Here is a 55,612-nt window from a genome sequence, read left to right as displayed (position 1 = left end):
GCCACCTCGCCAGCGCTTCTGACGTCCGCCGAGCTCCCGCCACCGGAGAGCGGAACGCGATCGAGCGCGTCGCCCTCCGTCGTATCGGGGGCGGGCGCACTCACCGATTGCTCCGTCCGATTCCGCTCCCGTGACGTCTCGCGCGAGGTGTGTCGACGCGCGTACTCGGGCGCTCGTCCCCGATAGAAGTCGTCGAGCGAGCGCTCGACCAGTTCGCTGCCCTCGAGTTCCGAGGTCCGGGGCATGTAGACCAGGCTCATCCGATCCAGCAGGAAGGGAATCGCCTGGATACCGTCCTCGTCGGGCTCGACGTAGGTCGAGCAGTGCCAGTCGGGCAGTCGCTGCTCGATGGCGCCGTAGGGCACGTCGAGATACGCCGCGAGACGTTCGGCCGGCGAGGCCGCGTACAGCGCCCCGGCGTCGACGCCGAGGGCGTCGAGGAGGCTCGCCTCTGCGAGCTCCGTGCCGTATGGGCCGGCGTTGCGAACGAGACAGTCGAGGAAGAACACCTTGCGCAGGAGCCGAGTGGCCTCGCGCTCCAGGTCGGGCATCGCCGGTAGCTCGAGTGCGACGTCCGTATCGGGAGCACGAACCATCGGCGACGCGACGTTGCCTACCTCGACGTCTGCTCCGAGATAGTACGCGAGCGGTGCGAGGACGAGGAGCGGTTCGAGCGCGTTCGGTGCGAGGAGCTCGATCCCTGTGTCCGAATGGGCTGCCCGAATCTTCTCGGGCACGACGGCCTCGTCGATGGACTCGTCGATTTCGAGCAGCGGCGGGTGGCCGCGAAGCGTCGGATAGGACCGATCCGCACCCGTGGTCTTGTGCGCCACCGAGGCGTGGGTCACCGCCGTCGCGACGCCCTCCGGCGTCGGCGGGATCGTCATTGCGGTCGTCGGTTTGCGGGCGCGACCACGGAAACCGAGGGTCAGCCGGCGCCGCCCTGGCAGTGACAGCACGACGCCGTCGTAGTCCGCGGTTCGACAGAGCGTGAACGGTCCGTTCAGGCGAATGTACGTCTTGACCTCCGCGTCGACGTCGATCAGGTACTCGCCTTCTGGCATCGCCATCGGCTCGGTGTCGGCACCGAGTTCCTCGGTCTCCCCGGAGGACAGCGAGATGGCGTAGACGACCGCGCCCGGCAACGTGAGCTCGGCGGTCAGACAGTCGAGGGTGATATCCACTGGCCGCGGCAGATCGCGGTCCGCGTCGGTGAACTCGAGGTCGGAGCCGCTGACCGAGCACTCCGCGCCCGCGGAATCGTGAACGCGAAAGCCGGTCTCGGTTCCCTCCCACTCGAGCATCCGTGGAGCAGCGTATCGTTCGGCCGCCCTCATAGAGCTTTCCGTGTGGTTGCCAGTGGCAGGGGCCGACGGCAGGCAAAACGAGAGTCGGGACCCCGCGCCCAGCAGCGACGCCTGCGGTGGCGAGAGCCGGCACGTTCCGATGGATATAGGGCGCCACCGGCGAAGTGAGTCGTATGCGCCACGACAGCGTTCGCGAGGCCGATCCGGCCGTCGCCGACGCACTCGAGGGCGAGATCGAGCGACAGCGATCCACCCTCCAGCTCATCGCCGCGGAGAACCACGTCAGCGAAGCGGTGCTCGATGCCCAGAGCAGCGTCCTGACGAACAAGTACGCCGAGGGCTACCCCGGCGCACGCTACTACGGCGGCTGCGAGTTCGCCGACGACGTCGAACAGCTCGCGATCGACCGCGCGAAGGAGCTCTACGGCGCCGACCACGTCAACGTCCAGCCCCACTCCGGCACGCAGGCCAACCAGGCCGTCTACTACGCCATGCTCGAGCCCGGCGACAAGATCCTCTCGCTGGACCTCGAACACGGCGGCCACCTCTCCCACGGTCACCCGGCGAACTTCGCCGGACAGCTCTACGACGTCGAGCAGTACGAGGTCGATCCCGAGACGGGCTACCTCGACTACGAGGGCCTCCGCGAGCACGCCGAGGCGTACGAGCCCGACGTGATCGTCGCCGGCTACTCCGCCTACCCCCGCGAGGTCGAGTGGGAGCGGATCCGGGCGGCCGCCGACGCGGCCGACGCGTTGATGGTCGCCGACATGGCCCACATCACCGGGCTCGTTGCCGGGGGCGTCCACCCCTCGCCGGTCGGCATCGCCGACTTCGTCACCGGCTCGACGCACAAGACGATTCGCTCCGGTCGCGGCGGGATGGTCATGTGCAAGGAAGAGTACGCCGACGACCTCGACACGGCCGTCTTCCCTGGCGGGCAGGGCGGCCCGCTGATGCACAACATCGCTGGCAAGGCCGTCGGCTTCGGTGAGGCCCTCGAGCCCGAGTTCGAGGAGTACGCCGAGCAGACCGTCGCGAACGCGAAGGCGATGGGGGAGCACCTCCAGGAGCACGGTTTCGAGCTCGTCTCCGGCGGTACCGACAACCACCTCGTGCTCGTCGACCTCCGGCCGTCCCACCCCGACACCTCCGGTGGCGACGCCGAGGAGGCGCTCGAAGACGCCGGGCTCGTGCTCAACGGGAACACGGTTCCCGGCGAGACGCGCTCGCCGTTCGACCCCAGCGGGATCCGCGTCGGCACGCCCGCGATCACGACCCGTGGCTTCGAAGAGGCCGAGGCCGAGACCGTCGCTCACCTCATCGCCCGCGTCGTCGACGCCGTCGCTGCAGGCGCCGAGGACGAAGTCGTCCCAGACGTCCGCGAGACCGTCGAGGACCTCTGTGCGGAGCACCCGATCTACGAGTAGCGCTGGCGCTACTGCTCGTGGTTCGCACCTCGGGATCTGAGCCAGACTGCAACGATCGGCCGAGAGAAACACCGTGGTTTTTCCTGGCCGGATAGTTCGTCATGACGTGGCGATTGGACTGGAAGGAATCGGCGCAGTACTCTCCGTCGGCGTTGCGATGACCGTCGCCGGTGCCTGGCCACTGTACAAGGGCTGGCGGCGTCGGGACCGATACAGACTCGTTCGAGACGCGCCCACCGAAACACCAGCGACGACCACGATCAATGAGACGGTCCTTCTGACGGGAACTGCGACCAAGCGGGACGGCACCGTCACGGCGCCGCTCTCGGGGGACGACGCGCTGCTCGCGACGTGGTCGATCCTCGAGTGGCAAGACGAGACCAAGATGAAGTACTGGAGTGACGAGGCCAGAGGACTCCGACGCGCGCCGATTCAGATCGAAGCCGAGGGCGAGGCCGTCGCCCTCCCCGAGCGATCGAACGAAGCGCCGACCGACGCCTTGACCAGCATCGTCGGTTTCGACGCCATCACCGGCTTCGAGATCGGCGGCGCACTCGTCGAGCTCGAGAACTTCGATATCAGCGAGGACGTGCCCCAGGCAGACGATCCGCCCGAGAGGTTTCGGAAGCTCGAGCGCCAGATCGGACTCGATGCGCCCGACCCCGGCGTGACGCTCGTCGACCTCGGACGGACGCACGGAACGCGACGGTACCGCGAAGCCGCCCTCAACGACGGCGATGCGATCACGATCCGGGGAACCTTGCGAACGGCCGAGGAACCCGGTGCAGCCCCGGTGCTCTCGGCACCGGATGACGGCCCACTACTCGTCTCCGATCTCGACGCCGACGCTCTGGAGCGACGCTATCGACGATCCTACCGGATCTTGTTCTACGGTACCATTGCCGTGATTCTCACGATGATGCTGTTCGCAGCACTCGTCGTGACGGCCTGAATCTTCTCGCGTCTACTCGGCATAAAAGGTCGGGGGTGTCGGACGCCGCAGTTCCGTCGATTCTCAGTCGTCGAGTTTCTGGAGCTTCTCGCGACCCGGCGCGATGAGCTCGTCGAGCGCGCTCGCCAGAGCGGACTTCGCGTCCGCGGGATGCAGTGCACCAGAATCGAGCGCCTCCGCGAGTGCGTCGTAGCTGTCGTAGCTGACGTTGCCGCCGTACTCGTCGGGACGCTCGACGGTGACCGACTCGAAGCGCGGGAACACGTGGTACTGGAACAGCTGGAGGACGGGGTGCTCCCGGTCCTGGCCGTCGTCGGTCGGTTCGGGATCGCGCGTCGGCGGGCAGTACGACGCGTTGATCTTGTCTTCGAGGTCCGCGGTGGAATCCTCCATCGTGATGTCGACGCCCTCGCTGGCGGACATCTTGCCGACGCCGGTCTCGAGGTCGGCGATGATCGGGGTGTGGAGCGCGGGACGAACCTCGTAGCCCAGTTCCTCCATCCCCTCGCGGTGGAGCATGTGGACCTTGCGCTGGTCGATGCCGCCGACGGCGAGATCCAGATCGAGGTACTCGATGTCCAGCGCCTGCATGATGGGGTAGACGACGTGGGCGACGCTGGCAGTCTGGCCGGACTGAATCTCTGCCATCGCGCGCTGGGCGCGGTTGAGCGAGGTGTTCACGGACAGCTCGTGAACGTCGAGGACGTAGTCGTCCTCGAGCTGGAACTCCGAGCCGTAGACGAACTCGGTCTGCTCGGGGTCGAGTCCATACGCGAGGAACTGGGCCTGCATCGCCTCGGCGGTTGCTTCGAGCTCTTCGAACGTTCCCTTGCCGTTGAGGTAGGCGTGAACGTCCGCGAGGAGCACGACGACCTCCATGCCGAGCTCCTGGAGATCGATCAGCTTGTTCGCGGTGAGCAGGTGGCCGAGGTGGAGCGCTCCGGAGGGCTCGTAGCCGACGTAGGCCCGCTTTCCATCGGGATCGGCAGCGAGTTCGCGGGCCTCCTCGTCGGTCACGACCTCCACGGCGTTCCGGGAGAGCAGCTCGTAGGCCTCCATGTTCCGGGGGAGGAGAGGGGTGTTCAAAGGCGTTGTGTCATCGGGGCTGGTGAGGCCTGGAAGAGTCACCGCTACCGGCGAACGACGGCGAAAAATGACAGCCAGCGACGGATCGTGTGTCTACAGGCTCAGCGAGTCGGGTGCAAACTCCTGCGTGACGACGACGGCGATGATGGAGCCGACGGCAGCAGCGATGCCGGCACCGAGGCTGCTGACGAGCGTGTTCACGAGGTTGATGCTGACGGCACCAACAGTGACGACGCCGAGGAACCCACCCACGACGCCGAGCACGACCATACTGACGATCGAGACGACCGCTGCGACCTTGACCGGCGTCTCCTCCTCGTGGCCAACCTTGAAGGCCAGGAAGGCGCCGAGCAGCGGAATTACGAACAGGCCGAACTGGATCAGGGTCATCGGATTCACAGCCGTGTTCTTCGACTCGTAGAACGGCCCAAGGAAGATGAGGTCGTGAGCCCACTGGTTCTGGATCACGACGTTCAGCCCGAAAGCGACGCTGATCGCACCGGCTAGCGCCGCCAGGTAGATCACCCAGTCCTGAAGCGTCTCCTGCTCGGCATCGTTCAGGCTGAGATAGGAGCCGATTTCGACGCCACCGCTCGAACCGCCTGCGTCGGTTGCCGGTGTCTCTGTGGCACCTGCAGAGTTAGCCTCGGACGGTTCCTCCGTTTCGACCTCCTTCGCATCTGTGTCTGGCATACAGAGAGTTGGTTATCAGATTATCCCTTAACTATTTCCCTTAGTGAATAAAAAGAGTAGGACGTATTTACTCAGCAACAAGCGCGTTCCGTCGCCGATTTTTTGCACAAACAGGTCCCTCCCCCGACTATCAACGAGCCGCCAGTAACGACTTGCTACAGCAGGTTGGTCTCCGTGTCCGCCGATCTACGCAGGAACGCTCAAGAGGCCCCACCGTACAGATCCCTACGTGACCGATACGCGACACGGAATTCTGGAGGCACTTGCCGAGGGACCTCGCTCGGGAGAGGCCCTCGCCGATATGCTGGAAGTCTCCCGCGCGGCCGTCTGGAAACACGTCGAGGCGCTCCGCGAACAGGGGTTCGAGATCGAGAGCGGTCCCGACGGCTACGCGCTCGGCGACGTGCCGGAGTTCGGCGGCGACGCGATCCAGTTCGGGCTCGACGCGCCGTTCGACGTCGAGTTTCAGGAACAGGTCGGGAGCACGAACGACGTCGCTCGGGATCTCGCTGCCGACGGCGCGGCGGACGTGGTCGTCGTCACCGAGGAGCAGACCGGTGGCCGTGGCCGGCTGGATCGCGAGTGGGCGTCGCCGCCGGGCGGCATCTGGCAGAGTATCCTGCTGCGACCCGACCGCCCGGCGGCGACGATCCCGCAGTTCACCCTCGCCGCTGCAGTGGCGGTCACGACCGCGGCGCGGGAGGCCGGCGTCGACGCCGGCATCAAGTGGCCCAACGACGTGTTGGTGGGAGACGGGCGGAGCGGACGCGAAGCCAAGCTCGCTGGCGTGTTGACCGAGATGGAGGGCGAGGCCGACCGGGTCGAGTGGCTGATCGTCGGGATGGGAATCAACGCGAACCTCGACGCCGAGGCGCTTCCAGACGAAGCGACGAGCCTCCGGGCAGAACTCGGCGAGGACGTGAACCGTCGGCTGTTCGTCCAGCGCGTGCTGGAGACCTTCGACGACCTCCGCGCCGATCCCGACGCGATCCTGGACGCCTGGCGAGCGGACGCGCTCACCCTCGGGCGGGAGGTCCGGGTCGAAACGGCGAGCGGCGAGACCGTCGTCGGCACCGCGACGGACGTTGAGCGGCCCGGAACGCTGCTCGTCGAGACGGACGACGGCGTCGAGCGGATCCACGCCGGCGACTGCGAACACCTTCGACCGACGTGAGCGGTCGCTGTGCGGCGGTGATCGTCAGTCGTTGATCCGACACCCTCAGGAAGCGTCCTCCGCGGATTCCGGCGGCTCCTGCGCCGTCGTCCCAGCGTCGCTCGCCGTGCGCTCCTCGGCGTCCGGCGGCTCGCCCACACGAACGGTCAGCACCGGGATCTCGGAACTGCGGACGACCCGCTCGGCGACGCTTCCGAGCAGGAGGCGGTCGAGGCCCCCGCGCCCGTGCGTGCCCATGACGATGAGATCGCAGTCGACCTGTTCGGCGTACTCCACGATCTGTCGGCTCGGCGATCCGTCGACGACCGCGGTCTCGACCTCGACACCCGCCGCGGCAGCCAGCTCCGTGACCCGGTCGAGTGCGGCCTCGCCTTCCTCGGAGAGGACGTCGCGTATCCCGTCCCAGGACGTCTCCATCGGGATACCGCCGTAGCTCGCCGTGTTGACCACGTAGACCGCGTGAATCGTGGCGCCGTGGGCTGCTGCGAGGTCGATCGCGTGGTCGACTGCGCGCTCGACGCCAGCCGAACCGTCCGTCGGGACGAGGATCCGCTCGTACATGCTCCCTGGTACCGGATGGCGCGGAAGCGGCAAAACTGTTCGGGAGATCTGGCGGAGAACGTTGTGGCTACTTCGACAACGAGAGAAACCAGAATCGTGAGACAACCGTTTCATTGGGAAAGTGGCGTCCGAAAGCCCCAGGGGCTCGATATCCCGGGACTCGCTGCGCGCTTCGCTCGGTCGTTCTTCCCTCGCTGCAGTGCTTGCATCGCCCGGGGACAGCCGAGAGCCCTGCCCCTTTCGATGTCCCACCCACCGCACATCAGACCTCCCCAGCCTTCTGCGCTGCTCGCTCCGCTGCGCTGCCTGAGGCGAAGCCTCAGACTTGCTGGATCTCCGATCCAGCATCGCTCGGCCCTCGCGCGCTGGCTGTCGACGGTCGCTCGCCCGCTCCGGGGCTCGCGACCCCGCCAGCGCGCGCCGACGCGGTCCACCGGGGTTTCGCGATCGGTGGAAAATCGATCCGGGCGGGGCTCCGGAAGGGGCCGACCGGTCGTCGGTTTAGGCGACGCAAGCACTGCACTGAGCGAACGGAGTGAGCGAGGGAAGCGCGCAGCGAGCGTAAACCGACGAGCGGGAGGGGGCTGTCGCGGCGAAAGCCGCGACGTCGGGAGATCTGTGATCTCCCGGTATCCGTGGCGGTTCGCTGTCACAGCTCACTCTGCGGCTCGCAACTGCAAGACTCAGTAGTCGAGTAGTGCAGTTTGAAGGACAGTCCGCTCCGTTCGAATTACCACAGGATCCACTTCGACGGCATCGACACGTTCTTTCTCGGCGACGGGCAAGTCACCTCCAACATGCGGGTACGGGACTGGGACGATCTCGTGGCGGACGTGGTCGAGAGCGACGTGGATCCCCAGGGCTGGCGGGCGGTCGGGGGCGATCGGTCCTCGGGGGTCGGCGAGGATCTGTACCTCGGACACCCGAGCGCGGGCGTCTACCAGCTCAAGACGTTCGCGAAGAACCCCTTCGAGGTACGTGGGGTCGGTGCCCACGTCGCCCGGCGAATCGACGAGGATCTCGATCCGCTGTTCCCGGGCAAGGGTGGCGACCAGAGTGGCCTCTTCGCGGTCAACGACGGCCCGGAAGACGAGGACGAGGCCGAGACGATGGCCAGTCGCGTCGAGGAAGTCGTTCGCACGCACGCGGACGCGCCGACGACGCCCGACGCACTCTTCGAGGACGTGATGGACGCGATGGAGTCACCGGCGTACGGCCCGATGGAGTACGACCAGTACGGGCGCCCAGAGGCTCTCGACGACCTCTCAGCAACCTTCGAGGAGGCCGAGGACGTCCTCGAGGCCGAGTTCGAGGACGTCGTCGACACGAGCGACGTCGGCAGGGGGTTCGAGTGATCGACACGCTCGCGGACGTCGCGTTGCGACCGAACCGCTTCCAGTTCGCGATCGTACTGACCGTCGCCGCGAGCGGCGGGCTCGTCTCCCTGTCCTTCGGCGCGTCGCTCGCTGCAGTGCTCGTGGCGACGCTCGCCGGAGCCCTCGTGGGGATCGTGCTGACGGCCTATCTCACGCACATCGCACCGGACTCGGGCGCGTCGAACCGGCCGGGAAGAGGACGCGGACCGCGCTAGGGCGGCCAGATCACTCCCATCGATTCCCGGGCACGGCTCGTACGGCGCATTCAGGGGTCGATGCGCTGGAGCCACAGGGCCGGCTCCTCGAGTTCGTCCGCTGTCGGAAGGTGCTCGGGCGACTCCCAGACCGCACCGGCAGCAGCGAGTCCGCGAGCCTCGGCGACCTCGTCGAAGAACGCCTTGCCGCGCTCGTACTGCTCGCGCTTGAGGCCGATGCCGAGCGCGCGCCGGAGCAGCTTGCCGAGCGGGCCGGCTTCCTGCCGTCGAGCGTCGAGCTTCTCCCGGAGGTCGTCGGATTCGTCGTCGAAGGCCTCGTCCATGAGGAGCTCCGCGTAGCCCTCGACGGCCGTCATCGCCGTCTGGAGTTCGGTGAAGCTCTCCCGATCCAGGGTGCCGTCTGCGACGCCGTCGATTCCCTGCTCCATGCGCTCGGCGAGGTGGTCGGTGAGCCACGGTGCCGCACCGAACTCCGCCGCGTGGGTCACCTCGTGGAAGGCGATCCAGCGCCGGAAACGGGGGAACTCCACGTCGAGCGTGTCTGCCACGGCGACGATGTTCGGGTGGACGAAGTAGAGCCCGTGGTCGTCCTGTGGCGCGTCGGCGAGCAGGAGCGGATCGTACTGCCCGAGGACGTTCCGGGCGAGGTAGCCGAGCATGACCGACATCGTTCCTGTGTTCGTCTTGCGCGCGAGTCCGGGCACCATCGAGTCGTCGGCCAGCCCTTCGAGAGGCTCCATCACGCGGCGGAAGGTGTCGACGTTCGCGTGGACCCAGTGGTGGCGGTGCTGGATCTCCAGCGTCTCCGGCACGACGAACTCGTGGGCGGTGACCTCGCGAACGCGCTCCCTGGCGTCGCGAACGTCCGCGGCATACCCCTCGCGCTCCACAGAACCGAGATCCAGTGCCCCGGGCTCGGTCGAGGCGCAGGCCGCCTCCGCGACCGCGTCCCAGTCCACGAGTCCGTCGCCGGACGCGCCCGCGACCGCCCGAACGCTGTGGTAGATCGTCATGAACTTCGTTGCGACTGCGGGGTCAAAACCCTTCTCCCGCCGCAGTCCTGCGGATGGTAGCCGGCTACGTACAGTTGACTGCCAGCAGCGTCGAAAAACGTGGGACTGGGTGCGGAGATCGGTCGGGTCCAGCAGCGCCCGAACCGACCACGCGGCGTGCGCCGACGGGTTCCATCGACCAGCAGAGGGGATCGACCTACCAGCGGAGGAGATCCGCCGGGTGCGGTGGAACCAGCCGATACGGGGGGTCAGCCGATACGGGGAGTCAGCCGATCACGGAGCCCACCGATCGCCGAGCACGTCCGCCGCTCAGAGCTCGTCGGACTCCGCGAGGTCGACGGAGTCGTCGTCACCGGTGAGCTTCTTCGCGACGACCGCGATACCGGCCAGGACGACGAGTGCGATCAGAAGCGCCCCGAGTCCACCGCCGCCGGACGACTCCTCCTCGGTTACCTCGACGGCCGTCTCCTCGTCCGCGTCGTCGGCTTCCGCCTCGACGCCGGGAATGGAGGAGGGCCCGAACTGCGTCTCGCCGTGCGTGTGAAATGCAAAGAGGGTGAGATTTTTGTCTCCCATAGCAAGTATCGCTACGTCGGCAAGTGCCTTAGACGTTGGGCGCTCGGACCGGCAGTAGCGCCCGGCTCCGCCCCCAAGGGACGAACCGGGGAACGCCGAAGCCGGATCGCTCGCCCGCCACCCGAGGATTCAACTCGGGGCCGCGACGAGCATTTCCATGGACGATCCACAACGCGAGTTCCTCGACGACCTGCTCACGACGCCGACCCCCTCGGGCTACGAAGTGGCGGGCCAGCGACGCTGGATCGAGTACGTCGAACCGCACGCCGACGAGATCCGGACAGACGACTACGGGAACGCGATCGCCGTCCTCGAGGGCGACGACGACGCGCCGTCGATCGCCGTCGCCGGCCACGGCGACGAGATCGGCTACATCGTCCGGAAGATCGACGACGAGGGGTTCGTCCACCTCGGTCGAATCGGCGGCTCGGATCGCACCGTCTCGAAAGGCCAGCACGTCCGGATTCACGGCGATGACGGCCCGGTCAACGGCGTGATCGGTCAGAACGCCATTCACCTCCGCGACGCCGGCGAGGAGACCTACGACGACATCGCCGAGCAGCGCGTCGACGTCGGCGCCGAGGACGGCGAGGCCGCACGCGAACTCATCGAGGTCGGCGATCCGATCACGGTCGCCTCGACGGTGACGGACCTCCAGGGAAGCACTATCGCTGGCCGCGGGCTCGACAACCGCGTCGGCACCTGGGTCGCTGCGGAGACGCTCCGCCGCGCCGCGGAGGCGGACGTCGACGCCACCGTCTACGCGATCTCGACGGTCCAGGAGGAGGTCGGGCTCAAGGGTGCGCAGATGATCGGCGACGAGCTCGCGCCCGACGCCGCCGTCGCAGTCGACGTCTTCCACGCAACTGACTACCCCGACGTTCCCGCCGACGAGACGAGCGAGGTCGCACTCGGCGACGGCCCGGTCGTCGGTCGCGGGAGCGCAAACCACCCGGTGCTCGCCGACGCGGTGCGCGACGCGGCAGCGGACGCCGACCTCGACGTCCAGATCGCCGCCGACGGCATCCGGACGGGCACCGACGCGGACGCGTTCTTCACCCAGGCCGGTGGGACGCCGTCGCTGAACGTCGGGCTCCCGAATCGGTACATGCACACGCCCGTCGAGGTCGTGGATACCGAGGACCTCGTCGCCGCCGCGGAGCTCCTGGCTGCCACGGTCGAGCGCGCACCCCAGACGGCACCGTTCTCGGTGGATCTCTGAGGCCGTCGTTGCGGAGATCTGCGGGGTTGCTACCCGTCGTGGGCCCGTCGCGGTGGTCCGGACGCCGCGAGGCGATTCCGGGTACTGCGAGGTTATTCCGGGTGCTGAGAGGCGATTCCGGGTACTGCGAGGTTATTCCGGGTGCTGAGAGGCGATTCCGGGTACTGCGGGACGATCGCTCAGCGTGCGAGCACTTGCAACGTCCCCACCGTCACGACGAGGACCACGACCACGATCAGCAGGATCGTCAGGAAGAGATTCCCGGGAGCGATCGTCGTCGCTGCGATACCGCCGACGATCCCGGCGAGCAGTCCGATCGCACCGGCGATCAGGGGCCGACCGGTGCGGTCGGGATCGTCCCCGTTCCCGGCCTCGGCTGCACCGTCCTCGGCACCGCCAGCAGACGAGTCGTCGCGTGACACGACAGTTCGTCCTCGTTCAGCTCCCGAGAGTCCTCCGATCCGCGAACGTCCGATAGGCGACGGCGCCACGAACGTGCAGCAGTCGACGGCGACGCTCGGCACGACCCCACGGCTGGCGCCAGCGTCACGATCGACACGAGTCGCCGAGTCGCAGACGGCTCCCAGCCGGTACGTTTATGCGGGCGTCGGGAGGGTCATTGCACATGAGCGGTCGACCTCTGGACGTGCTGGAAGCGGCAGTCGGCGACGACGTCGAGGTACATCTCAAGAGCGGCGAGATCTATCGTGGAACGCTCGCCGGCTACGACCAGCACATGAATCTCGTGCTGGACGCCGTCGAAACGTCGCCGACCGGCGAGGACGGCGATGCCGAGTCGTCCGGAGGCGAGGACGACGACAGCGACGGGGGCGACGCAGGAGCCGAGTCCGCCGATGCCGACGAGGTTGCCGGAAATGGGCGAGACACAACGATTATACGCGGCGACAACGTCGTTTCGATCACGCCATGACAACGGGAACCTCTGCGGAAGGGAAGAAGAACAAAACGACGCACGTGACGTGTCGTCGGTGCGGTGAAGCCTCCTACCACACGGGGAAGGAACGCTGTTCCTCCTGTGGATTCGGAACGTCCAGCAAGCGCCGAGACTACGAGTGGCAGTCGAAATCCGGCGAATAAGGCCATATGCACGAGAAGTGCGGCGTCGTCGGCGTCTCACTCGCTGACCGTGCCGCCGCCCGTCCGCTCTACTACTCTCTCTACGCTCTCCAGCACCGCGGCCAGGAGTCCGCGGGCATCGTCACCCACGACGGCTTCCAGCAGCACAGCCAGGTCGAGATGGGCCTCGTCGGCGACGTGTTCGACGAGGACGACCTCGCGAACCTGAACGGCGAGAACGGCGTCGGCCACGTCCGCTACCCGACGGCGGGCAGCGTCGACTCCTGCTGTGCCCAGCCGTTCTCGGTCTCGTTCAAGTCCGGCTCGCTCGCGCTCGCCCACAACGGCAACCTCGTGAATGCCGACGAGATCGGCGACGAACTCGCCGACCTCGGCCACGCGTTCACGAGCGACGGCGACACGGAAGTCATCGCCCACGACCTCGCGCGGAACCTCCTGGAGGAGGACCTCGTCCGCGCTGTCAAGCGGACGATGAACCGCATCCACGGCTCGTACTCGCTGACGATCATGCACGACGAGACCGTGATGGGCGTGCGCGATCCCGAAGGCAATCGGCCGCTCGTGATCGGCGAACTCGACGACGGCTACGTGATCGCTTCCGAATCCGCCGCGATCGACACGCTCGACGGCGAACTCGTCCGCGACGTGCGCCCCGGCGAGCTCGTCGTCCTCGACGACGACGGGAGCGGCTACGAGTCCTACCAGCTAACGGACCGCGATCGCACCGCCCACTGCTTCTTCGAGCACGTCTACTTCGCCCGGCCGGACTCCGTCATCGACGACGAACTCGTCTACGAGGTCCGGCGAAATCTCGGGCGGAAGCTCTGGGAGGAGGAGGGCGTCGAGACTGACGTCGTCATGCCCGTCCCCGACTCCGGCCGCGCGTTCGCCTCCGGCTACGCCGAGGCGGCACAGGAGGACGGCGCCGAGGTCGAGTTCGCGGAGGGGCTGATGAAGAACCGGTACGTCGGTCGAACCTTCATCATGCCCACGCAGGACGAGCGCGAACGCGCCGTCCGGCTGAAGCTCAACCCGATCAAGAGCACCATCGAGGGCAAGACCGTCACGATCATCGACGACTCGATCGTGCGCGGGACGACCTCGACACAGCTCGTGGATCTCATTCGCGACGCCGGCGCGGAGGGCGTCCACGTCCGGATCGGCGCGCCGGCGATCGTCGCGCCCTGCTACATGGGTATCGACATGGCCACGCGCGAGGAGCTCATTGCCAGCGACAAGTCCACCACCGAGATCCGCGACGAGATCGGCGCGGACTCACTCTCCTACATCTCGATCGACGCCGTCGCCGAGGCGATCGGCCGATCGCGAGCGGACCTCTGTCTGGGCTGTGTCACGGGCGAGTACCCCTACGACATCGACGGAGAGGCGACCGACCGGGAGGTCACCCGGCCCTCGATCGGCAACGCGCCAGCGGAAGCCGACGACTGAGTGCAGGTCGCGATCCACTTCTACGGGCCGTCGCCGTCGGTGCTACGAAGCGTCATCCTCGGCGTCTGAAGCGCTCTCCGGATCCCCGTTCGAGCCGGGTGGGCGCTCGGCCAGCCGATCGAAACGCTCGCCGAGTTCGTTCCGTCGGCGTTCGGTCTCGGCTGGTTCGAACACGAGATGACGGAGCGCGTCGTGCTCGAACGCGGCAGTCATGACCGCTCCTTCCTCGACGCCGGCGGGAAGCGCGTCGGCGTCGACGTGGCGTTCGTCGATCAGTTCGTCGCCGCGATCGTTCTCGATCAGGAGGACGGCGGTCGATTCCTCGATGCGATCGAGCACCGCGCGATATCGTCCGTCGAGACTCACGGGGCCACACCTCCGGACGCGGGCACCATCGGTGTACCGGTCGTTCCAGGAACGACGACCGCGGCCGACGCAGCGACGACGTCGTACGTGCCCCTGATCGCGACCTCGGCCGTCGCCGGAGCGTCGGCGGGTGGCGACTCGCGGAGCGCAGTGGGATCGGTCGTCGCGTTCGCGACGGTCCGGATCGTCACCGCGTCGCCGTCGGTGCCGGCGACGATGGTGCCGTGGGTGCCGGTCCAGTAGGTCGTGATCCCGCGGTCGGCGAACCGCTGGAGCGGCTCCTCGTGGGGATGTCCGTACTGAGAGTCGTAGGCCGAGGAGACGATCGCGAGCTGTGGATCCACGGCGTCGAGGAATTCGGCCGAGGAACTCGTGGAACTGCCGTGATGGCCCGCCTGGTAGACGGTCGACTGGAGGCCCTCGCCCCAGCGTTCGACGAGTTCGGGCTCGGTCTCGGTCGTCATGTCGCCGGTGAAGAGGAAGCCGGCGTCGCCGTAGCCGATCCGGACCGCGATCGTGTTCGCGTCGAGGTCGTCGGTTCCGTGGTTCGCCGGCGGATTGAGGACGGTCGTGGTGGTGCCGTTGAGCGGGATCTCGTCGCCGGCCCGCGTCTCGTAGAGGGTGACGTTGTGTTCCTCGATGGCGTCGAGGTACTCCTCGTAGGTGTTCGAGGTCGTCGAGACGCCGGAATCCCAGACGCTACCGATCCCCTCTCCTTCGGTCTCGAAGTGGCGAATCACCGCCGCGGAGCCGCCGATGTGGTCGGCGTGGGCGTGCGTGGAGACGAGGTAGTCGATCCGATCGACGCCGCGTGCTTCGAGGTACTCGATGACGGTTTCGCCGTCGTCCTGCCAGTGGCCGGTGTCGATCAGCATCGTCTCGTTGTCGGGGCCACGGACGAACGTGGCGTCGGCCTGCCCGACGTCGATGTAGTGGACGGCGAGCTCGGCGTCGACGGGATCGAGATCGGGATCCGGACCGAGATCGCCGCCGTCGGAGTCCGAACCGAGCTCCTCCGACTCGACCTCGAAGTCGAAGGCGCCGAGACAGCCAGCGGAGAGGACGAGGAGCGCCAGCAGACAGGCGATGGCGAGGCGTCGCATGCCGGAGGCTCCGGCTCCGCGATGGGTAAGCCCTCCGGTGATTCGACAGCGTCGACAGCCGTCCGGTCCGAGTACCGAGCTGCTCGAGATCGATCCCCCCGCGAACGTTGGCCGGAGCGTTGATACCTCGGGCCCTCGCCAGGATCGAACGTGTATCGCGTCGTCCTCAAAGACTCCGCGACCGAGAACGAGATCGCCGCCGCACGCGGTGGCCCGGGTGCCCTCCTCGAGTACGAGGACCGCGAGGCGGCCGCGGCTGCCGCAAAGCGGTACTCCGACGACGGCGACGTGCCCGTCCGGCTGCAGGCGCCCGCCCCGCAGGACCCTCGCGACGTCGACGCCTATCTCGTCTCGAACCCCGAGCGTCGCGTCCGCCGGCCGGAAGGAACCCTCGACGACGGCCTCTCATTCGAGACCAGTGCAGCACAGTACGGTGCACTGGGCGAGGCACTGCTGACGAGCCACGCCCAGGATCCGCCCGCGCTCGTTGCGTACGCGCGACGGACGATCGACGCCGACGGCGACGGCGAGCCGGCGGTGCAGCTGGACGCCGATCCCGATCCGATCACCTACCGCTCCCGCGAGACCGAGGAGACCGTCTCGTGGGTGCCCGACTGCGCGGCGACGGTGACCGTCGACGGCGCGGTCGAGCGGCGGCTCCTCTGTGAGGTCAAGACCGGGAACGGATCGACCGAGCGCGACCAGCGCCGGGTAATGGAATGGGCGGCGTCAGAGCGGACGGTGCTGCTCCTCCGGTTCGACGTCGAGGACCTTCCCGACGGCTACACCACACGGATCCAGGAGATCGAGGCCGAGGCGCCCGGTCGGGAGTGGGTCCGGGGCGACGCCGACCGGAAACTCGGCGAGTTCCACTGAGTGGTTGCTGGAGCTGGGACCTGGAGATGGTTGGAGCTGTGACCCAGCGATGGCTGGAGCTGCGAACCCACAGACAGCACGACGTCAGACGCTCGTCCGACAAACGTTCATGTAGCGCGTCTGCTAACCCGGGGTAGATGGAAGACGCCCTGGACGCCGTCAAGGGCCAGGTCGACGGGATGGAGACCCGGCCGGCGGTCTTCGACCGGGAGCTCCGCCAGCGGTTCGACCGGTGGCGGCTCGCCGATCCGGTCCCGGTCGAGGAGATCATCGAGCGGTTCGCCCGACACGGCGGCTTCGACGGCGACGGTGCGACGGTCAGGATTCCCCTGCACGAGGTCGACTCGGCGGAGCTGACCGGCGAGTATCTGCTCTACCATCCAGAGCACGTCGTCGAATGCGTCGGCTTCTACGAGTACGCTCGGGGCGATCTCACCCACATCCGAATCGAGGAGTTCGCCGAGACGTATCCGGCGTGGCGGCTTCGTTTCTGGCATCACAGCTACGCGCCGCCGGCGCAGCCGAGCTATCTCAAGGGATCGACGGACCTCGCCGACGACAGCACGGCACCGGGCAGCACCGTCGCCGGGCTCCAGAGCGTCGACGGCGAGGATCTCTTCGACCAGCTGACGGCGTTCGTCGAGCGGGAAAAGGAGGCCGAACGGGAGGGGACGCGCCGCCACTTCGAGGACCTCTCCGCCGACCAGTTCTGCAGAGAGTTCGGTGGCGTCACCGGCGTCCAGCCGGCGGGCCGCGAGGTCGGCGAGTACGGCGAGCAGATCGTGAAGCTGCGCGTACCCGCCGAGGACGAAGACGGGCAGCGGGCCGAAGACGGACAGCGGAGCGAGGGCGACGCTCCGGGCGCTCCAGAGAGCGGTGCCGACCAGGCGACGGCCGACGCCGCGATGAGTGGCGCACGCTACGACAACTGGGACGAACTCGCCGAAGCGGCGGGGATGGATCCGGACGAAGCCAGACCGGATTCCGACGAGTCCGAATCGGCAGCGGCCGCAGATGACGAATCCGACGGTGAGTCGACGAGCGAGTCGGCGAGCGAGGCCTTCGACTTCCGCGACGCCGGGCTCTACCCCGGGAGCGAGGTGATCGTCGGGCACGAGCGGGGCGGCCGCGGGTTCCCCGTCGAAGCCGAGCTCTACGAGGTCGAGGGGCGGACGATGAAGCTCGGCGTCTACTGGCGCCAGACTGACGACAAGGCCGCTGCCGAGGCCGCGTTCAAGGGCGACAGCGACGCCAGCTTCGTCGTCGGTGAGCTGCTCAACGTCGTCCCCTTCGACCGACAGTGGGACGCCATCGAGACGATCCAGGCCGACGACCGGAAGGCCGACGTGCTGACGGGACGGCGCGACGTCGGCTTCCGCGACGCGACCGAGGTCGACGTGCGGACCGGCGACCTCAACGAGTACCAGGCCCGGGCCTGCACCTCCGCGATGCGCGCCGAGGACGTCTTCTGCATCCACGGCCCGCCCGGGACTGGCAAGACCCGAACGCTGACGAAGCTCATCCGGGAAGCCGCCCGAGACCACCAGCGCGTGCTCGCCGTCGCGCACTCGAACCAGGCAGTGGACAACCTGCTCGTGGGATCGAGCACCGCCGAGCACACCGATCCCCGGTCACTGCACGCGCTGGCCCAGGACGACGAACTGTCGATCGCTCGCGTCGGCTCGAACTGCGACCATCCCGTCGTCGAGGAGGAGTACGTCGGCGAGGACCACTGGCAGGCCGACGTCGTCGGCGCGACGATGAGCGCGGCCCACCAGTTCCCGGACGACCTCTTCGACCTCGTGGTCGTCGACGAGGCGACGCAGGCGACGATCCCGGCGACACTGATCCCGTTCTCGAAGGGCGAACGCGCGGTGCTGGCGGGCGACCACAAGCAGCTCCCGCCGTATCACTCCGGCGAGTACTCGGATCGCGAGGAGATGGAGAAGTCCCTCTTCGAGCACGTCCTCGAGGTCTATGGCGACGACATCAAGACGACGCTGGGCACGCAGTACCGGATGCACGAGTCGATCGCGGCGTTCCCCAACGAGGCGTTCTACGACGGGCTGCTCACGCACGCGAGCCGGAACCGGGACTGGACGATCGGTACGCTGGACCCCCTCGTCGGCGTCGACGTCACCGGCTCGGAGGAGCGAACGCCGCGGGAGTCGCTGTACAACCCCGCGGAAGTCGACGCGGTCGTCGCCGAGATCGACCGGCTCCTGCGCTACGGCGTCGATCCCGCCGACATCGGCGTCATCACGCCCTACACCGGGCAGGTCGCGAAGCTCCGCTCGGCGCTCGCCAGTCACGATCGGTCAGGGCTCCACCACGACGTGACCGTGAACACGATCGACTCCTTCCAGGGCAGCGAGTCGGAGGCGATAATCGTCTCCTTCGTCCGGAGCAACGACGCCGGCCAGATTGGGTTCCTCGACTTCCCGAACGAGGGGCCGCGACGGCTCAACGTCGCACTGACGCGCGCGAAGAAGCGGCTGGTGCTCGTCGGCGACTGGGACTGCCTGACGACGCTTCCCGGGCGGACCGATCCGGCAGAGTCGGCGACGCCGGTGTACCAGAAACTCCACGAGCACCTGCAGAGCGAAGCGTCGATCGAGAGCGTCTCGGCGATCGAAGAAGACGCAGTCGGCCGACCGGAGTGATCGGTGAACTGCGATCCGGTATTCGCGATCCTACAGCGACCCCGTCTGCCCAGCCTGCCCGGTGAACTCCCGCCAGTGCTTGATACCCCAGTAGCCGATGCCAGTACCGAACATCCCGGCCGCGAGGAAGTAGAGTACGAGCCGGTCGACGAACACGTCCTCCGGGTTCGTCCGGGCATAGTTGACGCCCTCGACGGCGAGGACGATCATGATGAAGCCAAGCACCGTCACGACGCCGGTGATCGCGATAATCTCGACGCCGTCGGCACCGTGTTCCTCGAGCAAGAAGATCGTCGAGAGGAAGATCAGCGACGTCGCGACGAGATACCAGGGAATCCGCGAGTCCAGCGTCGAGAACTCGCCCTCCAGCAGCGCGAGGACACCGATGAAACTCGCCGTGATAACGATCGTCGACGCGGCGGCCAGCGCCGCCGTCCGAGCGAAGTAGCGGGTCCGTTCGTCTGCGTCCATCGTGCCCCGATTGCGCGGAATCCGGGATAACCCTTGGGGTCCCGTTCGAAGGTGAGTCGTAGTGAATGGAGGACGGCTTCCGCGACCGCTTTCGGAAGCCCCCTCCCGCTCGCGCCACCTCACTCGTTGCGCTCCTCGGCTCGCTGACGCTCGCCTGCGGTGCTTACGTCGTGACGTGACGCGAGCGGTCGGCCCCTTCCGAAGTCCCACCCGGTGGTATGGTCGGGTTCCTGGGCACGGTGGGGAAATCTGTCGTCGAAGTTGAGCCGGGACCAGTCGGGTGCGGTTGCGTGGAACGGTACACCTTTTGTGCGGCCTCTCGACCCATCGGGCATGAGCAGGCTCGCCCTCGTCGTCGCGCAGTTCAACAGGTCGGTCACCGAGCCGATGGAAGCGGCGGCTCACGACGTGGCCGAAGAGGCGGAAGCAGAAATCGTCGAGATCGTCGAGGTTCCTGGGGTCTACGACGCGCCGCTGGCCGCCGACCGGCTGGCGCGCCGGGGATCGGTCGACGCAGTCGCCGTGATCGGTGCCGTCGTCACCGGCGACACCGACCACGATCAGGTGATCGCGCAGTCGACCGCCGACGCGCTCACCGAGGTCAGTCTCGATCACGATACCCCGGTGACGCTCGGCGTCACTGGGCCGGGGATGAGCGGCGCGGAGGCACGCGAGCGAACGGACGTCGGCGCGCGCGCCGTCGAGAGCGCGCTCTCCTTGCTCGGCGAACTTCCCGAACCGGGCGACGAGAGCTGAACGCCGAAATCGATTGCAGCGATCGGCGTCAGCTCAAATACCAGGCCACGATGACGGCGACGAGCGGGACGCCGACGAACCCCCCAGCGAGCGCGGTCTGGTCGGTCAGGTAGGCCAGGGCAGCGCCCAGCCCGCCGACCGACGCTAGCCCGAGGCCGAGCGCGAGGATCGCGCTCCGCCCGGCGCCGCTCGCGGCGTTTGCCTCCGTCTCCGCGATCCGGTTCTCGACGGCGTCGATCCGGCTCTCGACGCTCGTGATCGCGTTCTGGTGCTGAGTCTCCTCCACGGCGTTCTCCGGCAGGGAGTCGACAGTCGATCGCAGCGCCGCGACGTCGGCCTCGAGATCGTCGACGGCATCGAGGTCCTCCCGGAGATCGTCGAACGCCCCGTCGAGTTCCTCGCGCTCGGCCTTCGCGTCCTCGACGGCGGTTTCGAGCGCCGCGACGTCGCTCTCGAGGCTCGCGAACTCCTCGGCGTCGGCTGCGTCGGATTCGACCGCATCGACGTCGTCTTCGAGCCCCTCGAACCGCTCCTGCAGGCCGGACTCGAGCTCCTCGACGCGGCCGCGGAGTGCCTCGAGATCGACGGACAGCGCGTCGACGAGGTCCGGATCGGGGACCTCGCCCTCGAGGTCGCTCACGCGTCCCTCGACGTTCTCGATCTGGGCCTCGGCGTCCGCGATAGTGGATTCGACGGTGGCAATCTGGGACTCGACGTCGGCGACGGTCTCCGCGAGGTCGTCGAGCGCCGCCGTCGTGGCCGTCGCATCAAACTCCGCCTCCACGTCCTCGACGGTGGTCTCGACGACGTCGATGCGCTCGCGGAGCGCGTCGATCGTCGCCTCGTCCGCGCCGGCTTCCGAGAGCGCTTCGACGTCCGTTTCGAGCGCCTCGACGCCGGATTCGAGATCGGCGATCTCAGATTCGAGCTCGTCGACGTCGGACTCCAGCGCCTCGATCGTCGCGTCGACGTCGTCGAACTCGCCGTCGATATCGCCAACGTCGGCGGCGACGTCGTCGAGGTCGGACTCGAGGTCGCCGAACTCGTCCTCGAGCGATTCGAGGTCGGACTCGATGGTGTCCACGGTCTCTGCCCGCTCGTCGAGCGACGCCGCGACGGCGTCGAGGTCGTCGGGATCGATCTCGTCGACGCGCTCCGCGAGATCGGCCAGATCGGCGACGGGGGGCAACGCTTCGAGTCGGGATTCGATCGCCTCGACCCGATCGTCGAGCGTCGAGGACAGCTCCTCGACCTCCGTCCGAAGCGCGTCCAGGTCCTCGGCCGCAGCAGCGTCGTCGGGGAGCGCCTGGCTCTCGGCGGCCGCAGTGGCGTCCTCGACGGCCGATTCCAGATCAGCCACGTCCTCCCGGAGTGCGACGAGCGTCGCTACCTCCTCGGCGAGGTCAGCGACGTCCTCGTCGAGTGGCTGGTCGTCCTCGACGCCGAGTCGCTCCTCGAGGCGCTGGAGGCGATCGCGAAGCGCGGCGAGATCGTCACCGTTCGGAGCGCCAGCGGCTGCAGCGGTCTCGCCGGACGCTGGCGCACTGGCGGCCGTCGCGCCGGTGGGCGCTGGAGCGTCGGCACCGCCCTCGTCCGTCGCAGGACCGTCGGGGGCTGCCGAGGCGCCACCGGAGCTCGCGGCGAGCGCCGCCGTCGCGGCGTCGAGGTCAGCGAAGCCAGCGGCGAACCCGGACGTCGCTGGATCGGCGTCCTCGGCATCGGAGCGGATCTCGCCGCCCTCGCGCGCGGCGAGGAGCGCACCGCGTGCGGCAGCGGATTCGGCGTCGGCGGCGCGCTCGACCGACCCGAGCTCGAAGGGAAGATCCACGTCCTCGAGTGCGGCTTCGAGGCGGCCGTCGACGCCCTCGGGCGCGGCGGCACCCGCCACGACGACGGGGATCGGCCCCTCGACGGCGGGCGATTCGTCGGCGATCGCGAGCGCGAGGTTCGAGAGGAGCGTGTCGTAGCGCAGCGCGAGCGCGCCGGAGGTCGGATCGTCGAGCGAGGCGTTGGCACGCAGCTCCGCGACGGCCTCGGGATCGTTGCCGGTCGCGCTGGCGAGTTCCTGGTCGATCCAGTCGCCGCCGCGGGAGAGCTCCGAGCGCGAGACCGGCACGCCGTCGACGACGAGCGTCGCGAGCGTCCGGGTTCCGTCGACGACCACGCCCAGTCCGGTCGCGGGCGCGTCGAAGGCGTCGTAGCAGACCGCGACGCCGGGATCGACGGCGGCGGGATCGTAGCCGAGCGCCCTCGCGGCGTCCTCGATCGGGTCGGTGTCGATCCCCGAGGGCGGCACGTAGCGCAGGGGCCCCTCGCCCTCGCCGACGAGCGATCGAAGCAGCGCCTCGACGGCGGCGGGGACGTCGGCCGCGGAGAGCGTCGAGTCCGCGCCCAGCAGCCGCGTCGGTTCGTCGTTCACGATCGTCGCGACCTCGGGCGCTGCGTCGCCGAGTGCGACGATCTCATCCTCGGTCGTAATCGAGGGCGTGTCGGCACCCTCGAGGAAGTCCTCGACGTAGTCGCTGCGCTCGACCGCGAGTGCTGCGTTGCGTGCGCCGTCGGTTCCACCCTCCGTCTCCGCGACGATCCTGGCGGCCCCGACGTCGAGTCCAGCGGGCATGATGCGATCGGTACGGAGCCCACGACTTAATGCGTTCGGAGGATTTCGGCCCCCAGTTCGCGCCAGCGAACGGTCCACGGCCGATTCCGCCCGAAGCGATCCCGCGGGGGAGCGCTCGATTCTATCAATTACCAGATTTCTGTCCGAAATAAACAAGCCCCTGGAGTGCGTGAGCTACTCGCATGAGCGAGAACGAGGAGCGGGCGTGGGGCCAGTACGCGGAGACTGTCCCCGAAGATCGTGCCCTCTCCGTCTTCTCCGGCGTAGAGCCATACACGACGCGGGAGGTCGCCGAGGCGATGAACGTCACCGAGCACACCGCTCGCACCGCCCTCGAGGCCCTCTTCGCCCGCGGCGACGTGGGCAGGAAGGAGGTCCGCGGCGACCCCGCGACGCTGACCGTCTGGTATCGTGCCCGCACCGGAATCGGCGAGGAACCCGCCGACGTGGAGGCCGTCGACGTCGACGCTCGCGTCGACGAACTGCTCGCGGACGTCGACGTGCCTGGAACCAGCGAGATGATGCGGGACTGGCGGATCGACGCCATCCGCGCCGCCTTCGATCACCTCCGCGAGGACGAAGCCGTCACGGTGGACGAGTTCCTCGCGGACGTGTTCCCCGCACACCAGGCTGGGTTCGACGACCCCGACGCCTGGTGGGAGATGGTTCGCCCTCGACTCCGGCGACTCCCCGGCGTCGTCAACCCCGCCTGGGGCGAGGACACCTGGCGCTACGAGGGGCAGTAAGTCAGGAGTCGGGTCGCGACCCGGCGTAACGGCTATCGATCGTCCTCGGCGGTCTCGGCACACGCCGCCGCGAACACCTCGGCGTGGAGCTCCTCGCAGGCCTGCTCCATCAGCGGACGCATGTTGACGGTGTCCTCCTGGTTGTACTCGATCAGCGTCTGCAGTGAGCCGTCCTTCCCGCGTTCGTACTCGTGCCAGAGCCGGACGGCGTCACGTCCGGAGATGTCCGGGCGATCGCGCTCGATGCCGAACGTCTGCTCGACGGCGGTGAGCCCGCCAGAGTAGCCCAGCGTATTGCACATCGACATGAGGTCGGCGTGAGGCACGTCCACCGAGAGGTCGAAGGAGGCCTCCAGGAACGGAACGTCGAACCGACGGCCGTTGAAGGTGACGAGCAGCGAGGACTCGGCCAGTTCCGCGCGGAGGCGTTCTGCGGAGAGGTCCTGGCCGCGAACGAGCGTCCGGGTGTCGCCGTCGCGGTGGATCGAGACGGTCGTCACCCGGTCGGCGTACCGATCGAGCCCCGTCGTCTCGATGTCGAGGAAGGTGGTCTCCTCGCGGACGTTCTCGAAGAGCCGCCAGTGCTCGGCGTCGGGGACCCGATTCGCGAAGAAAGCGGCGTCGCCGCGATCGAGTCGGCGGGTCGCCTCCTCGACGAACGATTCGATGCGGTCGGCACGCGTTGGCCCGACGATCTGGCCGCCGAACTCCGACCACTCCGTGACCCCGGCTCGCCAGAGCTTGCGCTCCGTGACCGGTCCTACCCCTTCCACCGGAACGAAGCTGTTCTCGATCCGCACGGAACTCGGTAGGCCCGGCCCCGGATATAAGCTGTCGGATGCGGGCTGGCTGGAGTCCAGCGACGCCCACTGCGGTCGGAAACCCGGTCACCGCAGCCAGTGGTAATAACGATTCTGGCAGAACCGTTTTGCCCGGCGGATCGGTATGCGTTCAAAGCGCGTGCCCGCGGGCGTGGCGGTGGGGCTTCAGCACGCACCGCAGGGCACCAGATTCACCCATGCGATTCGATCGCCGAGCTACCGTCGCCGGAGTCGTGCTACTCGGCGTCACAGCGGTTCTCCTCCTCGACGTCTTCGGAATTCGGTCGGCAGTCACGGCCTGGCTCCGGGTAACCGAGCCCGCGACTGGAACGCCCGCGGCGATGGCCAGGACGATCGCCAGGCGGGCCGACGCCGTCGAATCGCTGGAAGCAGCCCTCGCCACCGACCCGGTGCTCTCGCTCGCGGTGCTCGCAACCGGGATCGGCGTCGGCCTGGTCGGCGGGAGCGTCGTCGCGTTCGTCCACCAGCGCCGTCGGCTCCGGCGAGGTGAGCGCGATGCGTAGATCTGCTGGGAAGCGAGGTCGGCAGCTCCTGCTCGTCGGCTGCGTCCTGGCCATCGTGCTCGCAAGCGTTCCCGGTGCAGTCGCAGTCGTGACGAGCAATGCGAATCCGGCCAGTACGCCAGCGGTCGCCTCGGACCCGTGTGCGGCCGTGACCGAGGAACCGGCGGTGGTCGTCACTCCGCCTGCCGACGATCCGACCGGTCCAGGAAGCACGGCCGCGGTCTACAACGGCTCCGCGCTCGTCGTCCACCTCTGTCAGCCGGCCGGCGGTAGCCGGACGCTGGACGCCGACGGACTGGAGTGGGCCACGGTGCTCGAGACCGACCAGGACCGGCTGCGGATTCGCGTCGTCGGTCCGACGAACGACTCGCTCGGCTCGCTCGCCGCGCCCGAACCGGTGCCGGGGCCGTCGCTCGCGATCGTCGACCACGCCGTCTCCACGCAGCTGACCGAGAAACCGATCCCGGTCAGTTCGGCCGAACGAGCGACCGAGCTCCGGACTGCCCTCGAGGCGTACCGGACGGCGGAGGCGACGCTCCAGAGCCGACTCGCGGCGCTCGCGAACGCGACGGCGCGCGTCGAGAACGGATCGACGCCCACGTCGACCCCCATCGAGGAGACTGTCGCGGCCCGAGCGCAGTACCGATCGGCGACCGAGCAGCTCCGCACCGAGCTCTACGAGGTCGCGGACTCCGCGGTCGGCGGTCCGCGAAGCGCCGCCGCGATTCGCCAGCTGGAGACCCGATCGGGGACGATGGAAAATCGGACGGCGAGCCGCCTCGAAGCCCACGACGCAGCGCTCCGCGATCGACAGCAATCGCTGACGTGGTCGCTTCGCCTCCGGATCGTCGGGCTCGGGCTGCTCGGCGTCGTCCTCGGCGCGACGATCGGTGCGATACTCCCGACCCGCCGGGGTCGAGCGGCTCGGCGCCGGGTCGCTGCGGGGGAGTGGACGAGCTACTCGCGTCGCGCCGTGCTGGTGCCGGTCGCGGTCGGCCTCGTCCTGCTCTGTCTGGGACTGGGATGGCTCCTGCTCACCGCTGGCGACGCTATCGCCGAGGTGATGCTGCCGTGAACGAGGAGCGCCCGATCGTCGTCGGGCTCGCCGTCCTCGGAATCGTGCTCGCGATGGGCGGTCTCCTGCTCGTCGGAACCGTCCCGGGAGTGGCAGGAGCTGGGGAGGAGATCGGCGGTCCGGCCGCGAGCGACTCGACGATTCACCCGTCTGCGGAGTCGTCGGTCGGCACGTCGACGAGCGCGAGCGCAGTCGCCGAGCAGCAGTTGGCCGCGCAACAGGCCGACGGGCAGGGGACCGTGACGCGCGAGGGCGGCGACGTTCGGCTCGCGATCCCGGCGGATCGGCTCGCCGAGGCCGGCGAGACGGTGAACCTCTCCGTCGCGGTGCCAGACGTCGACGGCTCGGCCACCGTGACTGCGACACGTGAGGGCGATCACTACGTCGCAATCGTTCCGATTCCCGCCGTGGTTCCCGCCAACGCCACGAGCGACCTCGCCGCGGCAACGCTCACCGCGAGCGACGGGGAGAGCGTCGTGCTCGACGGCGTCGTCGATCTCCGCTACGTCGCCCAGACGGGGCCGGCGACGTTCGACGACGCGACGCTCTCGATCCCGGCCGACGTTCGCGGGCTCGGTGGCGCCGCGCCGACGCTCGTCGCGACGGCCAGCGACGATCGCTTCGACGCGACCGTCGAGGGGGCTGGCCCGGACGCGAGCCTCCGCGTCGCACCGGGGCAGTTCGCAGGGATTCCGGCCGACCGAATCGTGAACGCGTCCGTCGAGGTCGGGGCCGCGACGGTGTCGCCGGCTCCGGTCGAGTTCTCGATCGCGGACGCCGCAGGTCGTGCGACGGCCCTTGCCTACGATGGCACCGATCTCGTGGTGCACCAGCCACTCGTACACCCCGACCTCGGCCCGGCGACCGTCGACGTGATCGTGACGACCGAATCGCCGAGTGCCACGTTCAGCGTCCGGGACAGCGGGCCGGAGCCGTACGTCACGATCCCGAGCAGCGTCGTCGGCGCTGGCGAGATCCGGGTTCGCGTCACCGGCGTGGGTGACGGAGTCGGTAGCGGTGGAGCGGGACTCCTCGACGTCTCGGTCGCCGCACCGAGCAGGGCGACTGTCCCGCTCCGGATCGCCAACGGAACGCTCTACGCTCCCGAGCCGTCCGCGCTCGCGGGGTACGACATGCTGCTCCTACGCGATGGGACCATCACCGCCGTCCCGATCGGTCCGGGGCTCCACGAGGGGACGCCAAGACAGCTTCCCGCCGGGATCGCACGGCCGAGCCAGGACGCCACCGCAATTCTGCTCGGAGACGGACGTCGCCCGGCCCGCGTCGGCTTGAGCGTCGCACCGCCTCCGCCAGCACCGGATCCCGACCCAGAGCCCATCGAGGGCGATTCGGAAGGAGACGCGTTCGTCGCGCTCTGGCTCGACGTGGGATCGGTCGTGAGTTTGCTCTTCCTCGCGATGGGCGGTAGCGTGCTGGCGGTGGGAGCAGTCTACGGCGTTCGGCTGCTCTCTCCGGCCCGCTCGGCGGCAGCCGGCCCCCGGGCGATCCTGGCACACTTCGTCTTCGGCGGGATCGGTGGCGTCGCCCTCATTGCACTCGTCCAGTCGCTGTTCTGGGGGCCGGTGCTCGGGAGCGTCGCCGTCGCGAGCTCGGAACTCGGCATGGGCGCCCTCCTCGTCGGGACGTTTCACGGCGGACTGACTGCCACGGGGATTCGCCTCGGACTGGGAACGGTTGACGCGTGGCCCACCCGGCGGGTGATCGACGAGACCGCGGTCCCGGTCCGGATCCGATTCACCGACGACGAAGGCGATGCGATCGACGGCGAGCAGACCGTCGAAATCCGCCGGACGTCCGACGGCTCGCTCGTCGAGACGACCGCACTCGCAGGGACGACCACCGAGGTCGAGCTATCGCCGGGCGAGTACGAGATCCAGGGACAGACCGCCGACCGAGCGACCGACGCCGTCGAGCTGTCCATCGACGAACCGAACACGCCCCGTCCCGAGACGATCCCCCTCCACCTCACCGTAAGCCGGCCAGGACTCCAGGTCGAGGTCACCGACGCCCAGACCGAAGCGGCGATCCCGTCCGGGCAGGTCACCGTCACGACCGATCGCGAGGAGACGAAGTCGGCGACGATCGAGGACGGCTCCGTGACGACGAGTCTCCCGGTCGCGACCGGCGCCGTGACGGCGGTCGTGAGCGCGCCGGGCTACGACGACGCGACCGTCGAGGTGCCGATCGAAACGGAGCTCACGACCGCCGACGTGACGCTCCAGCCGTCCTCCGGGACGCTCGTCGCGTCCGCGATCGTCGCCGGCGATCCGATCGCCGACGCGAAGATCGAGATCGAGCCCGCCGACGAGATGGATGGAGCGCTCGACGGCCAAGTGGGAGGCGCCGACGCAAACGCCCCGGATCCGGCGAACGCCGAAGAGCGGAGCGACGACAACGCCGATCCCGAGGTCGCCGATTCGACGATCGGCGTCCGAACCGCAGACGGGACGACGGACGAGAACGGGACGGTACGCTTCGACCTTCCCACAGGGCGGTATCGGGCCAGCCTCGTGCTCGACGGCCCCAACGCCGACCTGTTCGCCGTGTCGGACGACGTGGTGGCCGTCGACGCCGACGCGGAGGCGACCGTCGAGGTGAACGCCCGGTTCGACTGGGCGCCGGACGAGCGCGTTCGCCAACGCGGCGCGAGCCTCCAGACGACGATCCGCTCCGTCGAGCGAGAGGCCACGGCGGATCCGACGATCCCGCTGTACTTCGCGGGAGTCACGAAAGCGCTCCTCGCCTGCGTCGAGGCGTTGCCGGCCGCCGGCCACCACTTCGCGACGAGCACGCAGGATCCCGACGAGGTCGCGGCCGCGACGGTCGCCGCAGCCGAGGCCGCGCTGGAAGCCGTCGGGCAGGCGATGCAGGCCGAGGGCGTCCGCGAGGTGCTCGCTGCGGGGACGGCCGAGCCGGTCGCCGTGTCTCCGACCCTCGACGCAACGCCGGCCGATCTGCTGGACTACCTCGAACAGGACCTGACGGTCGCCAGCGTCGACGCCCGTGCACACGAGGTCGAGACGCAACTCGACGAGGAAGCCGGGCAGCTGGCGTCCGTCGCACCCGCACGTGCAGTCGTCGAAAAGGCCGTCGGCCTCGTGGACGACGACCAGTCGACGCACGCGGCAGCACGGGAGTTCGCGGCGCTACTGTTGCTGGACGCCGTCGAGCAGAGCCTCACACGATCGGCGATCCGGTCGCGACTTGACGGCTCGGCTGAGTGATCGGGGTCCACTGGCGCCGAGTGACGACCTCGGTCGAGAAGATCCCTGCCGACGAGCCGATCAGTCCTTTCGCTTGACGACGTCGCCGAGCGTGTACTCGCCAGCGTCGCTGCCGCCCTCCCACTCGGCATCTTCGTCCGCGCCCGCACTGCCGGACAGCGAGATGTCGAAGTGTCGCTCGAGCTTCGACTGGACCTCGTCGCTGGGGAGCGTGTCGCCCCGTTCGAGCTTGCGGATGAGGCTCGCCTTCTCGTTGAGCTCGTTGGCGAGGTCGGCCTGGGAGAGCCCCGCGTCCTCCCGTGCGGCCCGAATCCGTTCGTCGTAGTCCGTCACGACCTCGTCCATGTCGTCGAACATGTCCGAGCGGCGGCGCTGGCTCGAACCGCCCGACGAACTGCTCCCGGCGCCCGAACTGCCGCCACCGCCACTGGACCCGCCGCTGCTGCCGCCGGAACTCCCGTCACTGCTCGTGGAGTACTTGGTGGACGTGGAGCTGCTGGCGCTCTGGTCGCGAACTTCGGTGCCGAAGTCCGCGCAGTCCGCGCAGACCTGGAGTTCGGCGCCCTCGACCTTCACCGTCTTCGGCGACGACGTACTATCGCCGCACATCTCACACCGAACCATGTCTCGACCTTGCACAGGGCCGTGCATAAATGATGCGACCGGGGCGATTGTCGGGCACGGCGGCGGGATGGGCTCGTTTGGCCGGTGGTGCTGGCGGCGTGAGCTGTACTGCCAACAGACGGTCAGGCGACGGCGAGGAGCAGCGCCGTATTCGTGATTGCGACGGCCATCCACGGGAGCGCGATGCCAAGCGGAATCGCGACGCGGTACCGAGGGAACGCGACGCGGACGCCGTAGGCGAGAACGAGCGCGCCGGCCTTGATCGTCAGGAATCCGGCGACGCCGAAGCCGTCGATCGCGCTCGCGACGACCGGGTTGCCCTCCGCGAGCCCCGCCTGGAACCCCAGCAGCGTCGTGACGACGTCGGCGAACAACGCGAGCGTCACGCCGAACCAGAGCCAGCGTTCGCGGTGGGCGAGCCAGGTCGCTCCCGAAGCGAGATAGCTCTCCTCGTTCGCGACGAGTGGGGTTCCGGCAGCGTCGGTGACGTCGGTCGGTGCCATGGGAGTGAAACGGCCAGTTGCCTTCGAATATGAACCATGATTGCAAAGACCTTTGGAATTGTACTATGTTCGTGGGCAACGCGATAATAATTATCGGGATTGGGAACGCCGCTGCGCTGTTGCGGGCTGTTGACGGGCACGAAACGGCACTCGACAGCCGCGAATCGGCAGCTGAGGCAGTTACACGCGGTCCTGTCGATCCCGGCGAACGCTGGAGAAGGTGGGTGCCGTTCGAGAGTGACGTTCTCACTCCGAAAAATCAGAGAACGGTGCCGTGTTTCTTCTCCGGGAGCTCCGTCTCGACGTCCTCGTAGAAGGCGAATCGCGCGGCGAGCTCCTCCCGGAGATCGCTGGGCGGGATCACCTCGTCGATCACCACCTCGCTGGCCATCCGCATCGCGTCGATGTCCCGGCGGTACTCCTCGCGGAGTTCGTCGGCCCGCTGCTCGCGCTCGGCCTCGTCCTCGATCGCGTCGAGCTTGCGTGCGTAGACGGCGTTGATCGCCGCTTCTGGCCCCATGATTCCGATCTCGCCGGAGGGGAGCGCCAGCACGCTCTCGGGGTCGTAGGCCGGCCCGCCCATTGCGTAGATGCCGGCGCCGTAGGCCTTGCGCACGACGACGGTCTGCTGGGGGACGGTCGCGGAGGAGGTCGCGTAGATGAACTTCTTGCCCTTCTCGAGGATCCCCTCCGTCTCGACCTGTGAGCCCGCCATGAACCCGGGCGTGTCACACAGCGAGAGGATCGGCACGTCGTAGGCGTCCGCCGTCCAGATGAACTGCGCGGCCTTCTCCGCGGCGTCCGGGAAGATCGCCCCCGCTCGCTTGGCCGGCTGGTTCGCGACGATCGCGACCGGGCGACCGTCGATCCGCGCGAAGCCGGTCAGGATCTCGCCGCCGTACTCCGGTCTGAGCTCGAACCACGAGTCGGCGTCGACGACGCGCTCGATGACGTCGGTCATGTCGTACCCCTTATCGGGATGTTGCGGGATCACGGAGTCGATCCCCTCCGGAGACAGCGAGGGGGCGACGCCGTCGCGTTTCGGTGGCTCGTCCTCCGCGCTGTCGGGGAGGTAGGAGAGCAGCTGCGCCACGAGGTCGCGAGCGTGCTCCTCGTCTCGCGCGATCAGATCTGCGGAGCCCGACTCGCGGGTGTGGACCTCGGGCCCGCCGAGCTCTTCGGCCGTAATCTCCTCGCCGGTGACCATCTCGACCATCCGCGGGGACGCGATCGCCATCGAGGACATTCCCTCGACCATGATCGTGAAATCAGCGAACACGGGCGTGTACGCGGCGCCCGCGAAACAGGGCCCGTAGAGGACGCAGATCTGCGGGACCCGCCCCGAGAGCATCGAGTGGTTGTAGTAGTACTTCCCGATGCCCTCTCTATTTGCGAAGAAGCCGGTCTGCTGGTCGATCCGGCCGCCGGAGGAGTCCATCAGGTAGAGCACCGGCTGGCCGGATTTCAGCGCGCGCTGTTGCATTCGGAGGAACTTCTCCACGCCGCGTTCGGCCATCGAGCCGGCCTTGACGGTGTAGTCGTTCGCCATGAAGTGGACGTCTCGGCCCTCGAACTCGGCCGCGCCCGTGAGCAGACCGTCGGCCGGCAGCCGCGAGTCCGAGTCCGACGGGTCGACTTCTGGGCTGTCCGGGTGCCAGGAATCGAAGTTCGCGAACGTTCCGTCCTCGAAGGCGAGATCGGCGTCGCCATCGCCGTCCTCGCCGAACCACAGTTTGAGTCGGTCGCGAACGAACAGCTTGTCCTGTTCGTCGAGACGCTCGCGGTACTTCGCGGGCCCCCCTTCGTGGACGTCCTCGATGAGCGACCGGAGGTGTAGCTCGCGCTCGGTCGGGCCCAGATCGTCGGCAGCCGATGGCGGGGAATCGGTAGGGCCGGCCCCGCTGGAATCGGCGCCGACTGGACCGTCGGCCGCGCTGTCGGATCGCGCGTCGTCGGGCGGATCCGCACCCGCGATCGGCGCCTCGTCGTCGCCAGCGACGACGTCGACGTGCTCACCCAGGTGTTCCGCGAGCGCTACGGCGATCGCCGAGGCTTCCTCCTCGCTGGCATCGGCCTCGATCCGGAGCTCCATACTGCATCTCGGACCGCCATTTCCCATGAACGTTTGCCCGGATTCGTCGGTGGCGGGGTCCGTCCGTGGCCCGGCAACCGCCTGCAGGAGTCGATCCGAACGGACGTACCAGAGAAAAGCAGGGAGCCGACGCAAAGGCGACCGCGTCCGTACTGACCGGAACAATATGGCAAGATATACACGGGTTCGCTGTGGGGCCCCGAATGATGGCCGCCATAGACATTAAAGCTCTCCAGAAGCGCTACGGGGACGTCGTTGCCGTCGACGATCTCGACCTCACGGTCGAGGACGGCGAAATATACGGCTTCCTCGGCCCCAACGGTGCGGGAAAGTCCACGACGATCGACTGCCTGCTCGGCTACGCGACGCCGACCAGCGGCGAGATCGAGGTGCTCGGCCGGAACGCGATCGACGACTCTGTCGCACTCCGCCAGCAGGTCGGCGTGCTGCCCGAGGACCTCTCGATGTACGACCGGCTGACCGCGAGAAAGCACGTCCAGTTCGCGATCGACGTGAAGGACGTCGACGACGATCCCGAGGCGCTGCTCGAACGCGTCGGGCTCCAGGACGCCATCGACCGGAAGGCCGGTGGCTTCTCGACCGGGATGGCCCAGCGGCTCGCACTGGCGATGGCGCTCGTCGGCAAGCCGGACCTGCTCGTCCTCGACGAACCGACGTCCGGGCTCGACCCGAACGGCGCGCGGGAGCTCCGCGAGATCATCCGGGAGGAGAACGAGCGCGGGGCAACCGTGTTCTTCTCCAGTCACATCATGGAACAGGTCGAGGCCGTCTGTGACCGCGTCGGGATCATGAAAGCCGGCAAGATGGTTGCCGAAGACGACGTCGCTGGCCTTCGCGAGAACGCCGGCGGTGGCTCGACGCTGATCGTCACGCTCGGTGGCTCCGCCGACGGCGTCGCCGCCACGCTCCGCGATCGCGACGACGTCCAATCGGTTCGGGCCGACGGGAACTCCCTGTCGGTCTCGCTGGAGAAAGGCGCCCGCAAGACCGCGATCATCGGCGCGATCGAGGAGGACGGCTACGAGATCGACGACTTCCGCACGGAGGAAGCGAGTCTCGAAGACATCTTCGCCTCGTACACGGAGGGTGCAGCATGAGCGGAACGCCCGGCTGGCTCCACGTCGCGAAGAAGGACCTCCAGGACTCCGGCCGCTCGAAGCTGCTCCTGGGCGTCATCGGCGTGTTGCTCGTCCTCAGCGTCCTGCTGAGCGCCGTCCCGTATCTCGTCGGCGACACCGGAAGCGACGGCGCCGAGTTCGCGGCGGCGCTGTTCCAGACGCCGATCGGCATCTTCCTGCCTGTTCTGGCCGCGATGATCGGCTACATGGCGATCGTCCAGGAGCGAGAATCGGGCAGCATCCGCGTCCTGCTCGGGCTGCCGCTCCGCCGCTCCGACGTCGTGGTCGGTAAAGTGATCGGCAGGTCGATCGTCATCGTCGGTGCGCTGCTCATCACCGGCCTCATCGGAACGGTGCTCATGTTCGCGCTCTATGGGACCGTCGAGTGGCAGCAGATGGCCGCCTTCGGTATTCTGGGGACCGTGCTGTCCGTCGTGTACGTCGCACTCGCGATCGCTGTGTCGGCCTCCGTCAACTCCAGAGGGAAGGCGATGGCGGCGATCGTCGGCATCCTGCTGGTGCTCGTCTACGCCTACCAGTATCTGGTCCTCGGCCTCGTGCGGATCGTCGAACAGAGCTGGATGCTCGACGACGTGCCCGACTACGCACTGCTCCTGCTCAGTCTCGATCCCAACGTCGCGGGGAGCCGCGCGGCCGGGTACATCTTCACTGGTGGAATCGGCGATCCGCTCGAGAGCGTCGCCGGTGAATCCGCCCAACTGCCGTTCTACGCCGAACAGTGGACTGCGTTCCCGGTCATCATCCTGTGGATCGTGGTCCCACTCGCGATCGGCTACTACCGGTTCGGCAACGCCGACCTCTAAAGAAAACGTCACCGCCCCGTATTCTCCTCCTCGCGTTCTCTCACCGCCCAGTGTGACGCGCTCGCTGTGCCGTTCCTCACTCGGCGTCCGCGAACGTCGATTCGACGCGTTCGATCACCGATCGGTTCCCGACGTAGATCGGCGAGCGGTCGTGGAGCCCCTCGGCTGGCCGATCGCGGAGCGGTCCGGTACCGTCGGTCGACGCACCGCCGGCTTCCTCGATCAGCAATGCTACCGGCGCTACCTCGAACTGGTAGCGAAGCTTGCCATCGGGACGGGACAGCAACTGCGGGTACGCGAACACGCCGCCGTTCGTCAAGACCTGTGCGACGTCGGCGACGAGCGCGCCGCTGTAGCGCAACTTCAGATCCTCCCGGAGCGACGAGACGAGGGAAGCGACCACCTCCGGCCAGTCGTCGTCACCGCCGCCGACGCCGTAGATCGTCGGCGCAGCCGGGATCTCGACGGTCGCATTGCTCACTCGCGGTTCAGGGACGGCGCCGGGATCGAGAGCGTCCGCTGTGGCTGCCGGAATCTCGTACTCCGTGACGCCCTCGCCCTCGATCGCGACGTACGCGGTCGTGACCGGGCCGTAGCAGATCAGTATTGCGGCGGCGAACTCCCGACCAGCCGCGGGGAGTGAGGCGTTTGCGACGCCGACGATCGTTCCCGTCGGCGCGTTGGCATCGAGATTGGAGGAGCCGTCGAGTGGATCCATCGCGACGGAGAGGCCCTCGCCGGCGTCGACGACCCCCGATCGCTCCTCGCTGGCGACGGCACCGACGCCATCGATCTCGGTGAGTCGGTCGACGAGGAGTTCGTCCGCGGCGTCGTCGGCAGCGATCACGTCGTCGCCGGTGGGGTTCGATCGGTCGATCGTCGCGCCGCGGTGCTCGGCCTGGAGGCGGCGAAGTTCGGGCGCTGCACCGAGCACGGCGTCGACGATCCGGTCGATCGTCTCGGCTGAGTTCGATCCGGTCATCGGTCGATAACCGACGCGGCTCTGTGAACCCCATCGAGTGATCGGCGATACTGTGACCGATCGAAGCGACGGAATGGATCCGAATACATTCTATTTCGAAATTCAGTAAGCAGCGACAAAACGATTGCTCTCCCGATCGACGAATGAACGTGCCCGGCCGATCCGTGCCGACGCGCTCGATCCCCACCATCGGCATTCTTCACGGTCGCCGCCCACGCACCAGTATGGTCAGAGCACTCGACGACGTGGATCGCGTTGGCGTCGTGGGCGCGGGAACGATGGGCGCCGGGATCGCACAGGTCCTCGCGACCGCGGGCTACGAGGTAGCGCTTCGGGATGTCAGCCGGGACCTCGTCGAGGACGGCTTCGACGCGATCGAATCCAGCCTCGACCGCCTGGCCGACCGGGGGGAGATTCCAGCCGACGACGTTGACAGGATCGTCGGCCGCGTCGACGGCACGACGGAACTCGAAGCCCTCGCACCGTGTGACCTCGTGATCGAAGCGATCGTCGAGGACCTCGAGATCAAGCGGGACGTCTTCGCGGACATCGATCGCGTCACCGACGACGTCGCGCTGGCGACCAACACGAGCACGCTCTCGATCACGTCGATCGCTGCAGCGACGGACCGTCCGGACCACGTCGTCGGGCTCCACTTCATGAACCCCGTCCCGATCATGGATGGCGTGGAGGTCGTGACCGGCGAGCGGACGGCGCCGGAGACAGTCGATCTCGCGCACGCGATCTCCGAGGACCTCGACAAGGAGACCTGGGAATCCGACGACAAGCCCGGGTTCGTGACGAACCGCATTCTCATGCCCTGGATCAACGAAGGGATCCGGGCCTACGACGAGGGCGTCGCGAGCAAGGAGGACATCGACCGCGGAATGACGCTCGGCACGAACGTCCCGATGGGACCGCTCGAGCTCGCCGACCACGTCGGCCTCGACGTCTGTCTCCACGCGACGGAGACGCTCCACGATGAGTTGGGCGATCGCTACACGCCGGCGTACCTGCTGAAGCGGAAGGTCGAGGCGGGCCACCTCGGCAAGAAGACCGGTGAAGGATTCTACGAGTACGACTGACTGCAGAGTGGCAGTTAGCGGATCAGGCGACCAACCGTTCCACGCGATCGGATTAGGCACGCACTTGTAGCGTCGGTCCGAGCGATCGAACAGAATGGTACTGAGCGGTTGGATCCCCGGGATCACGCCCGTCCACCTGCTCGTGATCGCACTCGCGACGATCGCGATCTGGTTCGGGAGCGCGTGGCTGGAGGGCTCCGCGGAGGAGCTGTCTTCGTACTACGGACTTCCCCCGGTCGTGCAGGGATCGGTCGTCGTCGCCGTCGGCTCGAGCTTCCCGGAGTTCGCGAGCGTCGTGATCGCGGCGCGGACCGGTGCGTTCGACATCGGCGTGGGGGCGATCGTCGGCTCCGCGCTGTTCAACGTGCTCGTGATCCCCGCACTCTCGGGGCTCGCCTCGAAAGGCGAGGCGCTCGACGCCAACCGTGCGATCGTCTACAAGGAGGCGCAGTTCTACATGATCGCGGTCTCTGCGCTGATCATCACGTTCGCGCTGGCAGTGATCTACGAACCCGTCGGCACCGCGGAATCGCTGAGCGGCGACATCACGCGACCGCTGGCCGCGATCCCACTCCTGCTCTACGGGCTCTACATCTTCATCCAGTGGCAGGACGTCGGCGACCACGACGCCGGAAACGCCGGCCAGGGCGTCGACGTCCTGCCGGCCTGGGCGACGCTCGCGGCCGGACTCGTCGTCATTCTGATCGCCGTCGAGTTTCTCGTTGGCAGCGTCGAGTATCTCGGTCACGAGCTCGGCATTCCCGGATTCCTCGCCGGCGTAACGATCCTCGCCGCTGCGACGAGTCTGCCCGACACGCTGGTCAGCGTGCGCTCCGCGTCGGACGGGAACGGGACCACGAGTCTCGGGAACGTCCTGGGCTCGAACACGTTCGATCTGCTCGTCGCGATCCCGTTCGGCGTCGTGCTCGTCGGGAGCCTGACGGTGAACTTCGCCGTCGCGCTCCCGCTGTTCGGCGTGTTGACGCTCGCGACGGTGCTGCTCTTTACCCTGCTCCGGACGGACCTCACGCTCGAACGCTGGGAATCCTACGTGCTACTGGTAGCCTACGGCATCTTCGTCGCCTGGATGGTGACGGAGTCGATCGGTGCGACCGACCTGCTGAAAGCGGCCTGAGCTGGCCGCTGGCAGGCATTTCCTCGCAGAATCTGGCCACGAGGATCCCGACGAAGCGAACCACTCATCTCGCGGGGCTGCGGAGCAGCTTCCATGACCGGCGACGCGCCCGACGATGACGACATCGCGTGGGAGATCCTGGATTCCGAGATCGCCTACGAGTGTCCCGGCTTCGAGATCGTCCACGACGACGTCCGACTGCCCGACGGTACGGAGACGGATTTCGACTACCTCACCGAACCGCCGGCGGTGGTAATCTTGCCGCTGGTCGCCGCCGACGCCGAGTCCGAATCGATCGACGAGGACGACCGCGAGGTTGTCCTGATCGAGGAGTGGCGCCAGGCCGTCGGCCGGGTGAACCGCGGGATCCCCGTGGGCAGCGTCGAGCCGTTCGACGACGACCTCGCCGTCGCCGCGCGGCGAGAGCTCCGCGAGGAGACCGGCTACGAGGCCGAGACGATGGAGCACCTGCTCACCACCGAGCCGGTCAACGGGATCGCGAACTCCGTGCTCCACTACTACGTCGCAGAGAACTGTCGTCCCACGGCAGAGCAGGACCTCGACGAGGTCGAGTCTATTCGCGTGGATACCGAGTCGCTGGATTCGCTGGTCTCGGCGGCGCTCGCCGACGACCTCCGTGACGGCCGTGCGGTGACGGCGCTGTCGACCTACGCGCTCCAGACGGCACGGTAGCATCGTCGCTCGAGGAACCAATCCAGAGTACCGCCACGCCCATCACAATCCTTATATCCGGTTCGCGGGTACACTCGGGCACGATGGTAGGTGGCTACTTTACAGGCCGGCTTCCGGCCCCCTAATCTCCCCACCTATCGATTCTGTCGTCGCCACACTTCCCAGCCACAGCCATGTCCCAACAGGAATCAGACGTGATCGCGGTCGTACTGCCCGACGGATCCGAGCTCGAGGTCGAGCGGGGATCCAGCATCGAGGAGATCGCCTACGAGATCGGTCCCGGTCTCGGTGACGCCACCGCCGGCGGCCGGATCGACGGCGAACTCGTCGGCAAGGAGCTCGCGGTGACCACCGACGGCGCTGAGATCGAGATCGTCACCGAAGACAGCGACGAGTACCTGCAGGTGATGCGCCACACGGCCGCCCACACGCTCGCCCAGGCCGTCCAGCGCCACTACGACGACATGGACCTGGCGATTGGCCCGGCGACCGACGACGGATTCTACTACGACTTCGACGGGCTCGATGTCGACGAGGAGGACCTCCCGGCGATTCGCGAGGAGATGGAGGCAATCGTCGAGGAGGACCTCGAGGTGACCTACGAGCGCGTCTCCATCGAGGAGGCCCGCGAGCGCCTCGCCGACCAGCCCTACAAGCTCGAACTCCTCGAAGAGTTCGCCGAGGAGGACGACACCGTCCACTTCTACGGCCAGGGCGAGTGGGAGGACCTCTGCAAGGGGCCCCACGTCGAGTCGACGGGCGAGATCGGCGCCGTCGAACTGCTCGAGATCGCCGGCGCGTACTGGCGTGGCGACGAGGACAACGAGATGCAGACGCGGATCTACGGCACCGCCTTCCGCGACGAGTCCGATCTCGAGGAGTTCTTAGAGCGCCGCCGCGAGGCCGAGGAGCGCGACCATCGCAAGATCGGCAACGAGATGGATCTGTTCTCGATCCAGGACCGCACCGGGCCCGGACTGCCGCTCTACCACCCCAACGGCAAGACCGTCCTGCGCGAGCTCGAGGGGTTCGTCGAGGAGCTGAACCTCGACGCCGACTACGAGTACGTCGAGACGCCACACGTGTTCAAGACGGACCTCTGGAAGGAGAGCGGACACTACGACAACTACGCCGACGACATGTTCCTCTTCGAGGTCGGCGACGACGAGTTCGGACTCAAGCCGATGAACTGCCCGGGCCACGCCGCTATCTTCGACGACTCCGCGTGGTCCTACCGCGACCTGCCGATCCGCTACGCCGAGAACGGCAAAGTGTACAGGAAGGAACAGCGCGGCGAGCTCTCCGGGCTCTCCCGCGTCTGGGCGTTCACGATCGACGACGGTCACCTGTTCGTCGAGCCTGATGGCATCCAGGCCGAGGTCGGCCGGATCATGGACATGATCGAGGAGGTGCTGGACACGTTCGGTCTCGACTACGAGATGGCGCTGGCGACGCGCCCCGAGAAGAGCGTCGGCTCCGACGAGATCTGGGAGACCGCGGAGTCCGCCCTCGAGTCCGTCCTCGAAGCGCGAGAGCTCGACTACGCGATCGAGGAGGGCGACGGCGCCTTCTACGGCCCGAAGATCGACTTCGAGTTCGAGGACGCCATCGGGCGCTCCTGGGACGGGCCGACGGTCCAGCTCGACTTCACGATGCCCGAGCAGTTCGACCTCTCCTACGTCGGCGAGGACAACGAGGAACACCGGCCGGTCATGATCCACCGGGCGCTCTACGGCAGCTACGAGCGCTTCTTCATGATGCTCATCGAGCACTTCGAGGGGAAGTTCCCCCTCTGGCTCGCGCCCGAGCAGGTCCGCGTCCTCCCGATCACGGACGACAACGCGGAGTACGCGGCGTCCGTCGCTGCGGAGCTCGACGACGCGGGCGTCCGCGTCGAGGTCGATCAGTCCGACAACCGCCTCCAGCGGAAAATCCGCGCTGCCCACGACGACCGCGTGCCCTACCAGATCATCGTCGGCGACGACGAGATGGAGGACGGCACGCTCTCGGTGCGCGACCGAAAGGAACGGCAGGAGCACGGCGTCGATCCCGAGGCGTTCTACGAGCACCTCGAGAACGAGCTGGCCGAGAAGCGCACGGAGCCGGACTTCCTCGACTGAGCCCCCGCGGCTCTCTGTATCGGTTGGGGGTCAGTACCGCACGTCCCGGGCCAGTATCTCCTCGAAGTAGTCCCACGTCGGCGCCTTCGTCCCGTCCGGCCGAACGAGGTAGAACCCCCGAACTGCATCGTTCTCCGACACCGTCCCGCCGTCGGCCGGAGGTTCACCTTCGGCGAGTTCGTTGTCGTAGACCTGCCAGTAGTTCGCCCACCGGACGCCCCACTCGAGACTTGGCTCGAGGACGGCGCGCAGCGTTCGCATCCCCCGTTCCTCGCCGGTTTCCTGCAGGGGGACCCCGAACTCGCCCAGCATCACTGGCCGCTGTTTCTCGGAGAGAATCTCCTCGGCGTAGCCAGTGGTCGAGGCGTGCTCGTCGATGTACGCCAGCGTCTCCCGGACGATCCGGTCGGACTCGTCGAACTGCTGCCGATCGTTGTGGCCCGGGAGATACGCGTTCCCGCTGATCTGTGCGCCCAGTTCGTACGCCGAGTAGGAGACCATGTCGAGCTCAACGTCGGGCAGCACCTCGTTGATCACCCGGGACGCACCGAAGCGCTTCGCGTCGAGCACCATCGACACCTCGGCGAGGTGGAGCACCGTCGCGTCACTCTCGACGCCCGAGCGACCTCGCTCGACCCCTGTCTGGCGCGCTGCGTACCACTGCCGCATCGCGTCGACGGTGGAATCGGGAAGCTCGTTGGTCCAGTCGTCCTCGGGAACCGCCCAGAAGTCACTCTCGACGTCCTGGAGGACGAACGTCTTTCCCGTGCCGTCGTACGTCTCGAGGAAGTGACGCGTGATCGCCTCGAACCGTTCGCGCTCCCCTTCGAGCTGCCAGTCGTGAATGCCATCGCGGTAGTAGTTCATCGGCCAAGCGTGGTTGGCCGTCGCCTTCAGGAGATACGTCGAAAACGGCCGCTCGAACAGCGCCCGATAGTCGGGATGCTCGGCGAGTGCCACCATCGAGTCGTACTCCTCCTGCCAGTCGCTGTTGTACTGGTAGTACCAGGCCGGGAAGTCGAGCCAGATCTTGCAGACGTTCGTCCCGAGGTCGGCGATCACGTCGGCGCCCTCGAGCAGGAACGGCTCGTCGGTGAAGTGGTACCGTCCGTCGAGGTGGGCGACGCTCAGGACCTCCTCGGGTGGATGGCCGTCCGGCTGGCTATCGTCGGAGAGCACCCCCAGACACCCGGCGGTGCCGATGGCGGCACTGGCCCCGATCCCAGCGAGCGCCCGCCGGCGATGCATTGGCCTCGCTTACAGGAGGACGGGCATATCGTTTCGGGGGAAGCTCCGCGCCAATCGGCGGCAGTAACTACGATCGATCGGTGGACGGACGTGCTGGCTACGCGAGATCCCAGGGCGCACCGTCGAAGTCCACGACGCGATACTCCTCCTCGATCGAGTCGATCCGCTCCATCGCGTCGTCACTCAGTTCCACGCCGAGCGACTCGTAGTTGTCCAGAACGTGCTCCCGGCTGGTCGCCTTCGGAATCGCCACCGCACCGCGCTGGCGGAGCCACGCGAGACAGACCTGTGCGGGACTCGCGTCGTGCTCCTCGGCCACGTCCTGAATGACAGGGTCGTCGAAGACCTCCGTCTGGGCGAGCGGCGAGTACGCGACGAGATGGTAGTCGTGCTCCTCTGCAAGCGCGAGGTGTTCCTCCTGCTGGCAGTAGGGATGACACTCCACCTGGTGAGCGAAGATCGGGGCGTCGAGGATCTCGCGGGCCTCCGCGAGCTGCTCGGGAGTGAAATTCGAGAGGCCGACGTGGCGAATCGCCCCGCGATCGACCAGCTCGTCGAAGGCCGAGAGCGTGCCATCGGGATCGTAGGTGTCCAGCGGCCAGTGGACGTAGAGCAGGTCGATCGTATCGACGCCGAGCTTCTCCAGGCTCTCTTCGGTCGTCCGGAGCACGTCGTCGTACCCCAGATCGCCGGTGTCGACCTTCGTCGCCAGAAAGACGTCCTCGCGATCGACGTCGGCAGCGGCGATGCCGTCGCCGACGGCGGCTTCGTTGTCGTAGCCCTGCGCGGTGTCGACGTGTCGGTAGCCCGCTTCGACGGCTGTCCGTACGCTCTCGGCACACTGTTCGGGATCCTCGTTCTGCCAGGTACCGAAACCGATCGGCGTCGGAGCGTTCGTCATACCACCGATCCCGGCCTGTGAGGCATAAGTGGCCGACTCTCGGCAAGCGCTTCGGTGCCGTGACGAACCCGGCGGCAGGGCCGATCGGGCTATTCGACGCCCCTGTAGCCTGCCAGAACGTTGCGGCCGCCCCGGAGCAACGCCCAGGACAGCGCGAGCAACCCGGCAACGCCGACGCCGAGGACGGGGCGACTCCCGTTCGCGCTCCCCCACGCGATCGCGTCGAGAAACAGGAACGCAGTTACGATCGAGACTGCGAGCGTCGTCGAAACCACCACGGCTGCGAAGAGGGATGCCCGCACCCGGCTGTTTACGTGGATCCAGTCGTAGCCGAACAGCGAAACGCCGCTCACGACGGTTGCCGCCCCGACGGCGAACACCAGCGGTGCGAGCTCCGAGCCGGGGATCGCAACGTCGGCGGGGAGTTCCGCGAGGACGGTCCCAGCGGCACCAAAGACCACGTACAACGGCGGCGTCGCTAGCAAGATTCCGCTCAGGTATCCACCGGTCCGAACGAGATCGGATTCAGGGAGTCCGTCGGCTCGATACTCCATTAGATTGCAGTTGTCAGCACTCGCTATTAAGGGCAGGGGTCAGCCGTCGCAAAGCTCCGTCCGGTACCGGAACGTCTCGACACCGGTTGCCTCCTTGGTCCACTCCTCAACGATCTCGTAGCCCGTCTCCTCGTAGAGAGCCCGCGCAGCACGGAGTGGCTCGATCGTCTCCAGCTCGGCGACGTCGTACCCCTTCTCGAGCGCACGCGTCTCCAGCTGCTCCAGAATGCAGCGAGCGAACCCCCGTCGCTGGTACTCGGGATGGACGCGCATTCGCTTGATCTCGACGCGATCCTCGTCGATCGGGCGGAATCCGCCGATCGCGACGATCTCGGGATCGGTCAGCTCGTCGGGGTCCCTGGCCATCTCTCCGACGATGAACTCCCCGCCAGCGTCGATGTAGTGGGATTCGATCGCCAGGATATCGTCGTCGACGGCGGCCTCCTCCACGAACGCCAATGGCGACGCTCGCAGTGCGGCTTCGTGGACCTCCCAGACGGCGTCTGCGTCCGCGGGCCGAAATCGGCGCACGTCGAGCGCGGTGGACACAGTTCGTACGACGGTACGATCACGAGTAATAATTTCCTTCCTGGATATAATTGCAGGTACTCAAATCCTCGCCGTGGTAGCCGAGGTTCGAGACGGTGCCATCGGGGTTGATCACAGGGAGACAGCCCTCGAGTATCTCCCCAGGTCGGGAAGCTTCGATCACGGCCAGGAACAGAGAGCGGCCAGTCATCGAAGCCATCAGGGCGGCACGGTCAGTCGAGCTCGTCGACGTCCCCGTCGGAGTCGCTCGATCCCGACTGCCCGCCGTCCGAAGAGTTCGAATCCGATTGCACGCTGCCCGGACGACCGGACTCCGACCCGTCGGGGGCTGCGCCACCGGGCTCTCCGTCAGACGCCGTTCCGGGTCGCTGTTCGGCGAAAGCGTCCTGGATGCGATCGACCTGCGCGACGTTCTTGACGTCGCCCAGCGACAGCTGATCGCCTTTCGCCGCCCCTTTCCCCGTCGCGACGCCGCTGGTGAGGATGCTCTTGACGCCGTCCTCGATCGTCATGTCGACGTCGTGTACTCGATCTGCCGAGACGTAGGTGAGAAAACCACCGGTGACGGGGTTGGGCGCCATCGGGATGAACAGCGTGAGCATCTCCTCGTGGCCGGTCGCGTCCGAGACGGACTCGGGGGCGGCGCTCGTTTCGAACCCGATAACGTACGTGTCGTCGCCGAGACACTCGACGAGTTTGACGTCCTGGAAGTTCTCGTCCTCGGTCGTGAGCATTACGTCGCCCATCCGCCGGAAGCTCTTGTAGACGGTGCCGACCCCTGGGATCGAGGCGACGGCCATGTCGATGACCTCGATCAGGCGCTCACCGTAGCGGTTGTGCCCGACGGAGCCGACGAGGAGGATAATTCCCAGCAGGATCGTGAGCGCGATCAGCTCGGCGAGGAAGTCGACGACGTACTCGTAGACGTTCAGCCGGACGAGAAACTGGATCAGTTCGGTGTTGCGGAACTGTCCGATGAGGCCGAAGTGTTCCAGCAGGCGGATGAACGGCTCGAGGGCCCGGCTGACGTAGGAGAGGGCGATGCTGATGAGAAAGAGGGTGACGATGACGGGGACGATGATCGCGACGCCGCGAAGGAAGACGCTCCAGAAGTGGTTGTAGATCGCGCCGAGCGTTTCGAGCGGGCCGCGTGGAGGGGGATCGGGTTCCGTGGCCTTGCTCATTGTGGTACCACGAAGCCACCACGTCAAAATCGCTTCGACTACCCGTCAATCGGGGCCGGATGCTGCTGGATCAGTCGTCGTCCGCCGCGGGTGCCGGCGCCTCCTCCCGGTCGGCCCGCGGGCCCTCGAGCTCGACGTCGGGAAGGAGATCGCGCAGGTAGCGACCGGTGTGGCTCTCCTCCTCTCTGGCGACCTCCTCGGGCGTCCCAGCAGCGACCACGTCGCCGCCGGCCTCGCCACCCTCTGGACCGAGGTCGATCACGTGGTCGGCGTTCTTGACGAGATCGAGCTCGTGCTCGACGACGATCACCGTGTTCCCACGATCGGCCAGTCGGTGGAGCACCTCGATCAGCTTCCGCTCGTCTTCGGGGTGGAGCCCCGTCGTCGGCTCGTCGAGCAGGTAGCAGGCGTCGCCGGCGTCCTTCTTGCCGAGCTCCTCGGCGAGCTTGATCCGTTGGGCCTCCCCGCCGGAGAGCGTCGTCGAGGGTTGGCCAAGCTTCATGTAGGTGAGCCCGACGTCCTTCAGCAGCTTGAGCCGGCGCTCGATGCGGGAGTCGTGCTCGAAGAAGTCGTAGGCTTCCTCGACGGTCATGTCGAGGACGTCGGCGATGGTCTTGCCCTTGTACTCGACGTCGAGCGTCTCGGCGTTGTACCGTGCGCCGCCACACTCCTCGCAGGGGACGTGGACGTCCGAGAGGAAGTTCATCTCGATACGGACGGTGCCCTGTCCGCCACACTCCTCACAGCGACCGCCCTTGACGTTGAAGGAGAACCGACCGACCTCGTAGCCGCGGCGCTTGGCCAGCTCCGTCTCGGCGAACAGCTCCCGGATGTGATCGAAGACGTTGGTGTAGGTCGCGGGGTTCGATCGGGGCGTGCGGCCGATCGGGCTCTGGTCGATGAGCCGGATCGTCTCGATTTCCTCGTGGCCCTCGATCGCGTCGTGCTCGCCGGGCTCGACCTCCGTGTTGCCGTGCATCTCGCGGGCGAGCGCCTTGTAGAGCACCTCGTGCATGAGCGTCGATTTTCCGGAACCGGAGACGCCGGTGATCGCGACGAGGTTGCCCAGCGGGAACTCCACGTCGAGGTCTCGGAGGTTGTGCTGCCGCGCGCCCTCGACGACCATCTCACCGTCAGGGTCGCGGCGTTCGTCGGGCACCGGAATCTGCCGCCGACCGGAGAGGTAGTCCCCGGTGATCGACTCCTCGCAGGCCTCGACCTCCTCGGTGTCTCCGTGGACGACGACCTCGCCGCCCCGCTTGCCGGGGCCCGGACCGAGGTCGATCACGGTGTCCGCGCGGCGCATCGTCGCGGTGTCGTGCTCGACGACGAGCAGCGTGTTGCCGAGGTCACGGAGCTCCTCGAGCGTGTTCAACAGTCGGTCGTTGTCCCGTTGGTGGAGCCCGATCGAGGGCTCGTCGAGCACGTAGAGCACGCCGACGAGTCCCGAACCGATTTGCGTGGCGAGTCGGATACGCTGACTCTCACCACCCGACAGGGTCGACGCCTCGCGGTCGAGCGTTAGGTAGTCGAGCCCGACCTCGCACATGAACCCCAGCCGCGCACGGATCTCCTTGAGGATCTCCTCGGCGATCGTGCGATCGCGCTCGCTCATCCCGGCTTCCATTCCCTCGAAGTGCTCGAGCGCGTCGCCGATCGACATCCGGTTGACCTCGGTGATCGAGGTGTCGTCGACGAGTACGGCGCGGGAGACCGGCTTCAGGCGAGTCCCCTCACACTCCGGGCACGTCGTGATCGACATGTACTCCTCGATGTGCTCGCGGGTGCCGTCGGAGTCCGTCTCGACGTAGCGCCGTTCGAGATTCGGAATCACGCCCTCGAAGGGCTGTTCCTTGTGCCGGGTGCCGTTGGAGGTCGTCCACTCGAAGACGACGTCCTCGTACGTGCCGTAGAGGAAGGCGTCCTGAACCTCCCCGGGGAGGTCCTCGAAGGGCGTCGTGAGCGGGACGTCGAAATGGTCCGCGACGGACTGGAGCCGCCGCCGGTAGTACGTCCGGTTGAAGCTCCAGGGCTCGAAGACGTGCTTGATCGGCTTGGAGGGGTCCTCGATCACGAGGTCCTCGCTGACCTCCTTCGTCTCGCCGATGCCCTCACACTCCGGACAGGCACCGTGCGGGCTGTTGAAGGAGAACGATCGGGTCTCGATCTCCGGCAGGTCGATGCCACAGTCCGTACAGGCGAGTTTCTCGGAGAGTTCGACGACGAGGCGGTCGTCGGTGTCGATATCGGAGTCGGCCTCCGTATCGGCGTCAGCGTCGTCGTCCGCGCCGGACTCCGCCGCCTCCTCGATCTCGGTGTGATCGTGATCCGCACCGCCGGCGAGGTCGCCGGTCGAGCGCGCTCGCGAGCCGAGCGAGTCCGCCGCGCCCTCGGGAGCGTCCGGGAGGATCACCTTCAGGACGCCGTCGGCCTCCTCGAGAGCGAGTTCGACGGAGTCCGCGATCCGCGAGCGATCCGCGGGATCGAGCTTCACGCGGTCGACGATCACGTCGATCGTGTGGTCGTAGTTCTCGTCGAGATCGGGGTGCTCCGTCGTGAGGTCGTACTCCTCGCCGTCGACCTCGACGCGGCCGTACCCCTCGGCCTGGAGCTCGTCGAAGCGGTCCGCGAAGGCCCCTTTCTGGTCGCGGACGATCGGGGCTGCGATCTTGGCTTTCGTGCCTTCGGGGAGCTCCAGCAGCCGGGTGACCATCGTGCTCGCGGACTGCTCGCCGACGGGCTGGCCACACTCAGGGCAGTGGGGATCGCCCGTTCGCGCGTAGAGCAATCGGAGGTAGTCGTGCAGCTCGGTGACGGTCCCGACGGTCGATCGGGGGTTGTTCGCGGCGTTCTTCTGGTCGATCGAGATCGCCGGGGAGAGCCCCTCCACGCGCTCGACCTGCGGTTTGTCCATCTGGCCGAGGAAGTTCCGTGCGTAGGCCGACAGCGACTCGATGTAGCGGCGTTGCCCTTCCGCGTAGACGGTGTCGAAGGCGAGAGAGGACTTGCCCGACCCGGAGAGGCCGGTGACGACGGTGAACTCCTCGCGGGGGATGTCCACGTCGAGGTCCGCGAGGTTGTTCTCCGCGGCTCCCCGCACCTCGATGTGCTCGGTCATTCGGACAGCGGTATGCGCGGGCGCCACGTGTACCCATCGGTTTCGGAACCGTACCCGTTGGTATCGACGGGTAGCACCGCGCCCGTCTGTACCGACGCTACCACCGAAGCCACCCCGCAGATTCTGGCAGCGTCACAACGCCTAACCGAGCGCGCGGTCCAGTCCAAGCCATGACCGACGCCGAGCAGACGACTCGCGAGCGGATCGCCGAGCGCCTTCGCGAGGGGCCCGCCTCCGCGAGCGACCTCGCCGAGGGCTTCACGATCCCCACCGACGTCGCGATCGACCACGTTCGCCACGTCGCCGCGACGCTCGATGGAACGGACGAGCAGGTCGTCGTCGCGCCGCCGGAGTGCCGGGACTGCGGCTTCGACGGGTTCGACGATCCGGCGAACCGGCCCTCCCGGTGTCCCGAATGCAAGAGCGAGTCGCTGGACGAACCGACGTTCGCGATCGAAGCAGTGTAGCGAAGGAGTCGGCTGCGATCGGCGCGGCGAACGGCTCCGTCTCAGTAGTGCAGTTCCTCGACCCGCTCGTCGAAGAGTCGTGCCAGCAGTTCCGTTACGGCGCCACCACCGACCGAAATCCCGTCGACCTGGTCGACCGGCCGGATCTCCCACGTCGTGTTCGTCACGAACGCCTCCCTGGCCTCACGAACGTCGGAGGGCTCGTACGTCCCGGTCCGAACGGGAACCCCGGCGTCTTCCGCGAGATCGATCACGATCCGTCGCGTGATTCCGGGGAGGAGATCGCGCGTCGCACTCGGCGTGTGCAACGCGTCGTCGTGCACGAAGAAGACGTTGCTCGCAGCCCCTTCGACGACGGCCCCGTCGGTATCGCGCACCAGCGCCTCGTCGGCGTCCTCGATCAGCTCCGCGCGGGCGAGGATCCCGTTCAGGTAGTTGTGGGTCTTCGCGTCCGCCGGAATCGCGGCGTCGGGCACCCGCCGAGTCTTGACGGTCTGCAGGGTTGCCGGATCCGTCCAGACCGATTCGCCGTCGACGCCGCCCCGCGGGAGCGGCTTCACGTACACGACGACGGTGGGATCGACCTCGGGCTGGGGTGTCAGTTTCCCGGGCTGGACGCCGCGGGTGATCGAGCACTTCACGTAGGCGTCCGCGAGATCGTTCGCCTCCAGCGTCTCGTCGATTCGCTCGCGGAGGTCCTCCCGTTCGAGACCGTGGTCGATCGAGAGCGCCTCGCAGGTACGGTCGAGCCGGTCGGCGTGGGCGTCCCACTCGAAGATTTCGCCGCCGTACGCTCGCAGCGTCTCGAAGGCGCCGTCGCCGTACTGGAAGCCGCGGTCTGCGACGCTGACGGTCGCCGACTCGGCCGGAACGAGCTCGCCGTTCACGTGGTATTTCGTGCTCATGATCACCGATCTGTCGCTGTATCAGACTCCGCTGTCTTCGCCTCCGCCGCGAGCCTGCAGAACTGCGCGACGAGCCGCTTTCCCACCCCCAGCGACGATCCCTCCGCGGCGTCGACCTCGCCGGTGAGGATGCTCTCGGGGTGGAACTGCACGCCGAAGTGGGGCCGTTCGCGGTGTCGGACGCCCATCAGCACCGAGCGCTCGTCGTCCGTCGTCCAGGCCGTCTCGACGAGATCGCCGGGGAGCTCGGAGCGATCGACCGCCAGCGAGTGATAGCGCCCGACGCGGAGGCGATCCGGGAGCGCCTGATACAGTCCCCGCCCGTCGTGTTCGATCACCGACGGTTTGCCGTGGACGACGTCCGGCGCGAGTTCGACCCTGGCTCCGTTGGCCGCACAGAGCGCCTGGTGGCCGAGGCAGACGCCGAGCGCTGGGAGGTCGGCTTCGTCGAACAGCCCCATCGAGACGCCAGCGGCCTCGGGGTGGCCAGGCCCCGGCGAGACGATCACGCCGTCGGGCGCCAGCTCGTGAATCCCGGCGACGTCGATCGCGTCGTTCCGACGGACCACGACCTCGCCGGCCAGTTCGCCGACGTACTGGACGAGGTTGTACGCGAAGGAGTCGTAGTTGTCCACGACGAGCACGCGGACGTCCGGAACGTCGGCGGGATCGGGCTCGCTGACGCGCTGTGGCGCCCGCCCGTTGCCGGAGCCAGCGCTCACGCGATCTCACCCCCGTCGTCGGCCGTCCCGCCGTCGACGTCGAGGGACGCTCGCTCACCGAGCGCGCGATCGACGGCGTTCACGAGCGCTCTGCCCTTGTCCAGGGTCTCCTCGTACTCGCGTTCGGGAACCGAGTCGTGGACGATCCCCGCGCCGACCCGGAGGTCGTAGCGGTCCTCGTAGCGGACGAGCGTCCGAATGACGATGTTGAGCGTCGCCGCGCCGTCGAAGCCGAAAATCCCGATCGAGCCGGTGTAGGGGCCGCGGCGGGTGCCCTCCAGCTCGTCGATGATCTCCATCGTCCGGGGTTTGGGCGCGCCGGTGATCGTGCCGCCCGGAAAGACGGCGGCGATCGCGTCCGCGAGCGACGCGTCCGCGCGCAGCCGGCCCTCGACGAGCGAGACGAGGTGCATCACCTCGGAGTAGCGATCGACGCGGCGGTACTCGGTGACGTCGACGCTCCCGTACTCGGCGACCTTCCCCAGGTCGTTGCGCTCGAGGTCGACGAGCATCGCGTGCTCGGCGCGCTCCTTCTCGTCGCCGGTGAGTTCGGCCTCGAGGTCCGCATCGGCGGCTGGATCCTCGCTCCGCGGTCGCGTGCCGGCGATCGGTTCGGTACGGATGCGATCGCCGGCTCGCTCCAGGAGGAGTTCCGGGCTGGCACTCACGAGATCGGCGGCGGGGAGTTCGAGGAGCGCGGAGTACGGTGCGGGGTTCACCGAGCGCAGCGCGTCGTAGGCCGCGACCGGATGGACCGCCGCCGGCGCCGAGAGGCGCTGGGAGACGTTCGCCTGGAACGTGTCCCCCGCCCGGACGTACTCCTTGACCGCCCGGACTCGGTCGGCGTAGGCCTCGCGCGTGCAGTCGCTCGCGAACGTCGCGCTTTCAGTCGATGAACGGTCTGCCGTCGCCCCGTCCCGAGCGTCGCCGAGCGCGTCGATCGACAGCTCTCCGTGCTCGATTCGATCAGCGAGATCGAGAGCGCGATCGCGGCCGCGGTCGAAGGCCGCCGTCCCGCCGGATCCCTCCCCGACACGTGGACAGGCGGTGATGGTGAGCGTCGTCGGCTGCTCGCCCGTCGGACACTCCCAGGCAGCGAGGCGATCGAACAGCGCGACCTGAAGTCGCGGGAGGCCGCGGTCGTCGACGGCGTCGCCAGGCAGCGATTCGAGTTCGCGCGCCACGTCGTAGGAGAGCCAGCCGATCGCACCGCAGGGGTACGGAACGTCGCACTCGCCCCGGACCAGCTCCTCCGCCGCGAGCCGGCCCTCCAGGGCGTCGAGCGTCGGGGAGTCGCTGTCGCTGGGTGCCCGGCCGTGGGTCGAATCGGCAGCGGAATCGCCGCCCGGTCGCCACGAGACAGCGTTGGGGCCGACGGTCAGGCGCTCGATCGGATCGACGCCGAAGTAACCCCAGCCGGTCTGGCCGCCGGTGGTCTCGAGAAATGCACCAGTCCGATCGCGCGGTTCGGCGGCCAGCTGCTCGTTGTCGCCGCGCTGGCGTTCGAGACCGCCCTCGCGGGCCCGCCGGTACGCGTCGAAGGGGTCGTCGACGGAAAGCTCAACCGCGACGGGGACTCTCGCGCCGGGCGGTGCGTGGGCGGCCGTCGCCAGAAAGGCGTCCCGATCGGTGACGACGGTCGCCCCGCTCATGTCGGAGGGAAGCGCGGCTGCCCGTATTGTCCTTGCGGTCGCTGGGGATGCAGTGACACGGCGTCTGGTGGAACGCTTCGGAGTTACAGGAATCGCGCGACGAAGCTCAGTACTCGGCGGCCTGGTCGATCCAGCCCTGGATCCGACCCTCGGCGATGTCGGTGGCCTCGGCGAGCTCGGCGGCGTCAGCCGCAGCGAGATCCGCGACCGAGTCGACCCCGGCGTCACCGAGTCGCTCGGCGTAGGCAGGCCCGATGCCGTTGAGAGCGTCGACCGGGTCGTCGCTGCCCGACTCGACGCCGTGCGCATCGCCATCCGCCTCGTCAGCTCCGTCGTCATCCGAACCGTCCTCGACGACGCCCTCCGGTGCTTCGGCGTCCTGAATCTCGACTTCGTCGGGGACGTCCTCGGTGTCCAGGTCCTCGTCCGGTTCGAGGTCGGGGTCGGTCGACGCGGCGTCGTTCGCGGACCCATCGTCCGCGTCGGCTGCCTCCGCAGCACCGGCGCTCGCCTCTGCATCGGTTCCTTCGTCTGCGTCGGCTGTTTCGCCGTCTTCGACGGCGCCGTCGTTCGTCGAGTCCTCGACGTCGGCGCCCTTCACGGCAGCTTCGTTTTCCGGGTCGTGCTCGACGGTGACGGTGACGTCGCGATCCTGCTCGGCCCCGGCGTCGCCGAGTCCGAGGAAAGACTTCAGTTTGCGGAGTATGGGCATATACGCAATAGGTTTCCCACAGGTGTTAATGCCACCGAAACGCCAACCGAGCGGACGAATCGAGCGTCACCCACACCGCCACCGTTACTCTAGCCGGGAGCGCAACGCGGCGTTCATCGCGTCGACCGGCGCGTCCTCGCCGGTCCAGCGCTCGAAGGCAGCGACGCCCTGAAAGAGCAGCATCCAGCCGCCGTCGATCGTACGGGCGCCGACGGCGTCGGCGTCGCCGAGCAGGGTCGTTTCGAGCGGGCTGTAGACGGCGTCGAAGACGACGAGGTCGCCGTGGAGCGCGTCCGCGGGGACGGGCGAGGCGTCTTCTTCCATCCCGACGCTCGTGGCGTTCGCGAGCACGTCGGCGTCGGCGAGGAGTTTCGGAACGTCGTCGAGTTCGTGACCGTCGGCACCGGGAACGTCCGCCGCGAGATCGTGGGCCTTCAACGCGGTTCGGTTCGCGACGTGGACGGTGGCGCCGGCGTCCGCGAGGGCGAACGCGATAGCACGGCCCGCGCCCCCGGCGCCGATCTGGACCGCGGTCGCGCCCTCTAGATCGACGTCGTGATGAGCGAAACTCCGCCGGACGCCAGCGACGTCGGTGTTGTGTCCCGTCGGGCGCTCGCCGGCGAAGTCCACCGTGTTGACCGCGCCCACGCGCTCGGCGGTGGCGTCCGGTTCGACGTGGTCGAGCACGGCCCGCTTGAACGGGATCGTGACGTTCAGCCCCGCGAGGTCGAGCGCCGCTGCGGCGTCGATCGCTTCGCCGGCGTCCTCGGGTTCGAAGGTGACGTAACGCGCGTCGATGCCGAGTGCGTCGTAGCCCGCCTCGTGCATCGGCGGCGACAGCGAGTGGCCGACCGGGTTCCCGATCAGTCCGTAGACGTCCATGCTCGTCCGATCGCGGCCCCGGGGTTTGTCGTTTTCTCCTCGGCGGGTCGGTGCTGGGCAGCCACTCGGCGCAACATTGACACTGGCCACCTTCCACACGGCCGGGTCCCCAGCACCGCCGTTTTTGCCGGCCGAGACCCAACGAGGAGCTATGCTGATCGGCGTCATCTCCGACACCCACGACAACGTCGAGGAAGTCCAGCGCGCCGTCGAGCTGTTCACTGACCGCGGAATCGATACGGTGATCCACTGCGGCGACGTGATCGCCCCGCCGGTCGTTCCCTTCTTCGACGGGCTGGACGTCCACGCGGTGCTCGGCAACAACGACGGCGAACTCGATGGACTCGAGTCGGCGTTCCGCGATCTCAGTCCGGCCTCGAAACTCCACGGCCGGTTCGCCGCACTGACCCTCGATGGGCTCGACGTCGCAGCCCTCCACGGCGAGGACCTCGAAGAAGTCGAACGCCTCGCAGCAACCGGCGAGTACGACCTAGTCTGTCACGGCCACCACCACGAGGCGGTCGAGCGGTCGGTCGGCGAGGCGACCGTGCTCAACCCCGGCGCGCTGTTCCAGGCGGTCCCCGACGAGGAGCACAGCGTCGCGATCGTGGACACTGACGACGGCGCGATCGAGTTCGTGAACGTGGCGGACTGACCGAACGCTCCAGGACACCGCTCGCTTCCACAATGAAGTGTTGAAAACCGGAACGCATACTGCCCGGTGGCGAGCAGCGAGACGTATGCCCGGGGCGACCTTCCTCACGAGCGAGCGGCTCTCATTGCGGACGGTCGAAGAGGCCGATCACGAATTCGTCCGACGGCAGGCAAACGATCATCGAATCCGTAACTGGATTGGTGGGAACGAACCGAATAGCCCGGAGGACGTCGCCGGATGGATAGACGCTGAAAATGCCGTTCACTTCCTGCCCTGTCTCGACGACGAGCCGATCGGGCACGCGTGGCTCTTCCGGATCGACCGGGCAGCGGGTCGTGCCGAAATCGGCTACTGGATCCGTCCGGAACACCAGGGCGAGGGGTACGGGACGGAAGCGGCCGAGCGCGTCGTGGAGTACGCGTTCGAAGACCTCGGCTGCAACCGCGTGGTCGCACGAGTCTACGAGGGCAACGAAGCATCTACCAGGATTCTCGAGGGGATCGGCTTCCAGCACGAAGGCACGCTTCGCGAACACGGCTACGCCGGCGACGAGCACCTCGACTGTGACGTGTACGGCCTCCTCGCCGAGGAGCGGTGACGCGTCAAGCCCGACGCCGAGACGCCAGCCTGGCTACGACGAAATCGCGACGCCGTGTTCGAGCCGTCCGACGCCCTCGACCTCGACTTCGATCTCGTCGCCGTCGGCGAGCGGGCCGACGCCCTCCGGCGTCCCCGTCAGAATCACGTCGTCGGGTTCGAGCGTCAGGTACTCGGTGATCTCGGCGATCAGCTCCGGGATCGGGAAGACGAGCTGGTCGAGCGTCGCGTCCTGACGAAGTTCGCCGTTCTGCCAGAGTCGAATCCGTGCGTCGTCGGGCAGTTCCTCCGGCGTGGCAAGGACCGGGCCAAGCGGCGCGGCGCCGTCGAAGGCCTTCCCGCGGACCCAGTTTTGCTCCCGGTCCTGATCGTCGCGGTTCGAGAGGTCGACGCCGCAGGTGTAGCCCGCGATCACGTCCTCGGCGTCGGCCTCGCTGACGTTCCGGCACTGCTCGCCGATGACGACGCCGAGCTCCGCCTCGTACTCCAGCGTCTCCTTGCCAGCCGGAAGCTCGACGAGGTCGCCGTGGCTCGCGACCGCGTTCGGCGGTTTGAGGAAGAGCAGCGGGCGATCGGGCACGTCCTCGTCGCGTTCGTCGGCGTGGGCGACGTAGTTCCGGCCGATGCAGACGATCTTCTCGGGCTCGCATGGCGCGAGCACGTCGACCTCACTCAGATCGTACTCGCTGCCGGCGAACGCGACGCCGTCGCCTGTCCAGGTTCCCGCTCGAACTGCCCCCGCAGGATCGCGAAATCGGACGCGGTGCATGTCCGTAATGAAAATTGGGGAACTGGAATGTGTTTTGATCCCGAACACCGACGAGCACTGGATCGCCGAGAGCGGATCAATA

The 55,612-nt window shown here is 67.6% G+C and carries 54 protein-coding genes (1 of these 54 cut by a window edge); 25 read left to right on the top strand and 29 right to left on the bottom strand.

All coding sequences use genetic code 11. The features are described 5' to 3' along the window. On the bottom strand, positions 1–1,304 hold the 5' portion of the coding sequence (locus ACZ5KP_RS14090) for a hypothetical protein (RefSeq protein WP_460918491.1). 919 nt of this gene lie to the left of the window's left edge; 1,304 of the gene's 2,223 nt are visible here — the first part of the coding sequence; the start codon lies at positions 1,302–1,304; the stop codon falls past the left edge of the window. 176 nt (positions 1,305–1,480) lie between these two features. On the opposite strand from ACZ5KP_RS14090, the gene glyA reads away from it, so the two are divergent. Together glyA and ACZ5KP_RS14080 are read left to right on the top strand one after the other, a co-directional pair. Next, complete coding sequence (gene glyA / locus ACZ5KP_RS14085; RefSeq protein WP_460918490.1) at positions 1,481–2,737, top strand: serine hydroxymethyltransferase; 1,257 nt, start codon at positions 1,481–1,483, stop codon at positions 2,735–2,737. Between the two features lie 106 nt (positions 2,738–2,843). Further along, positions 2,844–3,689, top strand: coding sequence for a hypothetical protein (locus tag ACZ5KP_RS14080; protein WP_460918489.1), 846 nt, complete (start codon positions 2,844–2,846; stop codon positions 3,687–3,689). Between the two features lie 63 nt (positions 3,690–3,752). Here the strand turns inward: ACZ5KP_RS14080 and ACZ5KP_RS14075 are convergent, their stop codons facing one another. After that, on the bottom strand, positions 3,753–4,748 hold the full coding sequence (locus tag ACZ5KP_RS14075) for a tyrosine--tRNA ligase (RefSeq protein ID WP_460918488.1): 996 nt from the start codon (positions 4,746–4,748) through the stop codon (positions 3,753–3,755). 120 nt (positions 4,749–4,868) lie between these two features. After that, complete coding sequence (locus ACZ5KP_RS14070) at positions 4,869–5,468, bottom strand: hypothetical protein (RefSeq protein WP_460918487.1); 600 nt, start codon at positions 5,466–5,468, stop codon at positions 4,869–4,871. Between the two features lie 229 nt (positions 5,469–5,697). Here ACZ5KP_RS14070 and ACZ5KP_RS14065 point away from each other — a divergent pair, with 229 nt between their 5' ends. Then, positions 5,698–6,642, top strand: coding sequence for a biotin--[acetyl-CoA-carboxylase] ligase (locus ACZ5KP_RS14065; RefSeq protein WP_460918486.1), 945 nt, complete (start codon positions 5,698–5,700; stop codon positions 6,640–6,642). A 45-nt stretch (positions 6,643–6,687) separates the two neighbouring features. On the opposite strand, the gene ACZ5KP_RS14060 is transcribed toward ACZ5KP_RS14065, so the two are convergent. After that, positions 6,688–7,203 carry a universal stress protein gene (locus ACZ5KP_RS14060; RefSeq protein ID WP_460918485.1) on the bottom strand — a complete coding sequence of 172 codons (516 nt, stop codon included), beginning with the start codon at positions 7,201–7,203 and terminating at the stop codon, positions 6,688–6,690. A gap of 797 nt (positions 7,204–8,000) precedes the next feature. Here ACZ5KP_RS14060 and ACZ5KP_RS14055 point away from each other — a divergent pair. Continuing rightward, positions 8,001–8,558: a hypothetical protein gene (locus ACZ5KP_RS14055; RefSeq protein WP_460918483.1), complete on the top strand. Its 558-nt coding sequence runs from the start codon at positions 8,001–8,003 to the stop codon at positions 8,556–8,558. Further along, the gene (locus ACZ5KP_RS14050) at positions 8,555–8,794 is read left to right on the top strand and encodes a hypothetical protein (protein WP_460918482.1); all 240 of its coding nucleotides are present in this window, start codon (positions 8,555–8,557) and stop codon (positions 8,792–8,794) included. Before ACZ5KP_RS14055 ends, ACZ5KP_RS14050 begins: the two co-directional genes overlap by 4 nt. 50 nt (positions 8,795–8,844) lie before the next feature. On the opposite strand, the gene ACZ5KP_RS14045 is transcribed toward ACZ5KP_RS14050, so the two are convergent. Further along, positions 8,845–9,807 (bottom strand): zinc-dependent metalloprotease, encoded by a 963-nt coding sequence (locus ACZ5KP_RS14045; RefSeq protein ID WP_460918480.1) that lies wholly within the window; start codon positions 9,805–9,807, stop codon positions 8,845–8,847. Between the two features lie 309 nt (positions 9,808–10,116). Continuing rightward, positions 10,117–10,383 carry a hypothetical protein gene (locus ACZ5KP_RS14040; protein WP_460918479.1) on the bottom strand — a complete coding sequence of 89 codons (267 nt, stop codon included), beginning with the start codon at positions 10,381–10,383 and terminating at the stop codon, positions 10,117–10,119. A gap of 157 nt (positions 10,384–10,540) precedes the next feature. Between ACZ5KP_RS14040 and ACZ5KP_RS14035 the strand changes: the two genes are divergently transcribed. Next, positions 10,541–11,605 (top strand): M20/M25/M40 family metallo-hydrolase, encoded by a 1,065-nt coding sequence (locus ACZ5KP_RS14035; protein ID WP_460918478.1) that lies wholly within the window; start codon positions 10,541–10,543, stop codon positions 11,603–11,605. A gap of 179 nt (positions 11,606–11,784) precedes the next feature. Here ACZ5KP_RS14035 and ACZ5KP_RS14030 read toward each other — a convergent pair whose 3' ends face one another. Next, positions 11,785–12,027, bottom strand: a complete 243-nt coding sequence (locus ACZ5KP_RS14030; protein WP_460918477.1) for a hypothetical protein — start codon at positions 12,025–12,027, stop codon at positions 11,785–11,787. A gap of 203 nt (positions 12,028–12,230) precedes the next feature. On the opposite strand from ACZ5KP_RS14030, the gene ACZ5KP_RS14025 reads away from it, so the two are divergent. Genes ACZ5KP_RS14025 through purF form a run of 3 tightly spaced genes read left to right on the top strand, consistent with a single transcriptional unit; the run spans position 12,231 to position 14,152 of the window. Next, complete coding sequence (locus tag ACZ5KP_RS14025) at positions 12,231–12,536, top strand: LSM domain-containing protein (protein WP_460918476.1); 306 nt, start codon at positions 12,231–12,233, stop codon at positions 12,534–12,536. After that, complete coding sequence (locus ACZ5KP_RS14020; RefSeq protein ID WP_020447519.1) at positions 12,533–12,703, top strand: 50S ribosomal protein L37e; 171 nt, start codon at positions 12,533–12,535, stop codon at positions 12,701–12,703. Before ACZ5KP_RS14025 ends, ACZ5KP_RS14020 begins: the two co-directional genes overlap by 4 nt. A 6-nt stretch (positions 12,704–12,709) precedes the next feature. Beyond that, positions 12,710–14,152 (top strand): amidophosphoribosyltransferase, encoded by a 1,443-nt coding sequence (purF, locus tag ACZ5KP_RS14015; RefSeq protein ID WP_460918474.1) that lies wholly within the window; start codon positions 12,710–12,712, stop codon positions 14,150–14,152. Between the two features lie 42 nt (positions 14,153–14,194). Here purF and ACZ5KP_RS14010 read toward each other — a convergent pair whose 3' ends face one another. Then, positions 14,195–14,518, bottom strand: coding sequence for a DUF3006 domain-containing protein (locus tag ACZ5KP_RS14010; RefSeq protein ID WP_460918473.1), 324 nt, complete (start codon positions 14,516–14,518; stop codon positions 14,195–14,197). Then, positions 14,515–15,621, bottom strand: a complete 1,107-nt coding sequence (locus ACZ5KP_RS14005; protein WP_460918472.1) for a ComEC/Rec2 family competence protein — start codon at positions 15,619–15,621, stop codon at positions 14,515–14,517. The genes ACZ5KP_RS14010 and ACZ5KP_RS14005 overlap by 4 nt, the downstream gene beginning before the upstream one ends. A gap of 150 nt (positions 15,622–15,771) precedes the next feature. Between ACZ5KP_RS14005 and ACZ5KP_RS14000 the strand changes: the two genes are divergently transcribed. Together ACZ5KP_RS14000 and ACZ5KP_RS13995 are read left to right on the top strand one after the other, a co-directional pair. Further along, positions 15,772–16,497 (top strand): DUF8081 domain-containing protein, encoded by a 726-nt coding sequence (locus tag ACZ5KP_RS14000; protein WP_460918471.1) that lies wholly within the window; start codon positions 15,772–15,774, stop codon positions 16,495–16,497. Between the two features lie 137 nt (positions 16,498–16,634). Further along, positions 16,635–19,160 (top strand): AAA domain-containing protein, encoded by a 2,526-nt coding sequence (locus ACZ5KP_RS13995; protein ID WP_460918470.1) that lies wholly within the window; start codon positions 16,635–16,637, stop codon positions 19,158–19,160. Between the two features lie 30 nt (positions 19,161–19,190). Here ACZ5KP_RS13995 and ACZ5KP_RS13990 read toward each other — a convergent pair whose 3' ends face one another. After that, positions 19,191–19,631, bottom strand: a complete 441-nt coding sequence (locus tag ACZ5KP_RS13990; protein ID WP_460918468.1) for a hypothetical protein — start codon at positions 19,629–19,631, stop codon at positions 19,191–19,193. Positions 19,632–19,964: 333 nt separating this feature from the next. Between ACZ5KP_RS13990 and ribH the strand changes: the two genes are divergently transcribed. Then, complete coding sequence (ribH, locus tag ACZ5KP_RS13985; protein WP_460918467.1) at positions 19,965–20,387, top strand: 6,7-dimethyl-8-ribityllumazine synthase; 423 nt, start codon at positions 19,965–19,967, stop codon at positions 20,385–20,387. A 28-nt stretch (positions 20,388–20,415) separates the two neighbouring features. On the opposite strand, the gene ACZ5KP_RS13980 is transcribed toward ribH, so the two are convergent. Further along, positions 20,416–23,007, bottom strand: coding sequence for a disk-shape morphogenesis protein volactin (locus ACZ5KP_RS13980; RefSeq protein ID WP_460918466.1), 2,592 nt, complete (start codon positions 23,005–23,007; stop codon positions 20,416–20,418). A 182-nt stretch (positions 23,008–23,189) separates the two neighbouring features. On the opposite strand from ACZ5KP_RS13980, the gene ACZ5KP_RS13975 reads away from it, so the two are divergent. Continuing rightward, entirely contained in the window at positions 23,190–23,753 is a 564-nt protein-coding gene (locus ACZ5KP_RS13975; RefSeq protein ID WP_460918465.1) for a FaeA/PapI family transcriptional regulator, read from the top strand. A 32-nt stretch (positions 23,754–23,785) separates the two neighbouring features. On the opposite strand, the gene ACZ5KP_RS13970 is transcribed toward ACZ5KP_RS13975, so the two are convergent. Next, entirely contained in the window at positions 23,786–24,553 is a 768-nt protein-coding gene (locus ACZ5KP_RS13970) for a ribonuclease H-like domain-containing protein (protein ID WP_460918464.1), read from the bottom strand. Between the two features lie 218 nt (positions 24,554–24,771). Between ACZ5KP_RS13970 and ACZ5KP_RS13965 the strand changes: the two genes are divergently transcribed. From ACZ5KP_RS13965 to ACZ5KP_RS13955, 3 genes are read left to right on the top strand one after another with little or no spacing between them, the layout of a single operon-like run. Beyond that, entirely contained in the window at positions 24,772–25,098 is a 327-nt protein-coding gene (locus tag ACZ5KP_RS13965; RefSeq protein ID WP_460918462.1) for a hypothetical protein, read from the top strand. Next, entirely contained in the window at positions 25,091–26,173 is a 1,083-nt protein-coding gene (locus ACZ5KP_RS13960; RefSeq protein WP_460918461.1) for a hypothetical protein, read from the top strand. Before ACZ5KP_RS13965 ends, ACZ5KP_RS13960 begins: the two co-directional genes overlap by 8 nt. After that, complete coding sequence (locus ACZ5KP_RS13955) at positions 26,170–29,418, top strand: collagen binding domain-containing protein (RefSeq protein ID WP_460918459.1); 3,249 nt, start codon at positions 26,170–26,172, stop codon at positions 29,416–29,418. Before ACZ5KP_RS13960 ends, ACZ5KP_RS13955 begins: the two co-directional genes overlap by 4 nt. 60 nt (positions 29,419–29,478) lie before the next feature. On the opposite strand, the gene ACZ5KP_RS13950 is transcribed toward ACZ5KP_RS13955, so the two are convergent. The 3 genes from ACZ5KP_RS13950 to ACZ5KP_RS13940 form a co-directional block, all read right to left on the bottom strand. Then, complete coding sequence (locus tag ACZ5KP_RS13950; protein ID WP_460918458.1) at positions 29,479–30,042, bottom strand: multiprotein bridging factor aMBF1; 564 nt, start codon at positions 30,040–30,042, stop codon at positions 29,479–29,481. Positions 30,043–30,164: 122 nt separating this feature from the next. Beyond that, positions 30,165–30,545, bottom strand: coding sequence for a DUF5658 family protein (locus tag ACZ5KP_RS13945; protein WP_460918457.1), 381 nt, complete (start codon positions 30,543–30,545; stop codon positions 30,165–30,167). Between the two features lie 259 nt (positions 30,546–30,804). Then, positions 30,805–32,637 carry an acyl-CoA carboxylase subunit beta gene (locus tag ACZ5KP_RS13940; protein WP_460918456.1) on the bottom strand — a complete coding sequence of 611 codons (1,833 nt, stop codon included), beginning with the start codon at positions 32,635–32,637 and terminating at the stop codon, positions 30,805–30,807. 206 nt (positions 32,638–32,843) lie between these two features. Between ACZ5KP_RS13940 and ACZ5KP_RS13935 the strand changes: the two genes are divergently transcribed. Both ACZ5KP_RS13935 and ACZ5KP_RS13930 read left to right on the top strand, forming a co-directional pair. Then, complete coding sequence (locus tag ACZ5KP_RS13935; RefSeq protein WP_460918455.1) at positions 32,844–33,755, top strand: ABC transporter ATP-binding protein; 912 nt, start codon at positions 32,844–32,846, stop codon at positions 33,753–33,755. Continuing rightward, on the top strand, positions 33,752–34,600 hold the full coding sequence (locus tag ACZ5KP_RS13930) for an ABC transporter permease subunit (RefSeq protein WP_460918454.1): 849 nt from the start codon (positions 33,752–33,754) through the stop codon (positions 34,598–34,600). Before ACZ5KP_RS13935 ends, ACZ5KP_RS13930 begins: the two co-directional genes overlap by 4 nt. Positions 34,601–34,676: 76 nt before the next feature. Here the strand turns inward: ACZ5KP_RS13930 and ACZ5KP_RS13925 are convergent, their stop codons facing one another. Beyond that, positions 34,677–35,582, bottom strand: coding sequence for a class 1 fructose-bisphosphatase (locus ACZ5KP_RS13925; RefSeq protein ID WP_460918453.1), 906 nt, complete (start codon positions 35,580–35,582; stop codon positions 34,677–34,679). A 224-nt stretch (positions 35,583–35,806) separates the two neighbouring features. Here ACZ5KP_RS13925 and ACZ5KP_RS13920 point away from each other — a divergent pair, with 224 nt between their 5' ends. From ACZ5KP_RS13920 to thrS, 4 genes are all read left to right on the top strand, one after another. Further along, positions 35,807–36,667 carry a 3-hydroxyacyl-CoA dehydrogenase family protein gene (locus tag ACZ5KP_RS13920; RefSeq protein ID WP_460918451.1) on the top strand — a complete coding sequence of 287 codons (861 nt, stop codon included), beginning with the start codon at positions 35,807–35,809 and terminating at the stop codon, positions 36,665–36,667. A gap of 94 nt (positions 36,668–36,761) precedes the next feature. Continuing rightward, on the top strand, positions 36,762–37,802 hold the full coding sequence (locus tag ACZ5KP_RS13915) for a sodium:calcium antiporter (RefSeq protein WP_460918450.1): 1,041 nt from the start codon (positions 36,762–36,764) through the stop codon (positions 37,800–37,802). A gap of 93 nt (positions 37,803–37,895) precedes the next feature. Further along, complete coding sequence (locus tag ACZ5KP_RS13910) at positions 37,896–38,495, top strand: NUDIX hydrolase (protein WP_460918449.1); 600 nt, start codon at positions 37,896–37,898, stop codon at positions 38,493–38,495. A 173-nt stretch (positions 38,496–38,668) separates the two neighbouring features. Then, positions 38,669–40,615: a threonine--tRNA ligase gene (gene thrS, locus ACZ5KP_RS13905; RefSeq protein WP_460918448.1), complete on the top strand. Its 1,947-nt coding sequence runs from the start codon at positions 38,669–38,671 to the stop codon at positions 40,613–40,615. 30 nt (positions 40,616–40,645) lie between these two features. On the opposite strand, the gene ACZ5KP_RS13900 is transcribed toward thrS, so the two are convergent. From ACZ5KP_RS13900 to uvrA, 7 genes are all read right to left on the bottom strand, one after another. Further along, positions 40,646–41,863 (bottom strand): glycoside hydrolase 5 family protein, encoded by a 1,218-nt coding sequence (locus ACZ5KP_RS13900; protein WP_460918447.1) that lies wholly within the window; start codon positions 41,861–41,863, stop codon positions 40,646–40,648. A 97-nt stretch (positions 41,864–41,960) separates the two neighbouring features. Then, positions 41,961–42,764 carry an aldo/keto reductase gene (locus tag ACZ5KP_RS13895; RefSeq protein WP_460918446.1) on the bottom strand — a complete coding sequence of 268 codons (804 nt, stop codon included), beginning with the start codon at positions 42,762–42,764 and terminating at the stop codon, positions 41,961–41,963. A gap of 89 nt (positions 42,765–42,853) precedes the next feature. Then, the gene (locus ACZ5KP_RS13890) at positions 42,854–43,318 is read right to left on the bottom strand and encodes a hypothetical protein (RefSeq protein ID WP_460918445.1); all 465 of its coding nucleotides are present in this window, start codon (positions 43,316–43,318) and stop codon (positions 42,854–42,856) included. Between the two features lie 39 nt (positions 43,319–43,357). Beyond that, positions 43,358–43,867 carry a GNAT family N-acetyltransferase gene (locus ACZ5KP_RS13885; RefSeq protein ID WP_460918444.1) on the bottom strand — a complete coding sequence of 170 codons (510 nt, stop codon included), beginning with the start codon at positions 43,865–43,867 and terminating at the stop codon, positions 43,358–43,360. 19 nt (positions 43,868–43,886) lie between these two features. Beyond that, the gene (locus ACZ5KP_RS13880; protein WP_460918443.1) at positions 43,887–44,057 is read right to left on the bottom strand and encodes a hypothetical protein; all 171 of its coding nucleotides are present in this window, start codon (positions 44,055–44,057) and stop codon (positions 43,887–43,889) included. A gap of 22 nt (positions 44,058–44,079) precedes the next feature. Then, positions 44,080–45,051, bottom strand: coding sequence for a DUF502 domain-containing protein (locus tag ACZ5KP_RS13875; RefSeq protein WP_460918442.1), 972 nt, complete (start codon positions 45,049–45,051; stop codon positions 44,080–44,082). A 70-nt stretch (positions 45,052–45,121) separates the two neighbouring features. After that, positions 45,122–48,169, bottom strand: a complete 3,048-nt coding sequence (gene uvrA / locus ACZ5KP_RS13870; protein ID WP_460918441.1) for an excinuclease ABC subunit UvrA — start codon at positions 48,167–48,169, stop codon at positions 45,122–45,124. A 170-nt stretch (positions 48,170–48,339) separates the two neighbouring features. Here uvrA and ACZ5KP_RS13865 point away from each other — a divergent pair, with 170 nt between their 5' ends. After that, complete coding sequence (locus ACZ5KP_RS13865; protein WP_460918440.1) at positions 48,340–48,636, top strand: transcriptional regulator; 297 nt, start codon at positions 48,340–48,342, stop codon at positions 48,634–48,636. A 41-nt stretch (positions 48,637–48,677) separates the two neighbouring features. Here ACZ5KP_RS13865 and ACZ5KP_RS13860 read toward each other — a convergent pair whose 3' ends face one another. The 5 genes from ACZ5KP_RS13860 to ACZ5KP_RS13840 form a co-directional block, all read right to left on the bottom strand. After that, positions 48,678–49,541, bottom strand: a complete 864-nt coding sequence (locus tag ACZ5KP_RS13860) for an aminotransferase class IV (RefSeq protein ID WP_460918438.1) — start codon at positions 49,539–49,541, stop codon at positions 48,678–48,680. A gap of 2 nt (positions 49,542–49,543) precedes the next feature. Then, the gene (locus tag ACZ5KP_RS13855) at positions 49,544–50,185 is read right to left on the bottom strand and encodes an anthranilate synthase component II (protein WP_460921060.1); all 642 of its coding nucleotides are present in this window, start codon (positions 50,183–50,185) and stop codon (positions 49,544–49,546) included. A gap of 74 nt (positions 50,186–50,259) precedes the next feature. Then, a complete protein-coding gene (locus tag ACZ5KP_RS13850) occupies positions 50,260–51,915 on the bottom strand; it encodes an anthranilate synthase component I family protein (RefSeq protein ID WP_460918437.1) in 1,656 nt (551 codons plus the stop codon). A 106-nt stretch (positions 51,916–52,021) separates the two neighbouring features. Then, positions 52,022–52,627, bottom strand: a complete 606-nt coding sequence (locus tag ACZ5KP_RS13845; RefSeq protein ID WP_460918436.1) for a helix-hairpin-helix domain-containing protein — start codon at positions 52,625–52,627, stop codon at positions 52,022–52,024. 84 nt (positions 52,628–52,711) lie between these two features. Continuing rightward, the gene (locus ACZ5KP_RS13840) at positions 52,712–53,509 is read right to left on the bottom strand and encodes a shikimate dehydrogenase (protein WP_460918435.1); all 798 of its coding nucleotides are present in this window, start codon (positions 53,507–53,509) and stop codon (positions 52,712–52,714) included. A 151-nt stretch (positions 53,510–53,660) separates the two neighbouring features. Between ACZ5KP_RS13840 and ACZ5KP_RS13835 the strand changes: the two genes are divergently transcribed. Together ACZ5KP_RS13835 and ACZ5KP_RS13830 are read left to right on the top strand one after the other, a co-directional pair. Continuing rightward, positions 53,661–54,164 carry a metallophosphoesterase gene (locus tag ACZ5KP_RS13835; RefSeq protein ID WP_460918433.1) on the top strand — a complete coding sequence of 168 codons (504 nt, stop codon included), beginning with the start codon at positions 53,661–53,663 and terminating at the stop codon, positions 54,162–54,164. A gap of 85 nt (positions 54,165–54,249) precedes the next feature. After that, positions 54,250–54,762 (top strand): GNAT family N-acetyltransferase, encoded by a 513-nt coding sequence (locus ACZ5KP_RS13830; protein WP_460918432.1) that lies wholly within the window; start codon positions 54,250–54,252, stop codon positions 54,760–54,762. Positions 54,763–54,795: 33 nt separating this feature from the next. Here the strand turns inward: ACZ5KP_RS13830 and ACZ5KP_RS13825 are convergent, their stop codons facing one another. Then, positions 54,796–55,530: a fumarylacetoacetate hydrolase family protein gene (locus tag ACZ5KP_RS13825; protein WP_460918430.1), complete on the bottom strand. Its 735-nt coding sequence runs from the start codon at positions 55,528–55,530 to the stop codon at positions 54,796–54,798. Between the last annotated feature and the right edge of the window lie 82 nt (positions 55,531–55,612).

The sequence above is a fragment of the Salinarchaeum chitinilyticum genome (assembly GCF_055390775.1).
This window is presented reverse-complemented; position numbering and strand designations above follow the sequence as displayed.

Excerpts from the sequence above, each read along its gene's own strand:
- glyA (WP_460918490.1), top strand. The coding sequence starts at position 1,481 with ATGCGCCACGACAGCGTTCGCGAGGCCGATCCGGCCGTCGCCGACGCA.
- ACZ5KP_RS14075 (WP_460918488.1), bottom strand. The coding sequence starts at position 4,748 with ATGGAGGCCTACGAGCTGCTCTCCCGGAACGCCGTGGAGGTCGTGACC.
- ACZ5KP_RS14070 (WP_460918487.1), bottom strand. The coding sequence starts at position 5,468 with ATGCCAGACACAGATGCGAAGGAGGTCGAAACGGAGGAACCGTCCGAG.
- ACZ5KP_RS14060 (WP_460918485.1), bottom strand. The coding sequence starts at position 7,203 with ATGTACGAGCGGATCCTCGTCCCGACGGACGGTTCGGCTGGCGTCGAG.
- ACZ5KP_RS14055 (WP_460918483.1), top strand. The coding sequence starts at position 8,001 with ATGCGGGTACGGGACTGGGACGATCTCGTGGCGGACGTGGTCGAGAGC.
- ACZ5KP_RS14045 (WP_460918480.1), bottom strand. The coding sequence starts at position 9,807 with ATGACGATCTACCACAGCGTTCGGGCGGTCGCGGGCGCGTCCGGCGAC.
- ACZ5KP_RS14040 (WP_460918479.1), bottom strand. The coding sequence starts at position 10,383 with ATGGGAGACAAAAATCTCACCCTCTTTGCATTTCACACGCACGGCGAG.
- ACZ5KP_RS14035 (WP_460918478.1), top strand. The coding sequence starts at position 10,541 with ATGGACGATCCACAACGCGAGTTCCTCGACGACCTGCTCACGACGCCG.
- ACZ5KP_RS14025 (WP_460918476.1), top strand. The coding sequence starts at position 12,231 with ATGAGCGGTCGACCTCTGGACGTGCTGGAAGCGGCAGTCGGCGACGAC.
- ACZ5KP_RS14020 (WP_020447519.1), top strand. The coding sequence starts at position 12,533 with ATGACAACGGGAACCTCTGCGGAAGGGAAGAAGAACAAAACGACGCAC.
- purF (WP_460918474.1), top strand. The coding sequence starts at position 12,710 with ATGCACGAGAAGTGCGGCGTCGTCGGCGTCTCACTCGCTGACCGTGCC.
- ACZ5KP_RS14005 (WP_460918472.1), bottom strand. The coding sequence starts at position 15,621 with ATGCGACGCCTCGCCATCGCCTGTCTGCTGGCGCTCCTCGTCCTCTCC.
- ACZ5KP_RS13995 (WP_460918470.1), top strand. The coding sequence starts at position 16,635 with ATGGAAGACGCCCTGGACGCCGTCAAGGGCCAGGTCGACGGGATGGAG.
- ACZ5KP_RS13990 (WP_460918468.1), bottom strand. The coding sequence starts at position 19,631 with ATGGACGCAGACGAACGGACCCGCTACTTCGCTCGGACGGCGGCGCTG.
- ribH (WP_460918467.1), top strand. The coding sequence starts at position 19,965 with ATGAGCAGGCTCGCCCTCGTCGTCGCGCAGTTCAACAGGTCGGTCACC.
- ACZ5KP_RS13980 (WP_460918466.1), bottom strand. The coding sequence starts at position 23,007 with ATGCCCGCTGGACTCGACGTCGGGGCCGCCAGGATCGTCGCGGAGACG.
- ACZ5KP_RS13975 (WP_460918465.1), top strand. The coding sequence starts at position 23,190 with ATGAGCGAGAACGAGGAGCGGGCGTGGGGCCAGTACGCGGAGACTGTC.
- ACZ5KP_RS13965 (WP_460918462.1), top strand. The coding sequence starts at position 24,772 with ATGCGATTCGATCGCCGAGCTACCGTCGCCGGAGTCGTGCTACTCGGC.
- ACZ5KP_RS13960 (WP_460918461.1), top strand. The coding sequence starts at position 25,091 with ATGCGTAGATCTGCTGGGAAGCGAGGTCGGCAGCTCCTGCTCGTCGGC.
- ACZ5KP_RS13950 (WP_460918458.1), bottom strand. The coding sequence starts at position 30,042 with ATGGTTCGGTGTGAGATGTGCGGCGATAGTACGTCGTCGCCGAAGACG.
- ACZ5KP_RS13945 (WP_460918457.1), bottom strand. The coding sequence starts at position 30,545 with ATGGCACCGACCGACGTCACCGACGCTGCCGGAACCCCACTCGTCGCG.
- ACZ5KP_RS13940 (WP_460918456.1), bottom strand. The coding sequence starts at position 32,637 with ATGGAGCTCCGGATCGAGGCCGATGCCAGCGAGGAGGAAGCCTCGGCG.
- ACZ5KP_RS13935 (WP_460918455.1), top strand. The coding sequence starts at position 32,844 with ATGGCCGCCATAGACATTAAAGCTCTCCAGAAGCGCTACGGGGACGTC.
- ACZ5KP_RS13930 (WP_460918454.1), top strand. The coding sequence starts at position 33,752 with ATGAGCGGAACGCCCGGCTGGCTCCACGTCGCGAAGAAGGACCTCCAG.
- ACZ5KP_RS13925 (WP_460918453.1), bottom strand. The coding sequence starts at position 35,582 with ATGACCGGATCGAACTCAGCCGAGACGATCGACCGGATCGTCGACGCC.
- ACZ5KP_RS13920 (WP_460918451.1), top strand. The coding sequence starts at position 35,807 with ATGGTCAGAGCACTCGACGACGTGGATCGCGTTGGCGTCGTGGGCGCG.
- ACZ5KP_RS13915 (WP_460918450.1), top strand. The coding sequence starts at position 36,762 with ATGGTACTGAGCGGTTGGATCCCCGGGATCACGCCCGTCCACCTGCTC.
- ACZ5KP_RS13910 (WP_460918449.1), top strand. The coding sequence starts at position 37,896 with ATGACCGGCGACGCGCCCGACGATGACGACATCGCGTGGGAGATCCTG.
- thrS (WP_460918448.1), top strand. The coding sequence starts at position 38,669 with ATGTCCCAACAGGAATCAGACGTGATCGCGGTCGTACTGCCCGACGGA.
- ACZ5KP_RS13900 (WP_460918447.1), bottom strand. The coding sequence starts at position 41,863 with ATGCATCGCCGGCGGGCGCTCGCTGGGATCGGGGCCAGTGCCGCCATC.
- ACZ5KP_RS13895 (WP_460918446.1), bottom strand. The coding sequence starts at position 42,764 with ATGACGAACGCTCCGACGCCGATCGGTTTCGGTACCTGGCAGAACGAG.
- ACZ5KP_RS13890 (WP_460918445.1), bottom strand. The coding sequence starts at position 43,318 with ATGGAGTATCGAGCCGACGGACTCCCTGAATCCGATCTCGTTCGGACC.
- ACZ5KP_RS13880 (WP_460918443.1), bottom strand. The coding sequence starts at position 44,057 with ATGACTGGCCGCTCTCTGTTCCTGGCCGTGATCGAAGCTTCCCGACCT.
- ACZ5KP_RS13875 (WP_460918442.1), bottom strand. The coding sequence starts at position 45,051 with ATGAGCAAGGCCACGGAACCCGATCCCCCTCCACGCGGCCCGCTCGAA.
- uvrA (WP_460918441.1), bottom strand. The coding sequence starts at position 48,169 with ATGACCGAGCACATCGAGGTGCGGGGAGCCGCGGAGAACAACCTCGCG.
- ACZ5KP_RS13865 (WP_460918440.1), top strand. The coding sequence starts at position 48,340 with ATGACCGACGCCGAGCAGACGACTCGCGAGCGGATCGCCGAGCGCCTT.
- ACZ5KP_RS13860 (WP_460918438.1), bottom strand. The coding sequence starts at position 49,541 with ATGAGCACGAAATACCACGTGAACGGCGAGCTCGTTCCGGCCGAGTCG.
- ACZ5KP_RS13850 (WP_460918437.1), bottom strand. The coding sequence starts at position 51,915 with ATGAGCGGGGCGACCGTCGTCACCGATCGGGACGCCTTTCTGGCGACG.
- ACZ5KP_RS13845 (WP_460918436.1), bottom strand. The coding sequence starts at position 52,627 with ATGCCCATACTCCGCAAACTGAAGTCTTTCCTCGGACTCGGCGACGCC.
- ACZ5KP_RS13840 (WP_460918435.1), bottom strand. The coding sequence starts at position 53,509 with ATGGACGTCTACGGACTGATCGGGAACCCGGTCGGCCACTCGCTGTCG.
- ACZ5KP_RS13835 (WP_460918433.1), top strand. The coding sequence starts at position 53,661 with ATGCTGATCGGCGTCATCTCCGACACCCACGACAACGTCGAGGAAGTC.
- ACZ5KP_RS13830 (WP_460918432.1), top strand. The coding sequence starts at position 54,250 with ATGCCCGGGGCGACCTTCCTCACGAGCGAGCGGCTCTCATTGCGGACG.
- ACZ5KP_RS13825 (WP_460918430.1), bottom strand. The coding sequence starts at position 55,530 with ATGCACCGCGTCCGATTTCGCGATCCTGCGGGGGCAGTTCGAGCGGGA.